The organism is Propionibacterium sp., assembly GCF_047719395.1.
In the GTDB taxonomy this organism is placed as follows: domain Bacteria; phylum Actinomycetota; class Actinomycetes; order Propionibacteriales; family Propionibacteriaceae; genus Propionibacterium.
This window is the reverse complement of record NZ_JBDNTB010000010.1, coordinates 1-57,671: the sequence shown is the minus strand read 5'-3', so window position 1 is coordinate 57,671 and position 57,671 is coordinate 1. Positions and strand designations below refer to the sequence as shown.

46 protein-coding genes and 1 tRNA gene (1 of these 47 running past the window's edge) are annotated in these 57,671 nt (G+C 62.5%); 21 read left to right on the top strand and 26 right to left on the bottom strand.

The annotated features are described in order from the left end of the window. A protein-coding gene (locus ABF648_RS03055; RefSeq protein ID WP_415630819.1) for a GTPase crosses the window boundary here: on the bottom strand, positions 1–2,925 show its 5' portion. The gene continues 921 nt to the left of window position 1, outside the view; 2,925 of the gene's 3,846 nt are visible here — the first part of the coding sequence; the start codon lies at positions 2,923–2,925; the stop codon falls past the left edge of the window. 3 nt (positions 2,926–2,928) lie between these two features. Continuing rightward, complete coding sequence (locus ABF648_RS03050; protein ID WP_415630818.1) at positions 2,929–3,105, bottom strand: hypothetical protein; 177 nt, start codon at positions 3,103–3,105, stop codon at positions 2,929–2,931. 242 nt (positions 3,106–3,347) lie between these two features. Here ABF648_RS03050 and ABF648_RS03045 point away from each other — a divergent pair, with 242 nt between their 5' ends. Then, a complete protein-coding gene (locus ABF648_RS03045) occupies positions 3,348–3,590 on the top strand; it encodes a hypothetical protein (RefSeq protein WP_415630817.1) in 243 nt (80 codons plus the stop codon). 20 nt (positions 3,591–3,610) lie between these two features. After that, complete coding sequence (locus ABF648_RS03040) at positions 3,611–4,468, top strand: zinc ribbon domain-containing protein (RefSeq protein ID WP_415630816.1); 858 nt, start codon at positions 3,611–3,613, stop codon at positions 4,466–4,468. Here ABF648_RS03040 and ABF648_RS03035 read toward each other — a convergent pair. The 9 genes from ABF648_RS03035 to ABF648_RS02995 all read right to left on the bottom strand — a co-directional run bounded on the left by ABF648_RS03035 (position 4,442) and on the right by ABF648_RS02995 (position 17,225). Then, positions 4,442–4,515 (bottom strand) — tRNA-Ile (locus tag ABF648_RS03035). The two genes, ABF648_RS03040 and ABF648_RS03035, sit on opposite strands and share 27 nt — an antisense overlap. Positions 4,516–4,690: 175 nt before the next feature. After that, positions 4,691–5,269: a DUF3566 domain-containing protein gene (locus ABF648_RS03030; RefSeq protein ID WP_415630815.1), complete on the bottom strand. Its 579-nt coding sequence runs from the start codon at positions 5,267–5,269 to the stop codon at positions 4,691–4,693. Positions 5,270–5,373: 104 nt separating this feature from the next. Further along, entirely contained in the window at positions 5,374–8,067 is a 2,694-nt protein-coding gene (gene gyrA, locus ABF648_RS03025) for a DNA gyrase subunit A (protein ID WP_415630814.1), read from the bottom strand. A 56-nt stretch (positions 8,068–8,123) separates the two neighbouring features. Beyond that, a complete protein-coding gene (gene gyrB / locus ABF648_RS03020; protein ID WP_415630826.1) occupies positions 8,124–10,100 on the bottom strand; it encodes a DNA topoisomerase (ATP-hydrolyzing) subunit B in 1,977 nt (658 codons plus the stop codon). 340 nt (positions 10,101–10,440) lie between these two features. Next, on the bottom strand, positions 10,441–11,016 hold the full coding sequence (locus tag ABF648_RS03015) for a DUF721 domain-containing protein (RefSeq protein ID WP_415630825.1): 576 nt from the start codon (positions 11,014–11,016) through the stop codon (positions 10,441–10,443). Positions 11,017–11,149: 133 nt separating this feature from the next. Further along, complete coding sequence (gene recF, locus ABF648_RS03010; protein WP_415630813.1) at positions 11,150–12,403, bottom strand: DNA replication/repair protein RecF; 1,254 nt, start codon at positions 12,401–12,403, stop codon at positions 11,150–11,152. Positions 12,404–12,419: 16 nt separating this feature from the next. Next, positions 12,420–13,577: a DNA polymerase III subunit beta gene (gene dnaN / locus ABF648_RS03005; protein WP_415630812.1), complete on the bottom strand. Its 1,158-nt coding sequence runs from the start codon at positions 13,575–13,577 to the stop codon at positions 12,420–12,422. Between the two features lie 233 nt (positions 13,578–13,810). Then, the gene (locus tag ABF648_RS03000; protein WP_415630811.1) at positions 13,811–16,369 is read right to left on the bottom strand and encodes an ABC transporter permease; all 2,559 of its coding nucleotides are present in this window, start codon (positions 16,367–16,369) and stop codon (positions 13,811–13,813) included. Position 16,370: 1 nt separating this feature from the next. Next, a complete protein-coding gene (locus ABF648_RS02995; protein WP_415630810.1) occupies positions 16,371–17,225 on the bottom strand; it encodes an ABC transporter ATP-binding protein in 855 nt (284 codons plus the stop codon). 425 nt (positions 17,226–17,650) lie between these two features. Here ABF648_RS02995 and ABF648_RS02990 point away from each other — a divergent pair, with 425 nt between their 5' ends. Further along, positions 17,651–18,859, top strand: a complete 1,209-nt coding sequence (locus tag ABF648_RS02990) for an NAD-dependent epimerase/dehydratase family protein (RefSeq protein WP_415630809.1) — start codon at positions 17,651–17,653, stop codon at positions 18,857–18,859. Between the two features lie 15 nt (positions 18,860–18,874). Beyond that, complete coding sequence (locus tag ABF648_RS02985; RefSeq protein ID WP_415630808.1) at positions 18,875–20,023, top strand: glycosyltransferase family 4 protein; 1,149 nt, start codon at positions 18,875–18,877, stop codon at positions 20,021–20,023. 172 nt (positions 20,024–20,195) lie between these two features. Here ABF648_RS02985 and dnaA read toward each other — a convergent pair whose 3' ends face one another. Next, a complete protein-coding gene (gene dnaA, locus ABF648_RS02980) occupies positions 20,196–21,671 on the bottom strand; it encodes a chromosomal replication initiator protein DnaA (protein ID WP_415630807.1) in 1,476 nt (491 codons plus the stop codon). A gap of 413 nt (positions 21,672–22,084) precedes the next feature. On the opposite strand from dnaA, the gene rpmH reads away from it, so the two are divergent. The 8 genes from rpmH to ABF648_RS02940 all read left to right on the top strand — a co-directional run bounded on the left by rpmH (position 22,085) and on the right by ABF648_RS02940 (position 28,169). After that, positions 22,085–22,222, top strand: coding sequence for a 50S ribosomal protein L34 (gene rpmH, locus ABF648_RS02975; protein ID WP_415630806.1), 138 nt, complete (start codon positions 22,085–22,087; stop codon positions 22,220–22,222). 3 nt (positions 22,223–22,225) lie between these two features. Further along, positions 22,226–22,615, top strand: a complete 390-nt coding sequence (gene rnpA, locus ABF648_RS02970; protein WP_415630805.1) for a ribonuclease P protein component — start codon at positions 22,226–22,228, stop codon at positions 22,613–22,615. After that, positions 22,612–22,962 (top strand): membrane protein insertion efficiency factor YidD, encoded by a 351-nt coding sequence (yidD, locus tag ABF648_RS02965; RefSeq protein WP_415630824.1) that lies wholly within the window; start codon positions 22,612–22,614, stop codon positions 22,960–22,962. Before rnpA ends, yidD begins: the two co-directional genes overlap by 4 nt. 17 nt (positions 22,963–22,979) lie before the next feature. Further along, positions 22,980–24,059 carry a membrane protein insertase YidC gene (gene yidC, locus ABF648_RS02960; RefSeq protein ID WP_415630804.1) on the top strand — a complete coding sequence of 360 codons (1,080 nt, stop codon included), beginning with the start codon at positions 22,980–22,982 and terminating at the stop codon, positions 24,057–24,059. Positions 24,060–24,236: 177 nt separating this feature from the next. Further along, positions 24,237–24,797 carry a protein jag gene (locus ABF648_RS02955; protein ID WP_415630803.1) on the top strand — a complete coding sequence of 187 codons (561 nt, stop codon included), beginning with the start codon at positions 24,237–24,239 and terminating at the stop codon, positions 24,795–24,797. 104 nt (positions 24,798–24,901) lie between these two features. Then, a complete protein-coding gene (rsmG, locus tag ABF648_RS02950; RefSeq protein WP_415630823.1) occupies positions 24,902–25,462 on the top strand; it encodes a 16S rRNA (guanine(527)-N(7))-methyltransferase RsmG in 561 nt (186 codons plus the stop codon). Positions 25,463–26,415: 953 nt separating this feature from the next. After that, positions 26,416–27,231 (top strand): ParA family protein, encoded by an 816-nt coding sequence (locus ABF648_RS02945; protein WP_415630802.1) that lies wholly within the window; start codon positions 26,416–26,418, stop codon positions 27,229–27,231. Next, positions 27,228–28,169, top strand: coding sequence for a ParB/RepB/Spo0J family partition protein (locus tag ABF648_RS02940; protein WP_415630801.1), 942 nt, complete (start codon positions 27,228–27,230; stop codon positions 28,167–28,169). Before ABF648_RS02945 ends, ABF648_RS02940 begins: the two co-directional genes overlap by 4 nt. A 210-nt stretch (positions 28,170–28,379) precedes the next feature. Here ABF648_RS02940 and ABF648_RS02935 read toward each other — a convergent pair whose 3' ends face one another. The 3 genes from ABF648_RS02935 to trxB form a co-directional block, all read right to left on the bottom strand. Next, complete coding sequence (locus ABF648_RS02935) at positions 28,380–28,832, bottom strand: OsmC family protein (protein ID WP_415630800.1); 453 nt, start codon at positions 28,830–28,832, stop codon at positions 28,380–28,382. After that, positions 28,829–29,155, bottom strand: a complete 327-nt coding sequence (gene trxA, locus ABF648_RS02930) for a thioredoxin (protein ID WP_415630799.1) — start codon at positions 29,153–29,155, stop codon at positions 28,829–28,831. The genes ABF648_RS02935 and trxA overlap by 4 nt, the downstream gene beginning before the upstream one ends. Before the next feature lie 130 nt (positions 29,156–29,285). Next, positions 29,286–30,224 (bottom strand): thioredoxin-disulfide reductase, encoded by a 939-nt coding sequence (gene trxB / locus ABF648_RS02925; protein WP_415630798.1) that lies wholly within the window; start codon positions 30,222–30,224, stop codon positions 29,286–29,288. A 330-nt stretch (positions 30,225–30,554) separates the two neighbouring features. On the opposite strand from trxB, the gene ABF648_RS02920 reads away from it, so the two are divergent. Then, positions 30,555–31,883: an ABC transporter substrate-binding protein gene (locus tag ABF648_RS02920; RefSeq protein ID WP_415630797.1), complete on the top strand. Its 1,329-nt coding sequence runs from the start codon at positions 30,555–30,557 to the stop codon at positions 31,881–31,883. 125 nt (positions 31,884–32,008) lie between these two features. On the opposite strand, the gene ABF648_RS02915 is transcribed toward ABF648_RS02920, so the two are convergent. From ABF648_RS02915 to ABF648_RS02885, 7 genes are all read right to left on the bottom strand, one after another. After that, positions 32,009–32,728: a histidine phosphatase family protein gene (locus ABF648_RS02915; RefSeq protein ID WP_415630796.1), complete on the bottom strand. Its 720-nt coding sequence runs from the start codon at positions 32,726–32,728 to the stop codon at positions 32,009–32,011. Between the two features lie 97 nt (positions 32,729–32,825). Beyond that, positions 32,826–34,388: a protein kinase gene (locus ABF648_RS02910; protein ID WP_415630795.1), complete on the bottom strand. Its 1,563-nt coding sequence runs from the start codon at positions 34,386–34,388 to the stop codon at positions 32,826–32,828. Positions 34,389–34,506: 118 nt separating this feature from the next. Next, on the bottom strand, positions 34,507–36,516 hold the full coding sequence (locus ABF648_RS02905; RefSeq protein ID WP_415630822.1) for a DUF6049 family protein: 2,010 nt from the start codon (positions 36,514–36,516) through the stop codon (positions 34,507–34,509). A gap of 155 nt (positions 36,517–36,671) precedes the next feature. Next, a complete protein-coding gene (locus tag ABF648_RS02900; protein WP_415630794.1) occupies positions 36,672–38,165 on the bottom strand; it encodes a CCA tRNA nucleotidyltransferase in 1,494 nt (497 codons plus the stop codon). A 47-nt stretch (positions 38,166–38,212) separates the two neighbouring features. Further along, positions 38,213–39,685: a mechanosensitive ion channel domain-containing protein gene (locus ABF648_RS02895; RefSeq protein WP_415630793.1), complete on the bottom strand. Its 1,473-nt coding sequence runs from the start codon at positions 39,683–39,685 to the stop codon at positions 38,213–38,215. A 237-nt stretch (positions 39,686–39,922) separates the two neighbouring features. Then, the gene (locus ABF648_RS02890) at positions 39,923–40,981 is read right to left on the bottom strand and encodes an aldo/keto reductase (protein ID WP_415630792.1); all 1,059 of its coding nucleotides are present in this window, start codon (positions 40,979–40,981) and stop codon (positions 39,923–39,925) included. A 26-nt stretch (positions 40,982–41,007) separates the two neighbouring features. Beyond that, on the bottom strand, positions 41,008–42,291 hold the full coding sequence (locus tag ABF648_RS02885; protein ID WP_415630791.1) for a citrate synthase: 1,284 nt from the start codon (positions 42,289–42,291) through the stop codon (positions 41,008–41,010). A 334-nt stretch (positions 42,292–42,625) separates the two neighbouring features. Here ABF648_RS02885 and ABF648_RS02880 point away from each other — a divergent pair, with 334 nt between their 5' ends. The 3 genes from ABF648_RS02880 (at position 42,626) to ABF648_RS02870 (ending at position 44,801) form a co-directional block, all read left to right on the top strand. Next, complete coding sequence (locus tag ABF648_RS02880) at positions 42,626–43,198, top strand: YceI family protein (protein WP_415630790.1); 573 nt, start codon at positions 42,626–42,628, stop codon at positions 43,196–43,198. Positions 43,199–43,510: 312 nt separating this feature from the next. Next, positions 43,511–43,717 carry a cold-shock protein gene (locus ABF648_RS02875; RefSeq protein WP_091968838.1) on the top strand — a complete coding sequence of 69 codons (207 nt, stop codon included), beginning with the start codon at positions 43,511–43,513 and terminating at the stop codon, positions 43,715–43,717. A gap of 196 nt (positions 43,718–43,913) precedes the next feature. Continuing rightward, positions 43,914–44,801, top strand: coding sequence for a fructose bisphosphate aldolase (locus ABF648_RS02870; protein ID WP_415630789.1), 888 nt, complete (start codon positions 43,914–43,916; stop codon positions 44,799–44,801). Between the two features lie 220 nt (positions 44,802–45,021). Here ABF648_RS02870 and ABF648_RS02865 read toward each other — a convergent pair whose 3' ends face one another. Beyond that, positions 45,022–46,041, bottom strand: coding sequence for an Ig-like domain-containing protein (locus ABF648_RS02865; protein WP_415630788.1), 1,020 nt, complete (start codon positions 46,039–46,041; stop codon positions 45,022–45,024). Between the two features lie 378 nt (positions 46,042–46,419). Here ABF648_RS02865 and ABF648_RS02860 point away from each other — a divergent pair, with 378 nt between their 5' ends. Then, the gene (locus tag ABF648_RS02860; protein WP_415630787.1) at positions 46,420–46,695 is read left to right on the top strand and encodes an acylphosphatase; all 276 of its coding nucleotides are present in this window, start codon (positions 46,420–46,422) and stop codon (positions 46,693–46,695) included. Positions 46,696–46,709: 14 nt separating this feature from the next. Here ABF648_RS02860 and ABF648_RS02855 read toward each other — a convergent pair whose 3' ends face one another. Further along, complete coding sequence (locus ABF648_RS02855; RefSeq protein WP_415630786.1) at positions 46,710–47,369, bottom strand: IMPACT family protein; 660 nt, start codon at positions 47,367–47,369, stop codon at positions 46,710–46,712. Positions 47,370–47,421: 52 nt separating this feature from the next. Here ABF648_RS02855 and ABF648_RS02850 point away from each other — a divergent pair, with 52 nt between their 5' ends. From ABF648_RS02850 to ABF648_RS02840, 3 genes are all read left to right on the top strand, one after another. After that, positions 47,422–47,928, top strand: coding sequence for a nitroreductase family protein (locus tag ABF648_RS02850; RefSeq protein ID WP_415630785.1), 507 nt, complete (start codon positions 47,422–47,424; stop codon positions 47,926–47,928). 1,413 nt (positions 47,929–49,341) lie between these two features. Next, on the top strand, positions 49,342–51,096 hold the full coding sequence (locus ABF648_RS02845; protein WP_415630784.1) for a hypothetical protein: 1,755 nt from the start codon (positions 49,342–49,344) through the stop codon (positions 51,094–51,096). A gap of 85 nt (positions 51,097–51,181) precedes the next feature. Continuing rightward, a complete protein-coding gene (locus ABF648_RS02840; protein ID WP_415630783.1) occupies positions 51,182–52,480 on the top strand; it encodes a hypothetical protein in 1,299 nt (432 codons plus the stop codon). 28 nt (positions 52,481–52,508) lie between these two features. Here ABF648_RS02840 and ABF648_RS02835 read toward each other — a convergent pair whose 3' ends face one another. Together ABF648_RS02835 and ABF648_RS02830 are read right to left on the bottom strand one after the other, a co-directional pair. Further along, positions 52,509–54,848 carry a hypothetical protein gene (locus ABF648_RS02835; RefSeq protein ID WP_415630782.1) on the bottom strand — a complete coding sequence of 780 codons (2,340 nt, stop codon included), beginning with the start codon at positions 54,846–54,848 and terminating at the stop codon, positions 52,509–52,511. An 86-nt stretch (positions 54,849–54,934) separates the two neighbouring features. Then, entirely contained in the window at positions 54,935–55,822 is an 888-nt protein-coding gene (locus ABF648_RS02830; protein ID WP_415630781.1) for a glycosyltransferase family 2 protein, read from the bottom strand. A gap of 665 nt (positions 55,823–56,487) precedes the next feature. On the opposite strand from ABF648_RS02830, the gene ABF648_RS02825 reads away from it, so the two are divergent. Continuing rightward, positions 56,488–57,513, top strand: a complete 1,026-nt coding sequence (locus ABF648_RS02825) for a glycosyltransferase (protein ID WP_415630780.1) — start codon at positions 56,488–56,490, stop codon at positions 57,511–57,513. The last annotated feature ends 158 nt before the right edge of the window (positions 57,514–57,671 follow it).

Below are 57,671 nucleotides of genomic sequence, written 5' to 3'. Positions count from 1 at the left end.
ATCCAGTGCGGCCGCTGCACCGAGCCGTGCTAGTTCCTCGCACTCAAGGGAGAGGAGAGGTTCGGAAAGCGTTGCCACTCCGTCCCAGTCCCGCGCGTCACTTGGGTAGTCCTCACGAGTTACTGGTGTGCGATCGCCTACAAGACCGTTCGGGTCTGCTGCAATCGCTAAGACTTGGGCGGGATCGACGTGGATGCCCTTGGACCGCAAGATCGTGACGAGTTCCTCGGCCTTCCGCTCCCGACGTACGACGAAGTCTCGTGCGGAGATGCGCGGGTCTGCCCCCGCTTCGTCGATACGCCCGATCACGAAGATCGTGCGGCGTGCCTTGCCGACGATCTGGGCGTTTCCATGAAGCAGACTATCGATCTCGGCGGTGTCACCGATAAGTAGGTTGACGTGCAGAACCACTATCACCATCGCCGCATTTTGCGTCGCTTGGATCGCTCGCTTGTCGTGCTCGATGTGGCCGCTTTGGAAGCCTGGCACGTCGACGAGTTCGATGGGGCCGAAAGCGTACGAGCGGCTGGTTCCAGTTGCCGGTCCTGCTGCAACGTGTAAGTCGGGGGGAGTGGGTACACCAGCCTCGGCGAGCAACCGCTTGATGAGGCTCGTCTTGCCGGCACTGTAGTCGCCCATCACGACGACCGCAGGACGCTCGGTCATGAGCGCTCGCGCCGCTTCCATTTCGGCTCGCGCCTCATGGTCGAGGTGTTGAGAAGAGAGAACTGTGTCGATCCACTCCGCCACGTCCGCTGGAAGGGCGTCCGTTACTGCCTCTGCCAGGTACTTCGTGAAGGCGCTCCGGTTCTGGCTGGCAGTTCGGAGCAGAATCTCTAGATCTGCTGCGGGTCTTGCGATGGACGCGACTTCCTCGGACTCATCGACGATCCAGTCTTCGCCAAGCAGCAATGCGGACATGCTGGGCTCCGTTATCGGTCCGCTTAGCAGGCGCACCTGCTGAGTCGCCCGCCGGATGACCTCTCCGGGTGACGTCGTCGGAGGCTGTCGGTCAGCTTGGTCACGAAGCCAGTTGGCTTCCTCGGTAAGGCTCCAGCACCCGCGCCGCGTATGGATCGCTTCTTTCAGCAGTTCTTCCAGTCGTGGGATGGCGCGTGATCTGGCGGCATTGAGGATCTTGTGGAGTTGCTCCGTCTCGCACTTGTCGAAGTATGCGTGAACTGCTGAACGTGCGTCGGCAACTGCCGTTGCGCGTTCCCCGATACGCTTCTCCTCGGCGCTGGTTCTAGTGCGTCTAGCAAAGAAGTTCAGAGCCTCGCTCACGAAGCCGAAGCCCACCATGATCACGGCTGCGGCCCAGCCCGCTGGGTTCCAGAAGTTCGTGAGCGCGATGATGCCCAAGACTGCGCCCACTGACCCCGCCAGCAGCGCGCTCATCCTCTGCACGGTCGCTAGGTGTCGCCGGATGGTCCCTACGTCTCCGCGCACTTCTGCCGCGGCCCGGTCGATCTCGGCGACGTCGATCTGAGCGTTGAGCCCAGACAGCTTCAGCGAGTCCGTGACGAAGTCGCCGGCCTGACTCGCGACCATGGCAATGGTCTTCGCAATCGACGGGACGTCGTATACGCGCCGCGCAAACTCGGAGTCCGAGACACTCTCGTTGTCGTCGAAAGCATCAATGATCAGCTCTTCGGCATCACGAAGTGCCTTGACGCGGAGCGGGTAGACGTGCGACTTCAGCAGATGACGCACATGGCCTTCAAGGCTGCCCGAAACAGAAGCGCCAAACGGCTCACCCCTGACCTTTTCCAAGTGTGCAAGAAGGTCGCCTCCATCGCGCTCCTTCGGGAGAGCTCCGCGCCAGGACTCGTCGGGATAGCCAAGGACGGTCAACCAGTCGGCAACGACTCTCTCGACCGCAACCCCGCGGTCCTGTTGCTCGGCTGCTGTCCTATCAATCTCGTCTGCCCATTGCCGCAGACCCGCTTGAAGTCCTTCGCGGAGTCCAGCGAGACGTAGGTCAGCCGCACCTTCCGCAATACACGAAGCAATCAACTGCTCCAGCATCGGCAGATTAGACCAGCGGTTGAGATACTTCCGCCCGTAGCTAGAACGCTCCGCCTCGAGTTCTCTGGCGGCAGGGCCAGCGAAAGGCGTTGTTGCTCGGGCGAATAGCGCTCGCTTTGACTGGATAGCAACAATAGGTATGCCTGTGAGATCGATCGATTCAAGTTCGCTGGCAATGTTGTCGGCGTGCTGCTGGGCTGTGCGGGAGAGTTCCCTCCGCTGGGCTACTGACACCGACCTCGCCGGATGACGCCACATGGTGTTGCGCACGTTCAGAACGGCGAGCACAGGTTTCCGGTAGTCGCGAACCCAGTCCGCGACCTTATGAAACTCAGAGGCTTGCTGGCTCTGGCTGTCGAAACAGAGTAGGACAACGTCAGCGACCTCGACGGCCTTCCGCGCTGCCTCCTCCAGCTCGGCGCGGGAGCGTGTGCGGCCCCATCCGTTGATACCGGGTGTGTCGTAGAGGCGGCATCCCTGCCAATCCAGAGGCTGGACGTCGGTCGTGAAGTCACTGCGGCCATCTGAAACCAGTTTTCCGCTGAGTCCACCCAGTGCGGAGAGCAGCGTGCTCTTTCCGACACCTGTTCTGCCGAAGAAGGCAATATTGAACGTGCTCGCAACGCGGCGGCTTTCGACGAGTCCATCCTTAAGATCGGCGACTACGCCTTCCAGTACCTTGGAGAAGCCATCCTCACGCCGAAACCCGAATCGCCCACGAGAACTCAACTCATCACGCGCAGTTATGAAGCGCGCTTCCGCTTCGGCCACGACCGCGTCGAGCCTTGCCAACTCGGCAAGGCCGATCTGAATCGCCCTAGCGATTGCCTCTGGGAGGAGACCCTCTGACTCGTGCTCACCAATGCCCTCGGGGTCCGGCTCTTCGTACACACTCATCTTTCAGCCGGACATCAGGCACAAGTTGCTGGACGAACCTGCAGAGCGTTGCGGAGGCCCGTCGGCAGCCGCCAACGCTCTGCAGCACTTGGTGGGTGCGATGATCTCCGCTTCCCGGTCACCACCGAGTTGCAGGTCCGCCTTGCGCGCCTGCCGCAGCAACTCGGTAAGTCGGGACATTCTCGCCTCCTCGCTCGCGCGAAGCGGCATGTGCCATGTTCGACCGCGGAGCTCTCCATCTGGGATCCACCCAGCTGGGACCCACTAGACCCCTTCCCATCGTAGCGGCTACACCCGGCTTCCTCCCTCCGGGCACACCTGGTTTCCGGCGTCTCGGCCAGCCTCATCAGAGAGGACATGCGTCTTGCAGATCAAGGTCCGTACTAGTCCGTGCGAAAAAGCTCGCACAGGGTGGCACGCCGATGCGTGAACCAGTCGGCTACCTCAACCTCCACCGCACCGACGACCAAGGACGCGAGCTGCGCAGCGTCGAGGTCGACCCCGAACGGGCCCCGCTGATCCTGTGGGCGTTCGAGACCTACGCCGAGGGTGAGACTTCCGTGGCCGCGCTCCTGCGCGACCTGACCACACGCGGCCTGACTACGGTGCCCTCGCCGAAGCGTCCTCGAAGCCTCTCGGCAAAGCAACGTTCTACTCGCTGCTGACCAACCCGTACTACGCCGGGGTGATCCGCTACAAGGGCGCACTGCACCCGGGCGCACACGAACCGCTGATCGAGCCAGTCCTGTTCGATCAGGTGCAATCGCTGCTGAAAGCGCGCAACACGCAGGTAACCCGGCACGTGCAGCACGCCCACCACCTCAAGGGGCTGGTGCACTGCGGCAGTTGCGGATCGCGGATGCTTCTGGACCTCGCGACCAACCCGCGCGGCACGACCTACGCGTACTTCGTCTGCTCCGACCACGCGACGAAGAAGACCGCCCACCCGCCACGCGGTGCCCGTGCAGGTCGCAGAACGGCTGGTCGAGAACTCCTACGCCAGCATCACGATCAGCGAAGCCGACTACGGCATCTCGCTGCCGAGGTCGATGCGGCGTTCGACAAGCGATTTGCTGGCCTCACCGCGAACCGGGAACAGCTTAAAGCTGAGGGTGACAAGCTACTCGCTGCACACTTCGCCGATGCCATCAACCTGCCAACGCTCAAGCGGCATCAAGACCGCATCCGCACCGGGCTGGCAGAAATCGAGCAATGCCTCAGCCAGCACGACGAACAGCACACTGGTGGACGAGCATTCCTCCACGACTCGCTGCGGCTACTTACCGACGCACACTGCGCCTACACGCACCCCGACGACGGCAGCAGGAGGCTGGCCAACCAGGCGTTCTACACACGGCTGGAAATCCCCGAAGACGAGGAGCTACGCTCGCGCCTCGCAGAGCCGTTCGCGACCATCGTCCACAGGCGAACGGAGGCAAGGAAGCCAAACGGGATGCTTCGACAAGCTCAGCGCCCGGGAACAGCGATGTCGCGTATTCCCGGGCGACTCTTTGGGTGGGCCTTACTGGACTTGAACCAGTGACCTCGTCCTTATCAGGGACGCGCTCTAACCAACTGAGCTAAAGGCCCATCGATGCCCCCCGGGGGACAGCACCGGGGAGTTACTTTATCCCACGCACGCTCAACCTCTCAACTTGGGCTTTCCCTGACCCGCGATGAAGTATCGGCCGGCCGGCAGAACACCGACCGGAGCCGTCCCGCACGGCGCCCAACTGGGTATCAGCGCTTGTGAGAAACCAATCGGTCAATCCTCCGCGAGAGTGACTTCCAGACCACCGATGATCTGAGCAGCCAGATTGTAGAGGAAGCTGAACAGTGTGCACACGGCCGTGGTGAGCACCACCTCGATCACTGCCACGATGGCGGTGAATCCGAGGATGCGCCACTGGTTGATGTAATTGGTGATCTGGACGCTCGAGGAACCATCGGATGCGCCGACCAGCGCGGTGATGGCGTCCTGCATCTTGGTGAGCACACCTGAGGCATCGATGACACCCCACATCACCCACACGGCGACGAAGAAAATTATCCCGCCTGCGATGGAGAACATCAACGAGGTCTTCATCACCGACCAAGGATCCACCCTCGCGATGCGCAGCCGGGCCTTGCGGGTGGGAGGGCGGTTGCCCTTCGAGCTACGACGACCCGAGCCGGAGTCAGTTGCCGCGCCCACGGACTCAAGCGAGATGTCGGTGCCCGCCGCCCGACCCTGAAAAGTCGAGGAATCGGGCTGAGGAGCCCGCTGCGAGCCCGGTCCACCGGGCCGCTCGAAAGTACGGTCCCTGCTCCTGTTCGTGGAGCCGCCTGCTGAATCGCTGGCCATCCAGGTCCTCCTGCTGTCGTGTACCGCGCTGCCCCGCAAAGGGCCGGCTCAGCCGTCCGGGGTCCCACCCACCCTATCCCGGGGGCTGGGTGAGAGCCGGAAGGTCAGTCCTGCGCGCCGTCTGCGCCCGGATCGGGCTCATTCTCAATCTCGTCGTTCGTGCCGGCTCCGCCGTCGGAATCCACCGCGGTGTTGTCCGGAGTGTCTCCACCGCCATTTTCTTCGGTTGAACCGGACCCGGGCTCATCCGGCTGCTCCGGATTCAGCGCGATAGCGATCACCTCATCGCTGCCCCGCACTCCGACATATTTGACGCCCATCGTGTCCCGGCCGGTCGGATTGACCTCCGCCACGGCACTGCGTGTCACCTGACCCGACGACTTGATGGCAATCACTTCATCGGTGCTGCGCACCACCAACCCGCCGACCAGCTCACCCCGGTCGTCGTCCAGCCGCATGGCCTTGATGCCCAGGCCGCCACGATTCTGCACCCGGTAGTCGCTCACCGGGGTGCGCTTGGCGAAACCGCCATTGGTCACGGTGAACACGAACAGCTCGTCCTCGGCAGCGCCCTTCGGCACGATGCTCATCGACAGCAGCGCATCACCGGTGCGGAAACGCATTCCGGTGACGCCGGAGGTGGTGCGGCCCATCGGGCGCAATTGCTCGTCGTCGGCTCCGAAGCGGATGGCCTGGCCCTTGCGGGAAACCAGGAGGATGTTGTCCTCGGGATCGGCCAGATCGGCCCCGATGAGCTCATCGTCGGGCTTGCGGAAATTCACCGCGATCAGCCCCGCCTGGCGCGGTGAATCGTAGGCGTTCAGCGCTGTCTTCTTCACCAGTCCCTGCCTGGTGGCCAGCACCAGGTAGGCGGCGTCCTCATAGCTGCGCAGCGCCAGCACCTGGGTGATCGTCTCGCCGGGCAGGAAACTGAGCAGCCCCGCCACGTGGCCGCCCTTCGCATCGCGGCCTCCCTCGGGCAGCTGCCAGGTCTTGATCCGGTAGACCCGCCCCATGTTCGTGAAGAACAGGATCCAGTGGTGGTTGGTGGTGGCGAAAAGGTGCTGCACCTCATCGTCGGCTCGCAGGCTCGCTCCGCGAACCCCCTTGCCACCTCGGCGTTGCGGGCGGTACTGGTCGGTGCGGGTGCGCTTTGCATAGCCGCCGTGGGTGATGGTGACGACCATCGGGTCGTCGGGCACGAAGTCCTCTTCGCTGAAGTCGCCCTCGGCGGCGATGATCCGGGTGCGCCGTTCGTCGCCGTACTTCTCGACGATCTCGCGCAGCTCATTGGAGATGATCTGACGCTGGCGCGACTCGTTGGCGAGGATGTCCTTGAGGTCAGCGATGAGTGCCTCGAGCTCACTCAGCTTGTCGATGATCTTCTGGCGTTCCAGCGCGGCCAACCGGCGCAGCTGCATGTTGAGGATGGCGGCTGCCTGCACCTCGTCGATGCCGAGCAACTCCTGCAGACCGGCGGAGGCCGCCTCGGTGGTGGGCGAGCGCCGGATCAGGGCGATCACCTCGTCGAGCATGTCGAGGGCCTTCACCAGACCCCGGTAGATGTGGGCTTCCTTCTCGGCCTGGTTCAGCTGGTAGCGGGTGCGCCGCTCAATGACTTCGAGCTGGTGGTTGACCCAGTAGCGGATGAAGCGATCCAGCGGCAGGGTGCGCGGAACATTGTCGACCAGCGCCAGCATGTTGCAACCGAAGGTGTCCTGCAGCTGCGTGTGCTTGTACAGATTGTTCATCACCACGCGCGGCTGCGCGTCGCGGCGCAGCGTGATGACCAGTCGCTGGCCGGTGCGGGCCGAGGTGTCGTCGCGGATATCGGCGATGCCGCCGAGCCGGCCGGCATTGACCAGATCGGCGATCTTCTGCGCGAGATTGTCGGGATTGCACATGTAGGGCAGCTCGGTGACGACGAGCTGGGTGCGGCCCTTGTGGTCCTCCTCCATGTCGATCACCGCGCGCATGGTGACCGAGCCGCGCCCGGTGCGGTAGGCATCCTCGATGCCCTTGCGACCCACGATGAGCGCGCCATTGGGGAAGTCGGGGCCCTTGATACGGGCCATCGATGCTTCCAGGAGCTCTTCATTGGTCGCCAGCGGATGGGCCAGGAACCACTGGACGGCCTCGTTCACCTCGCGCAGATTGTGCGGCGGGATGTTGGTGGCCATGCCCACCGCGATACCGGTCGAGCCGTTGACCAGCAGATTCGGGAAGCGTGCGGGCAGCACCGTGGGCTCGGTGTCGCGATTGTCGTAGTTGGGCTGGAAATCGACGGTGTCCTGGTCGATGTCGCGGACCATCTCCATGGCCAGCGGCGCCATCCGGCACTCGGTGTACCGCATCGCGGCGGCGCCGTCGTTGCCCGGGGAACCGAAATTGCCCTGCCCGTTGACCAGGGGATAGCGCATCGCCCACGGCTGGGCCAGCCGCACCAGGGTGTCGTAGATCGCCGAGTCGCCGTGCGGATGGTACTTGCCCATCACATCGCCGACGACGCGCGAGCACTTGTTCCAGCCCCGGTCGGGACGGTATCCGCCGTCGAACATCGTGTAGATCACCCGGCGGTGCACGGGCTTGAGGCCGTCGCGCACATCGGGCAGCGCGCGCTCCACGATGACGCTCATCGCGTAGTCGAGGAAGGAGTTCTGGATCTCGGCCTGCAGGTCGACCGGGTCGATGCGTCCCTTGGCGGGCCCCTCGATCTTGTCGACCGTCGAGATCGTCTCGTCGTCGGCGGAACTGTTCTCGCCGAACACGTCGTCGGGGCCCTTGGGGGTGTCGCTCATCTTTTCCTCAGTTCTGTGCAATCAGGCAGTGCGTACCAACGTGGAACCGTGAAGCTCTACACGTCGATGAAGCGCACATCCTTGGCATTGCGCTGGATGAAGTGGCGCCGTTCCTCGACGTCCTCGCCCATCAGGATCGAGAACATCTGGTCGGCGCGTGCCGCGTCGTCGAGGTTCACCTGCAGCAGGATCCGGTTGTCAGGATCCATCGTGGTGGCCCACAAATCCTCGGCGTCCATCTCACCGAGGCCCTTGTAGCGCTGGATCGGATTGACAGTCGGCAGCTTCTTGCCCGACTCGAGCCCCTTGTCTCGCAGCGAGTCGCGCTCGCCATCGTTGTAGGCCAGCTCGTGCGGCGCATTGGTCCAGCGCAGCCGGAACAGCGGCGGCTGTGCGAGATAGACATAGCCGCCCTCGATGAGCGCCGGCATGAAGCGGAACAGCAGGGTGAGCAGCAGGGTACGGATGTGCGCGCCGTCCACATCGGCATCGGCCATCAGCACGATCTTGTGATAGCGCAGCTTGTTGATGTCGAATTCCTCGTGCACACCGGTGCCGAGCGCAGAGATGATCGCCTCGATCGTCTCGGACTGCAGAGCCCGGTCGATGCGGGCCTTCTCGACATTGAGGATCTTGCCGCGCAAGGGCAGGATCGCCTGGGTGCGCGGGTTACGGCCGCCCTTCGCAGAACCGCCGGCAGAATCGCCCTCGACGATGAAGACCTCGCACTCAGCCGGGTCGTTGCTGGAGCAGTCCGAGAGCTTGCCGGGCAGTCCACCCGAACCGAGCAGGCCCTTGCGGTTGCGGGCCATGTCGCGTGCCTTGCGGGCTGCGATCCGTGCTGACGCCGCCGCCTGAGCCTTGCGAATGATCTCCTTGCCAGCTGCCGGATTGCGCTCCATCCAGTCGCCGAGCCGCTCATTGACGGCCTTCTGCACGAAGCTGCGCGCCTCGGTGTTGCCGAGTTTGGTCTTGGTCTGGCCCTCGAACTGCGGGTCGACGAGCTTGGCGGAGACGATGGCCACCAGGCCCTCACGGATGTCGTCGTTGGACACCCGGTCGTCGCGCTTCTTGACCAGTCCCCAGGTTTCGCCCCAGCGATTGATGGTGGTGGTGAGCGCGGTGCGGAAACCCTCTTCGTGGGTGCCGCCCTCGCGGGTGTTGATGGTGTTGGCGAAGGTGTGCAGGCTCGTGGTGTAGCTGGTATTCCACTGCATGGCCACCTCGACGCCCATCTGCATCTCCGGGGAGTGCGCCTCCACGTCGATGACTGGTGACAGCGGCTCGCGATTGCCGTTGAGGAAGCTCACATAGTCGACCAGGCCGTGGTCGTACCGGAAGACCTCATGCAGTTGGTTGCCGTCCTCATCCACATGGTCGGCCCGCAGATCACTGATCGCGATGCGCAGACCCTTGTTGAGGAATGCCATCTCGCGGAAACTCGTGGCGAGCGTCTCGTAGCTGAACTCAGTGGTCTCGAACAGTTCGGCACTTGGGAAGAAGGTGATGGTGGTACCCGTGCGATCGGTGGCCTCGAGCTTGACGACCGGACCGGTCGGCTCACCCAGCTCGAATTCCTGCCGCCAGTGGTATCCGTCGCGGCGCACATCGGCGATGAATCGGGTGCTCAGCGCATTGACGACCGAAGAACCCACGCCATGGAGACCGCCGGACACCTTGTATCCGCCACCACCGAATTTGCCGCCGGCGTGCAGCACGGTGAGCACCAGCGTCAGGGTGGAGATGTGCTCGATGGGATGCTCGGCCACCGGAATGCCGCGGCCGTTGTCGCGCACCCGGCAGCCGCCGTCGTCGAGCAGTTCGATCTCGATGGAATCGCAGAAACCGGCCAGCGACTCGTCCACCGCATTGTCGACGATCTCGCGGACCAGATGGTGCAGTCCTCGTTCACCGGTGGAGCCGATGTACATGCCGGGGCGTTTGCGAACCGCCTCCAAGCCCTCGAGAACCTGAATTTCCGAGGCACCGTATTCGCCGTCCACAGAGACATCTGCTGACTCGGTCAGTGTGATCTCTTCACCTGTGTCTGGCTCGTCCTCGAAGCCGGCTGAATTTTTCAGCAGTTCGCTCACCTGTTGTGGCTCCTGTCACCGAAGGCCGTGAAACCATCGCGGCTCACAACGCCCAATTCTACCAGCCTGGCGTTGCGCTGGCCCGGTGAGCCACCGGTGTGCAATGCCGGGTGATGTCGTCAGCGGCGCATAATGCCGCTTCTGGGGCGCTCAGCCCCTCTGCACGTGGTCCCCCACCCACCGTGCAGGCCCGCTTGGCAGTTCATCGGCACTGAAGGAAACTTGAACATCAGCACTCAGTACCGGCCTCCATGAGGGGCTCCAGGGCCGGCGGCATGCATCACCCGTAGGTGTCGCGAGGCCCTCGGCCCGGGACGCTGCGCGGCCCGTGCTTCCAGCTCGGCGCGCCCGGCCCGCGCACATCGACGCGCACCACAGACCCCTCCCCCAGCCTGGTGTTGAGTTCGGCCACCAGCTGGGGGGCAATGGTGCGCAGCGCCGAAGCCCAGGTGCTCGATTCGGCTCGCACCACCAGCACCCGCCCGTGGTAGGACTCCGGTGCAGAATGCTGGGCATTGGCCGGGCCCACCAGTTCGGCCCACCGGGCGAGGATCAGGCGAAGCCCGAGCTCGGTGTGCCAGCCCCGGCCTCGCACCAGACGTTCCATGGCGGCACCGAGCGGCTGCGGATCGCGGGGATCGGGAGCTGCTCCGGAGCGGGTCTCCTCGTGGACCCTGGCACGCCGACGCCTCGGCGTGGGCCCGGTGCGAGCCGGTGGCAGCAGGCCCGAGAGCTGGTGGGCCACCCGGATCGCCACGTCGAAACCCTCGGGGTCGTGCACATCATCCACCGGTGCTTCCACAGTGGCATCACCGTCGCGGCGCCCGTCGTGTGATGGCTCTTCCGCAGATGCCATCGTGTCGGAGTGCTTCTCGCCGTATGAGCCTTGCGGAAGATTCCCAGAACCAACCCCGGAATTCTCCGCTGAATTGCCGGCTTGCAGGCTCGTTGACGCGCGATCCTGCGCTCTGTCGTGCTCGGACGCCTCGTCACTGCTGGTCATTGTCCACATCCTGATCCACAGCCTCTGTGGAAACCGGTGGGTCAACCGACGACAATCGTTTCCCGTCCGGCTCCTCGACCATGGTCACCGCAAACCGCCGGGTGGACAAGGATGACGGGACATCTGAGTCCACTGCGGCGGTGATGAGCGCCTGCTCGGCACCGCCCACCACCTCGGCCAGCCTGTTGCGACGCACCACGTCGAGCTCGGCGAAGACATCGTCCAGAATGAGCACGGGTTCGACGGCTTCTGAGCGGAGCAGCCGGAGACTGCCCAGCCGCAGGGCGAGTGCCAGCGACCAGCTCTCACCATGACTGGCATAGCCCTTGGCCGGCAGTCCCCCGATGATCAGGGTGATGTCGTCGCGGTGCGGGCCGACCAGGCTCACGCCACGTGCCACCTCCTCGCCGCGCCGAGCCTGCAGCCCGGCATGCAGGAGAGCCGCCAATTGAGGTGTCGATGGTGTTGCGCCGGAGTGGCTCTCCCCAGGCTGATCCCCACCGGCCTCGAGCATGTCCACCAGGCCTGGCAGGGACGACTTGTAGTGTGCCTCGGCCACATTCTTGACCGGCGCGATCGTCGCATAGCTGTCCCGGACGGGCCCCATCAGCGATGACAGGGTGTCCAGCCGGGCTTCGAGCAATTCGGCTCCGGTGGCGATGAGCTGCTCGTCCCACACGTCGAGAGTTCCGGCGGTGGCCTCGTCGAGATGCCTCCGCCGCCCGCCGAGGGACTTGAGCAGGGCATTGCGCTGGCGGATCACTCGCTCGTAGTCGGCCTTCACCCCCGCCATCCGCGGCCATCGGGTGGCCACCAGGGCGTCGATGAATCCGCGCCGGTCCGAGGGTTCGCCCTTGACAATGGCCAGATCATCGGGGCTGAACACGACCGTGCGCAGTGCTCCGGTGATGTCACGGACCCTTCGCAACGCAGATCTGTTGATCCGGGCGTGATTGGCGCGCCCGTGGTTGAGTTCCAGCTCGAGCAGCAGGCGGCGGTCGTCCTCGAGGCCCGCCACCACACCCGCGCGAACGATCGCCTGCTGCTGCCCGGCGCGCACCAGCGGCGCCTCGGTGGCGACCCGATGACTGGACAGCGTGGAGATGTACTCCACCGCCTCCACCAGATTGGTCTTGCCGTTCCCATTGGGCCCCACGAACAGGCTCACCCCGGGCCCGATGTCGAGTGAGACCGTCTGGTAGCTGCGGAAATCGTTGAGCTCGAGCCTGTCGACGTACACGATGCTGGCGGAAGGCTCAGCTGGGCAGGCGCATGAGCATGATGACGTGTCTGTAGTCGGGCTTCGGCTCGCCGTCCACCTCATCGAGACCCTGCACCAGGCAGGGTTTCCCAGGAGCCGTGAAGGCGAACTGCACGTAGGGGGTGCCCAGCGCGGACAGTGCATCGGACAAATAGTGCGGATTGAAGCCGACGGCATCGATGTCGGACTGCGGGCTGATGCGATCGACGGCGGCTTCGATCGCCTCGGACGCCTGCGCCTGGTCGCCGGTGGCGGCGTCCAGGGCGATGCGATCATCCTTGATGACCATCCTCAGCGAGGTGTTTCGCTCGGCAACAAGTGAGACACGCTTCACGGAGTCGATGATCTCGGCGGTGTTCACCCGCACCGAGAGGCTGGGCTGGATCTCCATGAGGTGACGCACCTTGGGGAACTCGCCGTCCAGCAGCCTGGTGGTGAGTTCGCGGCTTCCGCCGGCACCCTCACCAACAAATCCGATCAGGCCCTCCGCGTCGGCAGCTGAGGACAGCGCCAGCGTGACCATCTCGCCGCTGATCATCGAACGGGCGCTCTCGGCGAGTACCCGGGCGGGCACCAATGCAGACGCATCAGCCTGCGCCGAGGTGGGATTCCAGGTCATCTCACGCAATGCCATCCGGTAACGGTCGGTGGCCAACAGAGACAATCTGTCGTCCTCGATCTCCATGCGTACACCGGTGAACACCGGGAGCAGCTCATCGCGCCCCGCGGCAACGACGACCTGGCCGACCGCTGTCGCGAATTCGTCGCTGTTCACCGTGCCGGTGGCCGAGGGCATCTTCGGAAGGTCGGGGTAGTCGGCGACGGGCAGGGTCTGCAGGGTGAATCGTGCCGACCCGCACACGAGTTCGGCGTGATTGGACTCGGTGGTGATCCGCACCGGCTTGGCGGGAAGGCTCCGGGCGATGTCGGCGAGCAGCTTGCCCGAGACAAGGGCCTCGCCCGGCTCGTCCACCTGCGCGGCCACGGTGATCTTTGCACTGGTCTCGTAGTCGAAACTCGACAGCACCGCCTTGTCGTCCTCGGTGCGCACCAGAAGTCCTGCCAGGATCGGCACGCTGGGTCGGCTGGGCAGACTCCGTGCGACCCAGGCCACCGCTTCAGCCAGCACATCGCGATCGACTGTGATCTTCACTACATCCCTCGCTCACCGGTCATGGTGAGAGTCACTGAGGCCTCACCGGCGCCATCATCATATCGTTGACCCCCTTTCAAAGCTGTCTCAGCGAACGGCGCAAGGGGGACACGGAAATTCGGTGAAGATGAATGCTAAGCATCTCTCAGGATTTCTGCAGGCGAATAGCAGGAGTTTTTCCACTTTTCCACAGGTGTTGTGCACAGCCCGCGGGTATCCTCCCTGGCCAGAAATCACTCCGAGGCGATCGCCTGCAACATGTTCAACTTGGAAGCCCGTCGTGCCGGGACGATCGCCGCGAGCATGCCGACAATGACCGACAGCACCAGGAAGCCGATCAACTGGGCCCACGGGATTGCCAGCCGATTCAGTCCCTGGTCCGCCATCAGATGCTGCATCGCCAGGCCGAAGATCAGCCCGAGAATCACGCCCAACACGGCGCCGAGCAGGGCAATGGTCACCGATTCCAGGGTGATCATCCGCCGTAGCTGACGCTGTTTGAGACCCACGGCCCGTAGAAGGCCGATCTCGCGGGTCCTTTCGATCACTGACAACGCCAGTGTGTTGACGATACCAAGCACGGCGATGACGATTGCCAGGCCGAGCAGGGCATAGATCACAGTGATCAGCCGATCGATCTGCTCGCTCTGAGCCTGGGCATAGGCGTCCTGACTCTGCACGACGACCAGCGGATTGCTGGTCGTTTCCGTCTTGAGCGCGTTCTCCACCGTCGAGCTCGACGCGCCTGGCGCGAGATTGACGCTCAATCGGATGTCCTTGTTCGTGTTCCCCATGTCGGAGAGCGTGGCGAGATTCGTCACCAGATCACCGGACTGAACCCCCTGCGGCGTCGTGAAGATGCCCGTGATCGTCAACTCGATGGGCTGCCTGTTCACCGGGTTGAAGGCCTGCACCTTCTGCCCGACCCGATGGCCGTTGTCGTTCGCCCAGGACTGGGAAACGATCAGATCGCCCAGAGTGTCTGTCATCGAACCGGCCACCATGGTCTGGTTGACGATCTGATTGAAGTCCGCGGCGGGGAATCCCTCCAGCACAGCGGTCTTGCCATCGACCTGCGTGTACACCTGACGACTCTGGTGCACCGAGGCGACACCTGGGGTGTGACTCACCTGGTCATACAGACCCGTGGGGAGGGGCTGGCGGTTGACAGTCGTGATGATGAAGTCGCCGCGCAGATTGTCGCGGATCACGTGGTACACCGACGAGCTCGCAGAGGCCCCGAGGATGGCCATCATCGTGACCAGTGCCAGCCCGATCATGAGGGCCGAGGCGGTGGCCGCAGTGCGGCGCGGCTGGCGCACCGCATTGAGTTCTGCCAGCTGCCCCGGTGCCCCGAAGGCCCGGCGGTAGAACCGGCCCAGAGCCCAGATGAGTGGACGCCCCACCATCGGGCTGACCAGCGCGACGCCGATGAGCATGAAGAATGCTCCCGCTCCGAGCACCCAGATTTTGTTGTCGAAGCTGGCCAGCACGCCCACCAGAAGGGCCCCCAGACCGACGAGGGCCGTGATGGTGCCGATGACTGTGCGTCGTCCCAGACCGCCTTGGCCGGTGCTGAATTCCCCACTCATTGCCGCCACCGGCGGCACGCGTCCGGCGCGTTGGGCGGGAACCCAGGCGGCCAGCATGGTGATGACCACGGCCACCACCAGGCAGATGATGATCGTTCCGGCGCTGGGCATCGGCACGCTGGATCCGATGTCCAGTCCGATGGCCGAGAACAGGCGCCCGATGCCGAAAGCCAGCAGGGCACCGAGCACGATGCCCAGTACGCCACCCGCCAATCCGGTGCCGAAGGCCTCGAAGAGCACCGTGCGCGCCACCTGGGTGCGGGACGCGCCGAGGGCACGGTAGAGCGCCAATTCCCGGCCCCGTTGGGCGACCAGGATGGTGAAGGTGTTCACGATGAGGAAGGCGGCAACGACCAGTGAGATGCCCGCGAACACGCCCAGGAAGATGTTGACGAAGCTCAGCCCCTGATCTATGTAGGTGCTGACGCTCTTCGCCACGGAAGCGCCGGTCTGCGCCTCGAAGCCTTCCGGGATCACCTGGGATATCCGCTGTGCCACGGTGCCGGCATCCTCACCGGGCCTGATCGTGACCGCGGCACTCTGAAAACCAGGTGCGCCCTCCATGATGAGCCTGCTCGCAGTGGCGTCGTTGAAGAACAGATAGCTGGCGCCTGCCGTTCCGCCTGATCCCCAGGTGGCGGCGCCCACCAGGGTCATGGTCTCGTTTCCCTGGCTGGTGAGGATCTTGACCTGGTCGCCGATGTGGTACCCGCTGCGGGTCAGCGACACCGGATCCACCGCTATCTCATGGTCGCCCGTGGGGGCTCTGCCCTGCTTGACCACGATGCCGGGCTGATGGTTCATCGCCGGTTCGGAAAAGTAGTTGGACGCGATGCTGGGTGCTCCGGTGCTCGCCACGACATGGCCGTCATTGCCGAGCAGATAGACGGTGCTGTAGCTCGACATCACTCCCACCGCGGACTCCACGCCGTCCACGGCCTTGATCCGGTTGATGTCGCTGCTTGTCAGATGGGTGTTCTTGTAGTCAGGTGTGACCGGATTCTGAATGTCCCAGGCGCCCTTCACGGACACATTGACATCGGCGATTGTTCCCTGGGTGAGGGAGTCGAAGGTCTGCTTGAGCATCCCGGTGAAGGTGAGCGAGCCAGCCAGGAAGGCGATCCCCAGCACCACCGACAGGGCGGAGAGGATCAGCCGGAGCTTGTGCCCGAGCAAGGATTTCCACGCTGCATTCCACATGTCAGTTCTCTGCCCGCTTGGCGTGCACCGGTGGCTCCGGTTCGGGCACTGCGTCCTGCTGCGATGACCGTGGTGGCATCTTCTCGCGATCGTCCTGCTCGTCATCGTCGGCATGGGCCACCGCGTCGAGCACGGATTCGCGCGTCGGGGACGCAAGATCGCCGACGATCTTTCCATCGGCCAGGAACAGTGCCCGCCCGGCATAGGAGGCTGCGGTGGGGTCATGGGTGACCATGACGATGGTCTGACCGAGCTGGGTCACCGAATCGGCAAGGAATTGCAGAATCTCGGCCGAGGATCTCGAATCGAGATTGCCGGTGGGCTCGTCGGCGAAGATGATGTCCGGCCTGCTGAGCAGTGCCCGTGCGCAGGCCACCCGCTGCTGCTGGCCTCCGGACAACTGACTCGGCTTGTGGGTGAGCCGACTGCCCAGTCCGACCGTTGTGATCACATGGTCGAACCACTCCTTGTCCGGTTTGCGCCCGGCGATCGCCATCGGCAACTCGATGTTCTCCCGTGCGGTGAGCGTCGGGATGAGATTGAACGCCTGGAAGACGAAGCCGATCCGGTCGCGTCGCAGCTCGGTGAGCTTGGCGTCGTTGAGAGTGGCGATGGGTGTGTCGCCGATGAAGACCTCCCCCGATGTCGGCGAGTCCAGACCAGCTGCGCAGTGCATGAGCGTCGACTTTCCGGATCCGGAGGGACCCATCACCGCCGTGAACTGGCCCTTGCGGAATTCAACGTCGACATGATCGAGTGCGATGACCTCCGCGTCACCTTTGCCGTAGAGCTTGGTGAGCTGTTCCGTGTGGGCGGCGATGTCGAGAACCGGCATCGCGGGAGCGCTGGATGACATGGTGTCCTCTCGCATGGGTGACGCGTCCACCCTAACCTCCAGTCCACGAATGGGTGCATCCCCGATCTCGGCTTTCAGGGGAATTCCAGCCGGTGTCCACCGGTGGGTGCGCCCTGTCCTTGGAGAATTAAGGGAATGTGTCACTGTCATCCTCGTCATCACGTCTGTGGATATCGTGGAAAAGCATCGAAACCGCTGGTGAATGGCACAACGACTGTGTTGATGAATTGTTGATGACGGATGGGTGATCACCGGATGGCTGTGGAGTGACGAGCAGCCTGGGAATCCCCACCCACAAGCCCTCCACATGATTGAATGAATTGTCCACAGGGCAGTCATCACCATCTGGGGATCAATTCTGGGTGCCCGTTTCTGACTAGGCTGGCACTGAAAAGGCCTGCGCATCCCTTGGGAGGAAGTTAGCGGTGAAGATCCTGGTTCTGGGCGGTGACGGATTCTGCGGTTGGCCGGCGAGTCTGGGACTCTCCCAATCAGGTCATGAGGTGGTCATCGTCGACAACTTCTCCCGCCGCCGCATCGACGAGGAACTGGGCGCCCAGTCACTGACCCCCATCGTCTCCAGCACCGAGCGCCGCAAGGCCTGGCACGAGACCACGGGGCATCGGATCCGGCTGGCTGTGATGGACATCGCCAGCCAGTACGACCGGCTGCTGGCGCTGCTGCGTGAGGAGAAGCCGCAGGTCATCGTGCACTACGCCGAGCAGCGTTCGGCGCCCTATTCCATGAAGTCCCCGGCGCACAAGCGATACACGGTGAACAACAACGTCAATGCCACACACAATGTGCTGTGCGCCATTGTGGAATCCGGCCTCGACATCCATCTGGTGCACCTGGGAACCATGGGTGTCTACGGCTATGGCACGGCAGGGATGCGCATCCCGGAGGGTTATCTGGGCGTGAAGGTGGACGGCGACGACGGTGAGGTGAGCGAGGAAATCCTCTACCCCACCCATCCCGGCTCGATCTACCACATGACCAAGGTGCTCGACCAGGATCTGTTCGCCTACTACGCCAAGAATGACGCGTTGCGGATCACCGACCTGCACCAGGGCATCATCTGGGGAACCTCGACCGACGAGACCTCACTGGACGAGAGGTTGATCAACCGCTTCGACTATGACGGCGACTACGGCACCGTACTCAATCGCTTCCTCGTGCAGGCTGCGGTCGGCTATCCACTGACAGTGCACGGCGTCGGCGGTCAGACCAGAGCATTCATCCACATCCAGGACATGGTGCGGTGCGTGAGGTTGGCCATCGAGAATCCGCCTGAGCGCGGTGATCGGGTGAAGATTTTCAATCAGATGACCGAAACCCATCGGGTGCGCGACCTGGCAGCACTGGTCTCCTCGATGACCGGCGCGGTGGTGGAGAACGTCCCCGATCCCCGCAAGGAGGACGCCGAGAACGAGCTGCATGTCGTCAACGACGCATTTCTCGACCTGGGCCTGCGTCCCCTCACATTGAGCAATCATCTGCTTGACGAGATCAACCGCACGGCCATGAAGTACCGCGACCGAGTGGACCTGTCTCGAATCCCGGCGCGCTCGTTGTGGACCAAGGACCTCAAGCCCGGTGTCCCGGTGGCATACCGGGAATCCACCGGCCGCTGAGCGATTCACCCTGCGATGCGGATCGCGCTGTTCACGGAAGTCTTCCTGCCCAAGGTGGACGGTGTCGTCACCCGTGTGATCAGGACCCTGGAGCAACTCGACCGGATGGGCCATGAGGTACTCGTCTTCGCTCCGGGCTCACCCCCGCAGCGCTACGCGCACCACAAGGTCCAAAGGGTGCGCTCGGTGTCCCTGTGGCCGATATATCCCGAACTCAAGGTGGGCCTGCCCACGCCGATGATCGCCGAACAGATGATCCGATTCCGCCCCGATGTCGTGCACGCGGTCAACCCCGCTGCACTGGCGGCATTCGGCGTTGAAGCGGCCTATCATCGCGATCTTCCCCTGCTGGCCAGCTATCACACCTGGCTGGCGGACTACATGATCAAGCTGCGAATGGGCTGGGCCCGGCGACCGGTCCAGTCCTGGACGCGGTTCCTGCACAACCGCGCAGAGGTCAACCTGTGCACCTCCCAGGTGATGGTGGAGCGCGCCCGTGAGCACGGCGTGCAGCGCGTCGATCTGTGGCCCAGAGCGGTGGACACCGTCGGTTATCGGCCCTCACGAGCCGACTCGGCGATGCGCCATCGCCTCACCGGTGGACATCCCGAGGCTCCTCTGGCCATCTACATCGGCCGGATGAGCCGCGAGAAGGACCTCACCGACCTGGTCGAGCCGATCAGAGCGTTGGCACCCCGGGGGGTGAGATTGGCGATGGTCGGCTCGGGGCCCTACCGCCGGGCGCTGGAGCAGGCCTTCGGCGGGACACCGACGGTGTTCACCGGATATCTGTCCGGTGATGATCTGGCAAGGGCCTATGCCAGCGCCGATGTCTTCGTCTTCCCCTCCACCACCGAGACGCTGGGCTTGGTGGCCCTGGAGTCGATGGCCTCAGGGGTGCCGGTGATCGGGGTTCGGGCCGGAGGGGTCCCGGATGTCATCACCGACGGGGTCAACGGCTTCCTCGTCGATCCCCATGACGGCGCCGGATTCCGGCAGCGCATGCTGCAACTGTTCGACCGGCCCATCCTGCACGCCGAGATGGCGGCAGCGGCCAGAGCAGAGGCGCAACGCCATGACTGGCGTGCCGCCACTGAGGCACTGGTGGACTTCTACCGGCTGGCGATTGAGCGCCACGATGTCAGACGTGGAAGCAGAACCTGACCCAGCGACCTGCGATGCCTCATCTGAGTGTTCTGGTCAACCCGTCAGGATTCAGGCGTCCTGGTGCTCGAGACGGTGAGAGTGATGCAGCCGGAGGAATGGGCTCAGCGAATCTGCAACCGGTCGATTGCACCGGAAGGTTCAGTGATGGCCAGGTCAGTGCCTGGGCAGGTCAGTGTTGGGCGGAATGCTGCTTGATGCGGTTGGTGAGTTCGGTGACCTGGTTGTACACGCTGCGTCGTTCGCGCAGCAGTTGACGGATCTTGCGATCGGCGTGCATCACGGTGGTGTGGTCCTTGCCACCGAACTCCTGGCCGATCTTGGGCAGCGAGAGGTCGGTGAGCTCCCGGCACAGGTACATCGCGATCTGCCGCGCCAGCACCAGGGGCTGGGTGCGAGCGGTGCCGATGAGCGAGTCGACGCTGACCGAGAAGTACTGGGACGTCTCGTTGATGATCGTGGCGGCACTCACCTCAGCATCTGCGCCATCGGGGATGAGATCGCGCAGCACCTGGTCGGCGAGGCTCATCGAGACGTCCTCGCGATTGAGCGAGGCGAAAGCCGTCACCCTGATGAGAGCCCCCTCCAGCTCGCGGATATTGGTCTGGATCTTGGAACCGATGTATTCCAACACGTCGGGCGGCACATCAAGCTGCTCGGACGAGGCCTTGCGGCGAAGAATCGCAATGCGCGTCTCGAGGTCGGGAGGCTGGATGTCGGTGATCAGACCCCATTCGAAGCGGCTGCGCAGTCGCGACTCGAGTTGCTCCAGTGCCTTGGGCGGACGGTCCGAGGTGAGCACTATCTGCTTCTGGGCATTGTGCAGGGCATTGAAGGTGTAGAAGAACTCCTCCTGGGTCTGGGTCTTTCCCTCCAGGAACTGGATGTCGTCGATCAGCAGCACGTCCACGTCGTCGCGGTACTTGCGGCGGAAGGCATTGGTGCGGTTTTCGCTCACCGCATTGATGAACTCGTTGGTCATCTCTTCGGTGCTCACGTATTTGACGTGCACCTCGCGGTAGTAGTCGCGCACATAGTGGCCGAGCGCATGCAGCAGGTGGGTCTTACCGAGGCCGGACTCGCCGTAGATCATCAGCGGGTTGTAGGCCTTGCCGGGCGCCTCGGCCACCGCAACCGCCGCCGCATGGGCGAAGCGGTTCGACGAGCCGATGACGAAGTTGTCGAAGGTGTACCGGGGATTGAGCCTGCCCTGGTCGTCGTTGCCACCCTTGACTGCCGTGGGCGCAGCGGACGGGCCGGGAGTGAGTACCGCATCCTGGGGACGCAGCGGCGTCGGCGCGTCGTCACGCGGTATGAACTCGGCCGGGGCCGGGTCTGGTCCGTCCCGGCCCGGATGCTCGGCGGGACGCAGATCCAGTTCGAGATCGGGTTCGATGGTGATGGCAAGCCGCATCGGACGGCTGAAGAAGTCACTGAGAACTTCCTCGATCTCGGTGCGCAGCTTTGTCTCGATACGTTCCCGGGTGAATTCGTTGGGCACGGCGATCATCACCGTGGACTCATGAATCGTGAGCAGTCGCGAACCCCGGAGGAATGCGCCGCCCCGCGCACCGCAAGCACTCAGTACGTGATTCCAGGCCTCGACCACGTCCGACTCGTCACCACCGGTGTTCGAGTCACGAGTCACGCCATTCCACCCTCAGTCGTCGGATTGATGCACGGCAGCTTAACGCCACTCCGTGAGTGGCTGTATGGATCCCCCATCAACGGAGTCACAAGTTATACACCAATCCACAGGGTTGTCCACAGAATTTCGACACTTCTCAGCCTTGAAGACGTCCGCATCGGCTGGTCGCACGGCGTGTCGCCTGGACTGAAGATCACAAGTTGATGATTCTACTGTGCCAGTTGTCCATAGCTCTGCCGATCAGGCCGTTTGCTGTGGGTCCCCTCGCTGGCGTAAACTTGCCAGGCCGCTGGCGTCAGCGGCTTCTTCTGTGTGCACATGCCTGGTGTGAGGATGCTGTGAGCATCCCAGATCGCGTGTCAGCGCGGAAGTGATGCGAAGCAGCTCGATTTCACCAGCAAGGAGCTCATACCGTGAGCAAGCGCACTTATCAGCCCAGCAATCGTCGACGCGCCCGCACGCACGGTTTCCGTGCACGAATGAGCACGCGCGCCGGTCGCAACATCCTGTCGGCGCGGCGCCGCAAGGGCCGCGCAGAGCTGTCTGCCTGAGCAGTGCTGCCCGCCCAGGCGCGGATGCGCAGCTCGCAGGAGTTCCGCACCACTGTGCGCCGAGGCGTGCGCTCCGGGAGTGCCAGTCTTGTCGTCCATGCCGACCTCGCCGATCAACGGTCGCCGCATTCTGCGGAGACCGATTCTTCGACGCGGGTCGGTTTTGTCGTGTCCAAGCGCGTGGGCAATGCGGTGACGCGCAACAGGGTGAAGCGCCGGTTGCGACACATGGTGGCCGCGCGGTTGTCCTTCGGCGGGAAATTGCCCCGGGATCTACGCATCGTCGTGCGAGCCCTGCCGCCGGCGGCCCTGGAGCCGCAGCGGCTGGCGTCCGATTTCGACGCGGCCTGGTCTGCATCGCTCAGCAAGGTGTGCAGGTGGGCAGAACGATGAAATATCTGCTCCTGGCTTTCGTGCTGTTCTGGCGCCGATTCATTTCGCCGATGTATGGCGATGTCTGCAAGTTCTATCCGAGTTGTTCTGAATATGGGCTGGAAGCCCTGCGGTTGCACGGAGCGGTGCGCGGCAGTTGGCTCACCGTGCGGCGTATCGCGCGATGCCATCCATGGTCTCTGGGCGGGGTGGATCCCGTTCCCGGATCCGACCTGGAAGCCCGGTTGAGGGAACACCAAGACCCTGACAGCGCAGACCCCCATGCTGTCATCCGAGAGTCAGGACCCGGTCCTGGCGCACAGCCCGTCCGGGAATCCCGGCGCGGACCGCGCATCTATGTGAGGTGAATGAGTTGTACCCCGTCATGTTGACGCTGATGAACATAGGCGACAGCCTCGGCTCCATCGGTACGTCCATCATGGAGCCGTTGTACTGGGCAGTCAGTGGCCTGATCGTGCTGTTCCATGCCGCGCTGTCGTCGTTCATGGCGCCCGATTCCGGATGGACCTGGACGCTGTCCATCGTGATGCTGACCTGCTTCATCAGGTTGGTGATGATGCCGTTGTACGCCAAGCAGCTGAATTCATCGCGAGCCATGCAGACCCTGCAACCGAAGATCCAGGAACTGCAGAAGAAGTACGGCGCAGACCGGGAACGGCTCGGTCAGGAAACGATGAAGCTGTACAAGGAGGAGGGCGTCAACCCGGCCTCGTCCTGTGCTCCCCTGCTCATCCAGCTGCCCATCTTCTTCGCCCTCTACCGTGTGCTGAGCAGCGCCTCGACAGGGCACAATGTGCACGGCTTCTGGTTGCAGCGCGATCCGCAGCTGGTCGATTCGCTGAGCCATGCCCACATCTTCGGGGCCCAGCTGTCGGGCACCTTCATGCCGATCAACAACGGCTTCGGGCCAACCCAGATCCTCGCCACCATCCTGATCCTGCTGATGACCGCATTCATGTTCATCCAGCAGTTGCACATGCTGAAGCGCAACATGCCGCCGAGCGCATTCACCGGGCCGATGGCTCAGCAGCAGAAGATGATGCTGTACCTGTTCCCGGCGATGTACCTGTTCATGGGTCTGGCCATCCCGATCGGCGTGCTCATCTACTGGCTCACCACCAATCTGTGGACGATGGGTCAGCAGTACTTCATCATCCGCAACTACCCGACGCCGGGAACGCCTGCCTATGTCGAGTGGGAAGAGCGCATGAAGGCGCAGGGCAAGAATCCGAAGGCCATCGAGGCGCACTGGAGCAGTCGTGCGCGCAAGGCCAAGGTGAGCGAGGTCGCCACGGTGGCAGCCACTGACGAAGCTCACAATCCTGTGGTGGCACGGCAGAGTACCTCCCGGCAGACCGTCAAGCACGACCAGAACGGCAATCGGCAGGTCGTGCGCAGGCAGCAGCCGAGCAAGAAATCACGAGCCACCCGCAAGAGGAAATGAGTTGCGAGGCCCCTTCGGTTGTGCCCTCTGTGCGGTCCCTGACCGGTTCGCGTTGATGCGTCATGCAGAGTCGGCATGGCAGCCGGTGCTGCCGGAGCGGTTTCTCGAGCCAGTAATTGAATTGGGTGCAACCCCTCTCGGGTTCGCCCTGTGTCGTGGATCAGCGAGGAGACAATCATGAGCGATGAACAGCAGTCGGCAGCTGATGTCGAACAGGCCGTCAAGGATGTCGTGGATGACGTTGCAGAGGTGGCCGCCGAGGAGGCTGCAGAGCCATCCGAAGAAGACATCCTGGTGAAGGAGGGGGACATCGCAGCCGACTACCTGGAGGAACTGCTGGACATCGCCGACCTCGACGGTGACCTGGATTCCTACACCGAAGGTGATCGTGCGCATGTCTCCGTGGTCACCGATTCCACCACGCTGGTGGGGCGCGACGGTGAGGTGCTGGAGGCGCTGCAGGAGTTGTGCCGGTTGGCCGTGATGACCGAGACGGGCCGGCGCAGCAGGCTGATGCTCGATGTCGCCGGGCACAGGGAGAAGCGGCGCAAGGAACTCCAGCTGCTGGCCCAGGACGCCGTGAATTCCGTGAACGAGAACGGCGAACCCGTGCGCCTGGCACCGATGAATCCCTTCGAGCGCAAGGTCGTGCACGATGCCGTTGCAGCTGCCGGCCTGTACAGCGAGTCCGAGGGCCAGGAGCCGCAGCGCCGGGTGGTCGTGCAAGCAGCCAAGTGATGGACCAGGTGGGACCGGATCAGCCGGATCAGGTTGACGGCGAGCGAGTGGAGAAGGCGGCCAGGAATGTGCTTGCCGAGCAGTTCGAGTCACAGTTCGGCTTGATGAATCGATATGTCGACATACTTACAAGTCGAGGTATTGACTGGGGACTCATCGGTCCACGCGAGGCGGGCAAGATGTGGAGTCGGCACATCCTCAACTGCGCGGGGCTGGTGTCGCTGATTCCTGAGGGCTCCACAGTGGCCGACATCGGGTCGGGGGCAGGTCTGCCAGGCCTGGTGGTTGCCATCCTCCGTCCCGATCTCACGGTGACGCTGCTGGAGTCACTGTTGCGCCGTGCCGACTTTTTGTCGGAGACGATCGAAGAGCTGGGTCTGTCATACCGGGTCCGTGTGATCCGGGGGCGTGCGGAGGAGCACGACGAGTACTACGACGTGGTCACTGCCCGCGCGGTTGCTCGGCTGAAGAAGCTGCTGGGCTGGGCTGCGCCCCTCATGGATGAGCGAGGCCAGCTGTTGGCCTTGAAGGGACGCTCGGCTGAAGCTGAGGTCCTCGAGGCGGAGGCCCAACTCACCAGGGCCAGATTGATGGCCGAGGTGTTGAAGGTGCAGCTCTCCCCCACTGCTGAGCCGAGCACCGTCGTTCGAGTGCGTGGTGCCTGAGCTGACACCGCTTCCTTGCACTGCTGCTTCCTTGCACTGCTGATCGTCGAGGATCAGGCGACGGATCGTCGTGTGTGAGACCTTGGGTCAGGCAACCGGAGTCCGTCACTGGACTGGACCTGCAGGGCTCTGGATGTGACCTTTGCAGGTGCAATGTTCCCCAGGTTGTTCCGGGCACGCCCGGACCTCTGTTCTTCACGGTGACAGTTCGGCCATGCGCGTGGCTCGAGTAGCACAACCTAGTTGAACTGTCATTCATGCTGATCTCACAGCTCAGGGGCGCACAGGTCGAGTGTCATGGCGTGGCCTTGGGGACATCCCGGATAGAGTTGCTGAGCATTGTTCATGGAGGTGTTCGTGGTGTCAGGTGAGCCATTGGGGTGGCCAGCGAAGCATGATCCGGCGAGGAGTGAACCTCTGGGATATCCGGTACCAAGAGGAAGCCAGGTGAAGCGCTCCCCCGATGTTTCACGTGAAACATCGTCCAATGGACCCGTGGGCGGGGCCGCACAGGCTGCAACTGAGTCGGAGAGGAAGCAGTGAGGTTGGGGAAGTCCAAGGACAAGAAGAAGAAGAAGGACAAGAAGAAGCACCACAAAGCGGCCAGGGACGTAGATGTGCGCGCGATGGATTCTGGTCGTGCGGAGCTCAACCCAGAGACTGCGAAAGCCACTCCAGAGAATATGGACAGAGCAGTGAAAGGATCGGCGAGCATGTCCAACGCTTACCGTGACGCCGCAAGCGGACCGGCTGGTCAACACCCATCTGCGATGAACAGAGGGGGATCGACCACCTCGGATGCTCTCCAGGCAGCATCGGCATTACCGCACTCCCCCACCCCGATGTCGGCAGACGATGAGATCAATCCGGCATTGCCATCCGATGCTCCTCCGATCCCGCGTCGAGCGCTGGAAACTGAGGTGGTTGTCCGGAATGTTTCACGTGAAACATCGATGACCGGTGGACCGCTGCCAGCTCCTGCTAGGACGCGCCGGGTCGTGGTCGCCAATCAGAAGGGTGGCGTCGGTAAAACCACCACAGTGGTCAATCTCGCAGTTGCCCTGGCGCAGGGCGGATTGAAAGTCCTGGTCATCGATGTTGACCCGCAGGGGAATGCTTCCACCGCGCTGGGTATACCTCACCAGCAGGGCACTCGGGGAACGTTTGAAGTGCTTCTCGACGGCACACCGCTCTCCGATGTTGTCATTGAGTCACCTGAGGCTGCAGGTCTCCTGGTGAGCCCCGCAACCATCGACCTTGCGGGCGCAGAATTGGAATTGGTCTCTGTGGATGCGCGAGAACGACGACTGAAAGTGGCCGTCGAGGACTTCTTGCGCGATCACCCCGCCGACTTCATCTTCTACGACTGCCCTCCGTCATTGGGATTGCTCACGGTGAATGCCCTTGTGGCGGCGAAAGAGCTGCTCGTGCCCATCCAGTGCGAGTACTACGCGCTGGAAGGCGTCACTCAGCTCACCAGAACGATCAGCCTGGTGACCAGGAACCTCAATCCCGAACTTCAGTTCTGGGCCGTTCTGCTCACAATGTTCGACGGCAGGACAAGACTCGCCTCACAAGTGGCGGAGGAAGTCCGCTCCCACTTCCCGGGTCTGGCGCTGGAGACCATGATTCCCAGATCGGTCCGTATCAGCGAGGCCCCCAGCTACGGTGCCTCAGTGATCGGCTACGACCCTCATTCAGTGGGTGCCAAGGCATATCGAGCTGTCGCCCAGGAAATCGCAGAACGCGCCGCCAAGGAGGACGCATGAGTGCACGACCAGGTGGTCTCGGCCGAGGCCTTGGTGAGCTGTTCCAGCGCACAGAGGACATGGCAACGGCGACTGTATCGCCGCAACCGGAACAGACTGCTGCAACAACAGTTGGGACCATCGCAAACACTGCGGCTGAGATGCCAGACGGTTCCTACTTCCAAGAACTCCCGGTGGAAGAGATCAGCGCCAATCCCAAACAACCCCGATCGATTTTCGGTGAGGAGGAACTCACCGAGCTTGCTGAGTCCATCAAGGAGGTTGGCCTGCTGCAGCCGATCGTCGTGAGGCGCCTTGACGAGGGCCGATACGAGTTGGTGATGGGGGAGCGGCGCCTGAGAGCCCACCAGCAGGCGGGCATTGCCACAATTCCAGCAATCGTCAGGGCGACGGACGACACATCGATGCTCACCGACGCGCTGCTGGAGAATCTGCATCGGGTGCAGCTGAATCCAGTTGAGGAGGCTGCCGCCTACGAGCAGCTCATGGAGGACTTCGGCATCACCCAGGGGGAATTGGCGCAGCGCCTCAAGAAGTCAAGGCCCTACATCTCCAACACGATTCGCCTGCTGAAGCTGCCGACGACGGTGCAGCGACGGCTCGCCGCTGGCGTCCTGTCAGCGGGACATGCCAGGGCTCTGCTCACCGTGGATGACCCGGTGATGCAGGAGCACCTCGCACAGCGCATCGTCTCCGAGGGTCTGTCAGTCCGAGCCACAGAAGAAATCGTGGCCCTGACCGACGAGACCAGCCGCATCAGGCCTGCCACCAAGCAGCCGAAGCAGCCCGACCCGCATGCGGAACAAGTTGCTGCAGATCTCGCCGAACGCTTCGACACCAGGGTGAAGGTGAGCATCGGCCGCAACAAGGGTCACATCACCATTGACTTCGCAGGTCAGGAAGACCTCGACCGCATCCTCACTCTGTTGGGCCGCTGAACAGGGCTTCGACCAGTGCTTCCAGCTCAGTCCTGTGCCTGTTCATCCATTGGCGGGGCCTGCAGGGGGTCTGGAGGCATACTCCACCATTGAAACACGTGCACCAGGTGATGACGATCCATTGCAGCAGTCTGAAGCAACAGTGACGGACGATTGACCGATAAAGCTATTTATCGACAAAGCGATAAGTCACTTAAACCACAAGTTGGTTCAGTGATCTTCGGGCTCCGTGACCGTGCGGCCATCGACTGAACTGATGATCGATGTGGGCAACTGCACCGTGCGGGACACCGTGCAGTCCTTCTCGTGGCTGAGCTTGACGAGGCGTTCCACCAAGCCAGCGGCCCTTTGCCCGTCACCATCGGCAGGGAACTCAACATGAAAGTCCAGCCCGATGTTCTCCATCTTGTGGGCGCCCTGGTCGTCCACGGTGTACTCACCCTTCACATGCACCGTGAACTCGGTGGGTTCGGCATGACGGGAGGTGACTGCATCCACGTCGATGCTGCTGCACCCACCGATGGCGGCGAGCAACAGTTCGACAGGTGTGAACAGACCGTCACCGTGGCCGAACTCCAGGCTTGCGCCCTCAGAGTTCGTCGCAACATAGTGCTCGGCGGACACCCTGCTGAGTGCCACTGAGCGGGGACTGCTCTGGGTCACCCCAGAACCTCGTCCAGCAGCTTCTTGAGTGCGCCCTTGGTCTTGCCGCCCTGGAACTGTTTGACGACTTCGCCGTGCGAGAAGACCTTGACAGTGGGCAGCCCGAGGATCGACTGTGAGTTCGCCACCTGCACATTGGCGTCCGTGTCGATCTTCACGAAGTTGATCCGGTCGCCGTACTGCTCCGCGAGTTCCTCGATGATCGGGGTGAGTTGGCGGCAGGGCGCGCACCAGTCTGCCCAGAAGTCCACCAGTGTCGGCTTGTCGGCCTTGAGGACGACATCCTCGAAGGTGGCATCTGTCACATCGGTCACTGCGCTCATTGTGGACTACCTCTCGTTGGTGACGGGACAGTCAGTCCCGGTCGGGGTTGTTGTGTGCCTGTTCGACTGATCCGAATCGGTTGCCCGGCTGTCACCACGATGGGGGAGCCAGGCAACGGAATCGGCCTGGTCAGTCGCTCAATGACACAAGGTACTGCTCAGCGTCAAGTGCGGCGCGGCAACCCGTACCCGCCGCGGTGATGGCCTGCCGATAGACGTGGTCAACCAGGTCGCCACAAGCAAAAACACCGGAAAGATTGGTGCGCGTGGAAGAGCCGTCCACACGGACATAGCCCGCATCGTCCACATCGACCTGGCCGGTCACGAGCTCGGAGCGGGGAATGTGCCCGATCGCCTCGAACAGACCCGCCACTGGCAGTTCGCTCTTCTCACCGGTACCGGTGTCCTGCAATGTCAGCGAGGACAGCGTCGTGTCGCCCTCCAGGCCGACGATCTGCTTGTTCCAGGCGAATTTGATCTTCGGGTCCTGTTCGGCGCGCCTGGCCATGATGTCGCTGGCGCGCAGCTTGTCGCGGCGATGCACGAGGGTGACCGAGTCTGCGAATCGGGTGAGGAAGGTGGCCTCCTCGACGGCAGAGTCGCCGCCGCCCACGACGGCGATGTCCTTGCCGCGGAAGAAGAATCCGTCGCAGGTGGCGCACCAGCTCACGCCCCTGCCCGCGTACTTCGTCTCCTCGGGCAGGCCGAGGTGACGGTAGGCCGAGCCCATGGCCAGAATGACCGACTTGGCCCGGTACTCGTTGTCGGAGGAATCGCGCACGACCTTCACGTCGCCGGTGAGTTCCAGCGAGGTGACGTCATCGGTGATGATCTCGGTGCCGAAACGCTCGGCCTGGGTGCGCATATTCGTCATGAGATCGGGGCCTTGGATTCCCTCGGGGAAACCGGGGAAGTTCTCCACTTCCGTGGTGTTCATGAGGGCACCACCAGCGGTGATGGATCCCTCGATCAGAATCGGGTGCATTCCCGCGCGCGCCGTGTAGATGGCGGCCGTGTATCCGGCCGGGCCGGAGCCGACGATGATGACATCGCGGATTTCGTCGTTCATGTCTTCCCTTCACATACGGCAGCCCTGGCGACCCTGAATGCGCATGCCTGGGCGCCACCGGACCATGAAACTGCGCAAGCCCCTGAAGAATTCCCGGGAGCTCACCGACCGGGAGTCCCCAGGGATGTTCTTCGGAGCCGATCCCTCAGAACCTTCAGCCCCACAAGAATTTCATGCCCGTGATGGCAGCCCGGCGCGGGTTGTGCCGTTGCATCAATTTCCCAGCCAGCAGAGCAGAACACGTTGTGCACCATCTGGACGCAGGGCCGTGGGACGTTGACCGGTAGAGTCGGGGAGTCATCGAGAAACCGGGGGAACAGTGGAGGGGACATGCGTGTGAACCGCCGCTACGCACTGTCGCTGCTGGCTGGTTCGGCGGCGGCCGCCGGCCTTGCGGCGTGCGGTTCGAAGAAGGCACAGCCCCACGAGACGCAGACGACCACGGCAACTCCGACTCCCTCGGCCACCCCGTCATGGAGCAATGTCAAGAATTCCGGCGGGGGACAGCTCAGCCTGTTGTCTTCGCTGTTCACCGATCAGAATTCACAACAGCGCTATGCGAATGACGTGCTCATAGGCTTCTTCGGGGGAAGTGCCTACAGCTTCACCACCGACTACACGACTCCCGAGCGGCTGTTGGACACCATCTACACGGGCTTGGTGGGAGCGGATCTGTCCGATCTGGTGATGCCCGGAGTCGGCTGGGTGGAGTCTTTGCAGCGGCGCAATGTGCTGCGCGAGATTCCCGAGGATGTGCTCGATGATCTGCAACTCGACGACCGGCTGCTGACCGGATGCCGCTACCAGGGCAGCCTTCGGGCGGTTCCCTATGTCAAGGATCTCAGCCTGGTGGCCTATCGGGCCGATCTGTTCACGGCCGCGGGAATCGCCGATCCGCCGGCCACCCTTGACGAAGTGCGGGCGATGGCCAAGCAGCTCACCACACCGGACGTACAGGGGTTCGATCCCTTCGGTGGGAGCGGCCTGGTCAGCACCTGGATCACCCTGCTGGGTGCCTACGGCGGCACGCTCTTCACCGACGATGGCAAGCCCCGTTTCGATCAGGGTCAGGGTACCCAGGCCCTCGACTTCATCATCGGTCTGGTGAAGGACGGATCCACCGATCCGTCCAAGATCCCGGCTTCAGGTGCGTCGCAGCTGTTCGTCGCCAAGAAGGCCGCCATGACGCTCCTCGGCACGGGGATGTGGGATTCTCTCGGTGCTGCTGGGCTGGCCGACATGGCGCATCTGGGTCTGATTCCGATGCCCCCGAGCCAGCAGGGGAAAGACCCCTGCATGCTGCAGTCGGGCACGCTGCTCGCGGTGAGCAACCAGTCGAGCCACCCGGAGGTGGCATTCGAGTTCTGCCACTATGCGCTGGGCAAGGATCCGCTGCAGGCGGTGCTGGGTGTCCAGCCCGGGGTTCCCGCCAGATCGGACGTGGTCTCCGGCAGTGCACTGCAGAACAACCGGATCCTCACCACCGCATTGACCAATGTGCAGTACGCCACGATCACCCTGGGCGGCAGCCCCGCGTGGCTTGACCTGGTACCTGTCATCGAGTCGGAACTGATGGCCGCCATCACGGGCCGTCAGTCCTCCGAGACGAGCATCTCGAATTTGGCCCGGGTGGTCACCGATTCCATCGCCCACAACTGAGGACGCCTGAATTCGGCTGGTGGGGCTGACATCCGTGGCTGGTCTCGCCCGGCGGATGAGCCCCCGCGGCTGAACACCCCAGCGCGGAAAGCGGTTCCGACAGTGTTTCCCCGCCCAGGGGATTCTCAGTGGGTGATCTCGGCATGTGTCAGATGGTCGAAACGGTTGACCCACCACAGCGCTGACAGGCCGGTGCCCTCGAAGGGCCGCGCCGGCGGGCGCCCGGTCTCGATGAGAGTGGTGGCGGTGTTCACGATGATGAACCACGGATCGGGATCGGCCTGAGCATTGGTCAGGCCGAGGGCCGAGCGGATCAGGTACTGGATGATCCATTCGTGGCAGACCAGGCCGACGACCTCGTCGGAATCGGTGTGCTGTGCGCACAACTCCTGGTAGAGCCGATCTCCCCGGGCCTGCGCGTCTGGCTGGTCCTCCACGCGCGCCCCCTTGGTGTACCAGCCGTCCTCCCCAACATCGGGTGGCAGAACGACACGGGGGCTCAGAGCCGCGAGCCTGCTGGCGGAGGCGCCCTGGCTCGCGCTCGGTGTCTGGGGAATGCCGGTGTACACACCGCCCACCTCGTAGGCCTGGGTATTCACCAGGATGGGCAGGTCGAAGGCCTCGGCGAGGGGCGCTGCCGTCTGCACCGCGCGGACCATCGGCGAGCTGACAAGCGCTGTCAGCCGGGGCAGGCGGCCTTCGCGAAATGCCAGCGCGAGCTCTTCGGTCTGCACGATGCCCTTCTCGGTGAGCTCGGGATCCGCCGAACGTCCAGCGAAGGGATGCCCGGCGGCGGTGAGGACATTGTTCGACGACTGCCCGTGCCTGATGAGAAGGAGCTTCACGCGGTCATTGTCGCAGCCACTCGCCGAGAGGTTCGGAAGGCCCGGGCGCGGTTTCACCGGACGAGCACCGGATCACCTCCGGGTGCCCTGGCGTGGATCAGCGGTCGGGGGTCGGCGCCGCGCCCGCCGCGACGGCACCACCAGCCGAATGCCCCTCCTGAGCCTGTGCGCTGCACGAATGCAGCATGCCGGTCACCGAAACGATCACCATGAGCACGACGAACAACGGGATGAGCCATCGCCCCAGCCGGTAGGCCCGGGACCGCTCGTCCCAGATCGACGTGGGGCGAGCGGTGGCGGATGTGTCGAGAATGGTCCCCGAGGGGCCGATCGGGGACGGGGAGTTGTCCGACTTCACTGCCGGACTTCCCAGGCGTGCAATCCCATCGGCGTGTTGTCCGGGCGAGGACTGGTCACCAGCTGCCCGGCCAATACCGCTGTCTTCATGTCGTGCCTGATCAGGGCCTGGTTGTGCTGGTCGGACAGGCCTGGCGACTTGGCGCCAGGAGCCAGATTCCCGGCCATCCGGTGCTGCTGTTCCACGGGCCGTGCCCGTCGTGGAGCCGTCCACAGCGGGCATTGTTCGAGTGGCGATGTCACTTTCCGATGCCGCGCTGTTGACGTGCGGTGGCGAGGGGGACAATCCGGTCAGCCCAGGAATGACCGTGTCCAACTCCGATCGCGGCGTGTCATTGCGTGAGCCGAGCAGCTGGATCACTCGGTGCTGCAGTTGGTCGTCTGCTGCGGCATTGCCCAGCACCCTGCCGAGAGCTTGATCGATCTCCTCGGCGGTGGGCAAGGTGTCCGGGTCGCCCCGTGAATTGGGGACTCGCGGATTCAGGACCCGGGGAGTGAGGATCTGCATGCAGATGTCATTCAACGGCAGCGGCACTCGTGGGCTCAGCGCCGCAGGGCTCACCCACCGACGCGTTCCGGATGTGGTCGGCGCGGTCAGCGGTGCGGCCAGCAGCCCCCATTGCCGGGTCTGCTCAAGGTCGATCTCGATCGGCCACCTCGCCACCAGACAGGCGTAGAGCAACTTGCCCATCGCCCGGACATCGGTGGCCTCCTGGTCGCGCCAGGGCGGTGGTGGCTTGGCGGCCGGCGAGCGCAGTGCAGCGTCCATGAGAAAACCGCTGATCTTCACATTGCCGTTGCGAGTGATGGTGATGGTGCGGGGGTTCAGCAGGCGGTGGAAGACGCCCTGGGTGTGCATCGGCGCGAGGGCATCGGCGATCTCCCTGACGATGTGGGCGGCCTCCAGCGCGGTGAGCGGTCCCCGTGCCAGCAGCTCGGCCAGTGTGATCCCGATCACCGACTCGCAGATGATGAAGGGTGGCGTGTTCTCTCCCATGGCGTCGAGAACACGCAGGAATCGTGAATCAGTGGCCGCCGCTGCCCTGCGGGCGGCCACCATCACCGCGGAGGAAGAGGCGAATCCAGGATCGAGGACATGGGCGACGACGGGACGGGACAGGGCATCGTCGTAGGCCTGCCAGCTGACAGTGCCCGGATACTCATGGAGGATGCGCCCCAACCGGTAGCGACCTGCCAGAATCTGGCCGCTTTCGGCTGACCCGGCCGTCATCCGGCCGTTCTCAACTGGTTCAGGGGGCAGCGAGCCGGCACCGGTGCCCGGGTCGGACCAGGTTTGCTGCATCGCCCTCCTCGCTGGCAGTGGTGTGAAGCGGCTCGCTCATCAAGTCATGGGCAACAGTCGTGCGCATCGATAAGTCTGCCCCTCAACACTGATAGGAGCCCAAATTCCGGCGGCTTTCTCAGGAATCGGAAGCGGGGGAGTCTCCGCCGGACGAATCCTGCGCGGGCGAGTCATTGCCGGGTGGCGTGTTGCCCGGCGGCTGATTGCCGCGTGCCTTTTCACGGCGCACCTGTTTGACGCGCAGTGCCGTGGCGCCGAGCAGCACGATGCCGGCGGCGATGATGATCATCCAGCCCACCTTGCCCGCGCTGTTCGCCGTCACCACGAATGTGACCGGCTGGTCGAGTGCCACCGGCTGGTCTCCGGTGGTCATGGCCACCGCGGTCATCTGCACGGTCCCGTTGCCAGCCGCGACCGGGGAAATCCGGACGGTGGCCGAGTCACCGGGATCGATCGTGATGATGGAAGTGTCGGCAATGGTGATGCGCCGGGGATTGTCCGAGGTGAAGTGCACGCGTACGCGTACCGGCAGCTTCATGGTGTTCGTGAGGCTGATCGGGAGTTGAGTCGCCTCTGTGGGGACGACGAGTTGGCTGCTGATGTGAACAGTCACCCTCCCGCCGCCGATCGAATTCGTGGCATTCCGTGTTGCCGCGGCGAGATAGTCGGCAGCTTGCTGTTCAGAGGCGAAGGAAGCGCTCCAGGCCCGCAGGCTCACCATCTGCATGTTCAGCGATTGCGTGCCGGTCAGCGCCACGTAGAAGGACTCGGTCTGGCGCGCGTTCTGCTCCGCGGAGATCAAGGCGCTGGCTGCAGCGGCGTGGTTCTTGCTCGGAATGATGTTCTGAGAGGACGCGTAGTGCTCGGTGAGATCCTCCAGTGACACGAGGGTGCGTCCCTGGGCGGTCACCAGCTGAGCTCTGGCTTCGTCTGCCGTGGTCACCACGTTCACCGCAGGGGTGCCCTGTGCCGAGGAGAGCAACTGTTCGGACTGCAGTCTTCCTGCACGGTGGACGATGTCATCGGCAGGATCGGGCGGAGGACCGCCAGTCCCGATATCGGCGGGAACGGTGACGACCGACTCCCCGGAGCCGGTCCGGGAGACGATGGTGCCGGCATCTGAGGTCTGCGTCAGCACAACATCGGGTTCGGCCTGTGCGATGAATGAGAGCAGCTCCGAGCTGGTCGGGCCCTGACTGGGCAGCACTGCCAGTGGCAGGGAAGCGAGGGGATGACTGCTGGGAACGGCGTCGAGGGAGGCGTTCAGAAGGTCCTGGCGCCCCGAGGCCTGCACTTCCGCGAAATTCAGCAGTCCGTACTGCGCCCGGTAGCACCGCCCGTCGTGCGCGATGGCGCCCAGCCTGGCCAGATAGCCGGCCGCGGCGGCTCCTGCCGTGCCCGGCTTCTCGGTGCCGTCCGCCTGGCGCACCTGGTATCCGGAGACCATGTCCTGCAGCTCGTCCCACAGCAGTGGGTCGATGACGGCGGTGGCACCGGTCTGCTCGGCGACGGAGGCGATCAGATCCAGCCGTCCGCCGGAGGCAAGTTCCTGGGACAGATGGTCATCGGCGAACAGCGCGATGCCGGAGGAGGAGCCGATCAGGCTCGGCGTACTGGCCAGTTCGGCGACCGTGGTCGCACGATATCCCTGAGACGTGGGATAGGGCATCAAGAATCTGGACGACCCGAGTGTGCTGCCACCTGGCTCGCTGACCGTCACACCGAGCGCGTTCGCGGTACGGGGACTGAGCAGATCGAGTGGATCGCTGCCAGATGTGAAACTGGCATGCACCGTGAAGGACCGGCTGCCGTGCGCCGGCAGCGGGCCGACGACCGCCGAGGCGCCGTCGCTGGTGACCTCGGACTGCGCATCGGTGGTGGCTCCGGTGAGAGTCAGCTGCATGGCGTCGAGATTGGTGATGGGCCGTTTGTCACGCCACAGCTTCACGGTGGCGCTGGGGATGACGGTGTCCGTGTCGTTGGTGACCGTGCCGTTCAGTGTCAGGTCACCGCTGCCCGACACCGAGCTGGGGCTGAGCTGGTCCAGGTGCACGCTCACGGTGGGATTGTCCTGAGCCCAGGCCCGCACGGGGCCGGGTCCGACGGTCAGAAGTGCGCACACCAGCACAAGGCACAATGCCGGGCGGACGAGCAGAGTGAGCCAGCGCGGCTGTCTCCGCACTGGCCCGCTGGCCGCTACTCGTCCCACCCGCACATGGTAGAGCGCGGAGCTGGCGATTCCTCGGGGTGAATCGCTGCCGGTACACCCGTCTGGCTGCGTTGTCAGTGCGATGATCCCTTGTCGCCCTGCTGATCCCACCAGGCCCGCAACTCGTGTTCAGCCTCATCGGCACCGAGCGGGCCGCGGTCCATCCGCAGATTCAGCAGGTAGTTGTAGGCCTTGCCCACCTGCGGGCCGGGCGGCACGCCCAGGATCGACATGATCTGGTTGCCGTCCAGATCGGGGCGGATCGACTTGAGCTCCTCCTGCGCGGCGAGCTCGTCGATGCGCGCCTCCAACTCGTCATAGGCGCGGCGCAGCCGTTCGGCCTTGCGGGCATTGCGGGTGGTGCAGTCGCTGCGGGTGAGGATGTGCAGATGCTCCAGCTGGTCACCGGCATCACGCACATAGCGGCGCACGGCGGAGTCGGTCCATTCGGCCTCGCCATAGCCGTGGAATCGCAGGTGCTGTTCGATCAGCTGGCTCACCGCGTCCACCACGGAGTTCGGGAAGTGCAGTGCCTTCAACCGGCGCTTGGCCATCCGGGCCCCGACCACATCGTGGTGGTGGAAGGTCACCTTGTTGCCCTCGAGCCCGCGGGTGGCCGGCTTGCCGATGTCGTGCAGCAGCGCTGCGAGCCGGATCACCAGATCGGGCTGATGGTTCGGGTTCGGGTGGCCGTCCTTGAAGTCGCGCCCCTTCTCCAGCGCGATGGCCTGGTCGAGCACCGTGAGGGAATGTTCGTAGACATCCTTGTGGCGGAAGTGGTCGTCGCGTTCCAACTTCATGGCGGGCAGTTCGGGCAGCACCAGATCGGCAAGGCCGCTGTCCACCAGCATGTTCAGGCCAGGACGCGGGGTGTCGCTGCACAGCAGCTTCGACAGCTCGTCGCGCACCCGCTCGGGCGAGATGATCGAGATGCGTTCGTGCATCTCCTGCATGGCGCGGAAGGACGCCGGGTCGATGCTGAAGCCGAGTTGTGCGGCGAATCGGCAGGCTCGCATCATCCGCAGTGGATCGTCGCTGAAGCTCACCTCGGGCGGGCTCGGGGTGCGGAGCACTTCCCGTGAGAGGTCGCCCAGGCCGCCGTGCGGGTCGATGAAGCCCTTGTTGATGACGTCGATGGCCATCGCATTGACGGTGAAATCACGCCGAATCAGGTCGTCGTGCAGGTTGTCACCGAAGGCGACCACCGGCTTGCGGGAGTCGGGGGAGTAGGAGTCGGCGCGGAAGGTGGTGATCTCCACCACCCACTCACGGCCGTCCACGGTGCGTGAGGCGCCGATGGTGCCGAACTCCTTGCCGATCGCCCACACCGCACGGCTGAATTTGTGCAGCAACTCCTCGGTGCGGTCCGGTGAGGCCGAAGTGGTGAAGTCCAGGTCGTGGCCCAGCCGGCCGAGCAGGGCATCGCGCACCGAGCCGCCCACCAGGTACAACTGCTCGCCCGCATCGGAGAACAGCGACGCCAACTCCTCCACGAGGGGATTGATGCGCAACAGTTCCCTGACGGCTTGGTGTTGCGCCCGGGAAAGGGTGCTGGAGGGTGTGGACACGAGTGACGAGCATACCGGGCGCCGATGGATCCACCCGGGATGAGGTATCACTGGTCGTCGGAGTGCTTGTCCTTGGTCTTGGCCTTCTTGTCGCCGACGATGTCCTCGGTGTTCAGATCCATGGTGTCCTCGGCCGCCATGTTGTGCCCGGTGTCCGTATCGGACACCCAACGCACTCGGCGGTTCGCACCCTTGTCGAGCCAGGCCTGCGCCTTCCTGCCCTCGGTGGAAATGGTCGCATCGGCCGCTTTTCCGGATGCATCGCGTGCGCTGCGCTGCTCGCTGTCATCAGCGGGCCAGGCCTCTTCTTCTGGGCCGGTCCGGTCATCGGGCGCGGCGGCCGGGTGGTCGGGTGCACTGCCGGGTACGGGTGACGCGGGTGTTCCAGCGGAATCTCGGGGCGTCACCCGTGGCTGGACGTGGGTCACGTCACTGAGCTCCTGCCGATCGGTGGTGCTCCCGGCAGCTGCCTGCCCGCCCGTCGCTGCTGTGCTGGGTGCATCGGGTGACACGGACGTCTTTTCCCCTGCGTCGGCATAGTTCGTGCCGGCACGGGCCCGGGCGTCACGGGCGGTGTGGCTGAGCCGGCGCCGGCGCACCGTCTTGGGGGTGTCGGCGGTCGACTCGGCAGACGGGGACGGAATGGTCGAGATGAGCTGGTAGGGCGTGCGAATCCCGCGCTGGCTGAAGATGGTGAGCGCTCGTGCCCTGATCTCGCGCTCGACCGTCCACTGCTGGTTGGGCGGACATTTGATGGTGATCTGGTAGCTGGCTGTGATGTCGTCCACGTCGGTGAGGCCCAGCAACATGGGTTCCTCGAGCATCTTGTTGTGCCAGTCCGGCTCGGCGTCCAACCTCTTGAGCATCCGATTGAGCGCCCTGGTGACGCGCTTGGGATCCTCCTCGATGCTCACCGGCAGCGTGAAGGTGCTCTGCGAATAGCCCTGGCTCACATTTCCGACGGTGCTGATGTCGCCATTGCGGAGGTACCAGACCTCGCCGTTGAAGTCCTGCAGCTCCGTCACCCGGAAACCCACCGAGCGCACGGTTCCCTTGAGCTTGCCGACCTCGATGATGTCGCCGACCCCGTATTGGTCCTCGATGATGATGAAGGCGCCGTTGAAGAAGTCTTTGACAAGGCTCTGTGCACCGATGCCGATTGCCACGCCGACGATCCCGGCGCTCGCCAGGGCCGGCCGGATGTTGATGTTCACCGAGTTGAGGATGGACAGCACCACGATGATCAGCAGCACGATGTCGGCGATCGACATCAGGACCGAACCCAGTGTCTTGGTGCGTCGTGCGCCGCGGCTGGCGCCCAGCCCTTCCGAGGTGGAGACCATCTGGGCGGAACGGCCCATCTCCGCGGTGGTGTGCTCGCCCATCCGCTGGTCGGCCTTGAACATGGCGTGCCGCACGAGCTTGCGCAGGAGGAATCGGCACACCACTGCCAATACGAGGGTGGTTCCGATCTCGATGAGCGTTCCCGGCCAGTGGAACTGGAGGTTGAGGGGTATCACGACTTCCCTTCGGATCCATGGCCCGTGAGTGGGCCATGTCGTCCAGTTTGCCTGCCCGGACCGGCCGCCAGCTCGGCAGGGGCTGTGCCGGTGCTGTCCGCCGCCGGTGAATTCTGTGAAGCCGGGACGAACTCCGGGCAGGAGAACGGACGGCTTCCGTTCGCGCCGCCGCGTCCTCCTGTCCGCCCGAGGCGAGACGAGATCATGAGGTCATGAGGGTTGGGCGATACCGGTGGCTCAGGCCCGGTCCTCCCACAGCACATGTCCGGGATCTGGCAGCAGCTCGGAGATGGCAGACAGTTCCTCGGTGGAGAAGTCCAGCGACTTCACCGCAGCAACATTGGACTCCAGCTGTGCGACGCTGGACGCCCCGATCACCACGGAGGTCATCCGGGGATCGCGCAGGATCCAGGAAAGTGCCAGCTGAGCCAGCGTCTGGTCTCGTTGCCGGGCAATGTCGTGGAGACGGTTCAGCGTGGCCAGCACCTCGCCGTCGAGCCAGGACGGGTCGAAAGAGCCCTTGCGGGAGGCGCGCGAACCCTCGGGGATGCCGTGCAAATAGCGGTCGGTGAGCAGGCCCTGGTGGAGTGGTGAATAGGCGATGGCGCCCATGCCGTGGTCGGCCAGCACATCGAGCAGGCAGGGGCCCGCCGAGGCGGAGTCCCTCTCCACCCGGCGGTCGAACATCGAATAACGCGGCTGGTGGATGATCAGCGGAGTGCACAACTCGCGGGCGATGTCGGTGGCTCGCAGTGTTTCTTCGGCGGGGTAGTTGGAGATCCCGGCGTAGATGGCCTTGCCGCTGCGCACCGCCTGGTCGAGGGCCCCCATCGTCTCGTCGATCGGGGTGTCCGGGTCGTAACGGTGGGAGTAGAAGATGTCGACGTGGTCGAGGCCCATGCGTTCCAGCGAGCGATCCAGCGAGCTGAGCAGGTATTTGCGGGAGCTGCCATTTCCGTAGGGGCCAGGCCACATGTCCCAGCCGGCCTTGGTGGAGATGACCAGTTCATCACGCCAGGGGGCCAGGTCGGTGCGCAGCAGCGTGCCGAAATTGATCTCGGCCTGGCCGTAGGGCGGGCCGTAGTTGTTCGCCAGGTCGAAATGGGTGATCCCGGCATCGAAAGCCGCTCGTACCACCTCGCGCTGCACGCCGAAGGGCTGCAGGTCACCGAAGTTCTGCCACAGCCCAAGCGAGATCACCGGCAGCACGAGGCCCCAGCGCCCGATCCGGCGATAGGGCATCCTGCCGTCGTAGCGGTCGGGGTCGGGTGTCCAGATCTTGTGGTCGGTTTGCATGGGCAGTCCTCGAATTCTTCGCCGGATCAGCGCTGATCGGCCGGGATGTAGTCGCGTTCGGTCTCACCGGTGTAGATCTGGCGCGGGCGCCCGATCTTGGGCTTGGCCGAGGAACGCATCTCGCGCCACTGGGCGATCCAGCCGGGCAGCCGCCCGATCGCGAACAGCACGGTGAACATCTCCTTGGGGAAGCCCATCGCCTCGTAGATCAGTCCGGAGTAGAAGTCCACATTGGGGTAGAGCTTGCGTTCGGTGAAGTAGTCATCGCCGAGGGCCGCCTGTTCCAGCTCTTGGGCGATGTCCAGCAGGTCCCGGCGGCCCTCCTTGAGCTGGAGCACCTCGTCGGCGTGCTTCTTGATGATGGACGCACGGGGATCGTAGTTCTTGTAGATGCGGTGCCCGAAGCCCATCAGCTTGATGCCGGCCTTACGGTCCTTCACCTGCTGGATGTACTCCTTGACGGAAATGCCGGACGCCTTGATCTGCTCGAGCATCTCCAGCACGGCCTGGTTCGCACCGCCGTGCAGCGGCCCGGACAGCGCATTCACCCCACCGGCAACCGAGGCGTAGATGTTCGCACCGGAGCTGCCCACCAGGCGCACGGTGGACGTGGAGCAGTTCTGCTCGTGGTCGGCGTGCAGGATGAGGAGCACTTCCAGGGCACGGGTGATCTGAGGCTCGAAATGGTACGGCTCGGTGAGGTAGCCGAAGCTCATCCGCTCGAAGTTCTGGATGTAACTCAGCGAGTTGTCCGGATACAGCGTGGGTTCGCCGCGGGAATTCTTGTAACCGTATGCGGCCAGCGTGGGCACCTTGGCGATGAGCCGGTCGGTGGCCTTGTCGATGGCCTTCGGATCGTCACCCAGGGACTCCCCGCTGAAGGTGCTGAGCGCCATGATGCCGGCGCACAGCACCGGCATCGGGTGGGAGCGCCGCGGGAAGCACTGGAAGAAGGCGCGCATCGCCTCGTCGATCATCGTCTTGCGGCGGATGCGATCCTCGAAGTCGGCCAACTGGTCGGTGGTCGGCAGCTCGCCGTAGATGACCAGATAGGCGGTCTCCAAGAAGGTGGACTGCTCGGCCAGCTGCTCGATGGGGTAGCCGCGATAGCGCAGGATGCCCCTCTCGCCGTCGATGAAGGTGATCGCCGATGTGCATGCGGCGGTGTTGGCGAAACCGGGGTCGAAGGTGACATTTCCTGTGCTGTTGCGGAGCTTCGTGATGTCGTAGCCGTCCGAACCCTCGCTCGCCTCGACGAGTGGTAGGTCGACGGTGGAGCCCTGATCTGCCAACTTCGCTGTTCGCGCCATGACCCAACACTAGCGATCTGGATGGTCCTGGAGCAGGCCGGCTGCTGACGAATGTGGAGTCGTCCGGCGGCCGGTTGGGGCCTCGACCACGTCGATCACCGGGTGCCGCACCGATCGGATCTGCGCATTGAATCAGCGCATTGAGGGGGCCCGATCGAACCGTCTGGCGGTCCGGCGGAGCACGGCGGGCGCCCCTGTCTCGTTGAAATGTGAAGAGCTTTGCCGAGGCCGGAATAATCCGGCCGGGGGAAGCGCTCTGCTAGGTGTCATTGAACAATCAATCAGTGGACACCACGTCAACCGCGGTCGTCCTCATTGACCTACAGGAGCAGCAATGAGCATCGACATCTCCACCCACACCGGCGACTTCACCAGCCTCAACGGCGACTACGACCTGGACGCGGCACACAGCTCGCTGGAGTTCGTCGCACGGCACGCGATGATCACCAAGGTGCGTGGCACTTTCGACGATTTCACCGCCACCGCCCACATCGATGGTGCGAACCCCGCCGAAAGCAGCGTCGACGTCGAGATCAAGGCCGACAGCATCGATACCCGCTCCGACGACCGTGACGCCCACCTCAAGAGCGCCGACTTCTTCGACGTCGAGAAGTACCCCACCTTGAAGTTCGTCTCCACCAAGGTCACCGTCACCGCGACCAACGAGATCGAGATCACCGGCGACTTCACCATCAAGGACGTCACCCGCTCGCTGAGCATCCCCTTCGAGTTCACCGGCTCAGCCACCGATCCCTTCGGCAACGAGCGGGTCGGCTTCACCGGCGAGGTCGACATCAACCGCAAGGACTTCGGTCTCACCTGGAATGCGGCTCTGGAGGCCGGCGGCGTGCTGGTCAGCGACAAGATCAAGCTGCAGCTCGAGATTTCCGCCATCAAGAGGGCCTGAGCATCGGTATTCTGAACCAGCACTCTTGAGCATGGCCGTGGGGTCGTCCGATGTCGTGATCGGGCGGCCCCTGTGCATGTGAGCGATGCGCAGGCGTGCGGACCGTGCCGGGGTGGTTTGTTTTCTGCTGAATCGTGGTATCCCAAGCGAACCTGGTAAGCTGACGCGCGTTGTTGTTTGAGTTTTTCGTTTGCTTGTGTGGTTGACGCCTGGTTCACCAGTGTCGGTAGTCCTTACGGGAAGCGTTTGTTCGAGCTGCATCATCGAGCTCCGCAACCGCGGTTGCTCCGTTTCCTGGTTCAAGGAGAAATTATGGCTACAGGTACTGTCAAGTGGTTCAACGGCGACAAGGGTTTCGGTTTCATCGCCCCCGAAGATGGTTCGGCTGATGTTTTCGCCCACTATTCCGCGATCAATTCCACGGGTTTCCGCTCGCTGAATGAGGGCGACCGCGTTTCCTTCGAGACCCAGCAGGGCCCGAAGGGTCTGCAGGCCACCAACATCACCGTCCTGCACTGACCCAAGGACTTTTCAGCGAAGGCCCGGCTTCGGCCGGGCCGTCGTCGTCCCCACGGCCAGTGGAGTCGCATTCTCGCTTAGGTTTCCCTTACCTTGAGCGCGAAATCGGGTTCAGCGTCCTAGACTCACATGTGGAGACGTCGTGGGCGATGCCTCCCCCAGCAGTCTGGGATCCGGTTGATACGGAGGTTCGTGGATGAACGAAGACCAGAAGACGCGCATGGGTACGGGGCAGGGTTTCATCGCTGCTCTTGACCAGTCCGGCGGTTCGACACCGAAGGCGCTCAAGCTGTACGGAATTCCGGAAAGCGAATACAGCAACGAAGAAGAAATGTTCGCGCTGGTGCACCAAATGCGGACCCGCATGATCACTTGCCCGAGTTTCTCCAAGGAACATATTCTTGCTGCGATTCTTTTTGAGCGCACCATGGAGAGTTCCGTCGAAAATATCCCCACTGCGCAATTCCTGTGGGAGCGCAAGGGGATCGTGCCGATCCTCAAGGTCGACAAGGGTCTGGCTGATGCCACTGATGGCGTCAAGCTGATGAAGCCGATGCCTGATCTGGACAGTCTCCTCGATCGGGCAGTGTCCAATGGGATCTTCGGCACCAAGATGCGATCGGTGATCCTCGAGCACAACTCGAAGGGCATCACAGCAATCGTCGAGCAGCAGTACGAGATCGGCCAGCAGATCCTGGCCAAGGGCCTGGTCCCCATCCTCGAACCCGAGGCGGACATCAACGCCGACGACCGCGAGGCCAGCGAGCACCAGCTCCACGACGAGCTGCTCACCCATCTCGACAGCCTGGCCGAGGGCCAGCAGGTCATCTTCAAGCTCAGCATTCCCGTCAAGGACAATCTGTACGCCGATCTGATCGCCGATCCGCGGGTGCTGCGAGTGGTCGCGCTTTCCGGTGGGTTCAGTCGCGACGAGGCCTGCGAGCGCCTGAAGCGCAATCATGGTCTCATCGCGAGCTTCTCGCGCGCGTTGAGCCAGGGCCTGACCGCCCAGCAGAGCGACGAGGAGTTCACCGCCATGATGAAGGCGTCCATCGATGAGATCGCGGCTGCGTCCGCCACCTGATGGGTTCGGTGCTGACAACTGGTTGATCAGCCCGGTGGGGGGATGAGCTCGGTGTGGGGCGGCTGTGACAGTCGGCTCGCACCGAGCCAGCAGCCCAGATTGGTCTCAGATGGCCGGGTCAGGTTCGGATGGACTGCACTTCTGGTCGATGTGCGTACCAGGATCGAGGTCCACCACAACTTCAGCGCCTGCCTCGACCTACGGTCAGCCGCAGGAGCGCTCAGGCCAGTGCGCTCTGCTTCTGCCAGGCATTCCAGTCGTAGGTCCAGCAGCCCACGCCGTCATCGGGCGTGAAGGCGATGGAACTGGTTCCGGGGAAGTTCCCGCTGAATTCGACCGGATCACCGATCAGGGTGAAGTCGATCAACCACTTGGCGTCATCGGGGCTGAGATTGGTGCAGCCGTGGCTGACCGGCCTCACGCCCTGGTCGCTGACCGACCACGGAGCGGCGTGCAGGAACTCACCGCTCCAGGTGAGACGCTGACAATCGGCCACCTGCAGTTTGTATCCGCCGGGAGCGGTTGCCGGCACTCCGAAGGTGCCCGAATCCATCACCATGGAGGCGAATTTCTCCATGATCACCTTGGTGCCGGTGTAGGTTTCGTGGCCGGCTTCGCCCGTGCTGACCTTGAAATCGCGAATCTGGTTGCCAGATTGCGCCAGGGTCATGTGCTGAGTTGTGAGGTCGACGCGCATCACATGGGATTCGCCGTAGGTCAGCGAGTAGCTGGTGTCATCGGCGAGATAGACCCCGTCGTCCGCCTTCAGGCCACCGAATTCGAGCTTCACATCAACCTTGGAACCGGGTTGCCAGTAGTTCTGGGGGCGCCACATCAGGATCTTGTTGTCCACCCAGCCCCACGAACCGGCCTGCTGCGGAGTGGTGGTCACGGTGCCGTGCTTCTCGATGGCCGCCCGCAGCGCCTGGTCCGTCACCGGGGAGTGGAACTGGATGTAGACCGGCATGCCGATACCCAGCGGAGACGCCGTGTAGTTGGGCTCGTAGACATTGGTGTCGGTGGCCTTGGTGGTGAAGGTCTTGGTCAGCGTCGTCGGTGCCTTGGAGTGGTCGAGAACCTGGGCAGTCACCGTGTAGCTCTTGTTGGGCCAGAAGGTGCGCTCCCCGGTCCAGGTGTTGCCGCTGAGGTCGCCCTTGTACACGTCTCCGTTGGAGTCGGTGAGGGTCACCGACTGCAAAGTGCCGTCGGTGACGGTGACGACGAGGGGGTCATCTGGCATGAAGCTGTCCCCGCTGGGAGTGGTCACCGTCAATTCCGGAGGCCTGGTCGGGGTCGGGGTTGACTTGCCGCGTGAACCGAACGCACCGCCGGACTCGTCGGGATTGCTGGATGATTGTGATCCGGGTGAGCATGCGGAGAGTCCCACTGCACCCGCACCGACAGCAATTGCTGCGAGGACTCCGCGTCGAGTCATTCGCGGCAATGAATTGCGGGGAAGGGACATCAACATCTCCAGTGCAGGGGAAGCGCCGTGCGGACGGCGCGTCAAACGGTCCGAATGGGGCCATGTATCTGCTGAGTGTAACTCAGGTGTATGGGTGAACCAGGAGCCGCATCCACCAAGCTTGACGATGGGTCAGTCGAGGACAATGGGCCCATGGGGACGCAGAAGGCCGTGCAGGTGCTGATCGATGGGCGTGTTCAGGGGGTCGGTTTCCGATGGAGTTGCTCGACGGTGGCCGAGCGGCTGGGGGTCAGGGGTTGGATCCGTAATCTTCCCGACGGACGCGTCGAGGCGCACTTCGAGGGCAACCAGGACCAGCTCGACCAGATCTTGCGATGGGCGCACGAGGGCCCGAGCTATGCGTCGGTGCGCAGTGTGACAGTCACCGATGGGCGAGTGGAAGGCATGCGCAACTTCTCGGTGGCCTGAAACCGCTCGCCGCATCACAGCGGCAGGTCAACCCAGCGGCTGGGTGTGGGTGTGATGCTGGCCGTACCCGCGGTGAGTTCGGCGATTCTGTCGGTCGTGATGTCCAGGTTCTGGCGTGGGAAGCCGATCTCGATCACGCATTCCGAGCCGGGCCACGACACGTCGAGAACACTCAATCCGCTGCCACGCAGGGCAGCTTCCAGACGTCCAGCGCTGCCCACGGGCAGGTGCACGGTCAGCACGTCCAGATGGACGCGCCGGATCATCGCGGCATGGGCCAAGGCGGCGGAGACCGTGCCGCCATAGGCGCGCACCAGTCCGCCCGCACCCAGTTTGATGCCACCGAAGTAGCGCACAACGACGGCCAGCACATCGGTGAGTTCGGCCCGCCCGGTGGCGCAGACATGACTGGTCAGGGCATTGAGGATCGGCACACCGGATGTGCCGGAGGGCTCACCGTCGTCGCTGGTGCGCTGCTGATTCCGGTTGGGCCCGAGCACGAAGGCGCTTGGCAGGTGCCTGGCGTCGTGGAACTCCCGGCGCAGCGCGGTGATCCGCCCACGGGCCAGCTGCTCATCGGCCACCGGAAACAGGCAGGCGATGAAGCGCGACCGGCTGATCTCGACCTCGTGCCGCACCGCAGCGCCCAGGGTTACGTACTGGTCGGGCGGCATGGGGCCATGGTCGCACACGGATGCCCCGTGCCCAGATGACTAGCGTGGGGGCATGGCTGAGATCAACCCGCTTCTTGCCGGTCGCTGGAGCCCCAGGGCCTTCGACCAGGACTATGCGATGACCGATGAACAGATGACCCTTCTGCTGGAGGCGGCGCGGTGGGCGCCGTCTGCCATGAATCTGCAGCCGTGGGGATTCGTGACAGGACTGCGTGGGGGCAGGACCTACGAGCAGCTGACGGGCTGTGCACAGGGCCACTCCGATTGGGCGCTGAGCGCTTCGGGGCTCATCCTGGGTGCGTGCCGGCTGTCGGGGCGCGAGCTCGAACTCTCGCTGTACGACCTCGGTGACGCAGTGGCCCATCTCAGCATCGAGGCGGAGTCCCTGGGTCTGCACCTGCGCCAATTCGCCACCTTCGACCGTGGGTTGGCCGTCAGGGAGTTCGGCATCGACGAACCCTGGGTTCCGGTGATCATGCTGGCCGTCGGCAGGGCAGTGGAGTCGGGTAGGCCAGAACGTGAGCGTAAGCCCTTGGCTGAGCTGCGGCCCTGGGGGTGAGGTGGTCCGGTTCGGCGGAGTCGATCTGCTCTTCGGCATTTAGGTGCAACCGTGAAATTTGGGTGACTGCTGCGTGCGTTGTGACTGCGCTGATGCCAGCGGCGGGAGAAGATCTCACATGCACACCGAGCCCGCTGTGACTTGTTGCGCTGATTTCAGAGAGGGAGCCGCGCGAGAGAGGTCCCAGGCCGGTGAGCGGGGCAGGACCGGTCGCGGCCGGAACGAGTGGTTTAGGATATTCTTCTGACACAGGTATTTCTCATTCCTTTCATTGTCGAGAGAAGAGCTCATGTTTGGTTCAGTAAAGAGGCTTCGCCGGAGAGCCGTCGTCCTGCTCACGGCGATGCTCACCTCCCTCGCACTCGTAATACCAGCTGCACCAGCCAGGGCAGTCAGCTCTGGTGTATATTCTGTGGCCTACTCAGACAGCCTGTATCTATACTATGGTTACGGCTCTCCTAATCAGTTGACCTATGACCAGTGGAGATCATATGGATTTCAGCGTCCCACTCGAATCAACAGCGACTATGTCAAGTATCCTTGGTCCGATCAGATTTATGCAGTAACATTCTTTGATACAAACCAGGATTCATGGATGTGGCAGCTTCTGGATTTCTCATCGTGGGCGCGGGCTGGGTATCCACAACCCAGAGTCGCCGGTTGGATTTATGGCTCCACATATTACAGGTACGCAGGTGATCAAACTATCTATGTAAGCCTGAATGGCCAGGAACACCGGCTCACATACCAGGAGTGGGTAGCAGCAGGGTTGCCAAATCCAACGGTCAGAAATCAGTACATGAAGCTCAGCTGGGACGACACCATTGTGAAGTATCAGGAATATGAGGGACGTCTATTAATTTATTCTTTGGGCTATCAAAGTTGGGCTTATGATGGATTTCCGGCACCACAGGTGAGGCCCAGTCTTCCTGGTGACTACATTTGCAAGTACAGTTGGTCGGATACTCTTTTTTATTACGGATCCAGCCACTTCGGAGCCTTGACTTGGGGTCAATGGGCTGCCACCGATTTCATGGCGCCGAGGTCCTGCTGATAACTTCGAGGTGACTCGGGTATCTTGGCGTATGGGCATGGCCAGTAAGCTGCCAAAATTGTATATACACGTCCGGGGGATGCACTCTGTTTGTGCTGCCCATGGACCGTTGTGAGAGTTGTGATCTGGCTATGGGGATTTCTGGTCTCCTTCTGTCTGAGTGGGGGGAATGCTGACATACCGCTACTCCTGTTAGGGTGAGACGTTCCGTCTCAGGTAGTGGGAGGTTCCTCTGCCTCTCAAGAGGGGGTGTCGTGGGAGTTTTTTGGGAACAACCCACAGATGCTGCTCGGGGTAGGTCGAGTGGAAATTTCAGTAGAGACCCGTGGCTGGCGCGAGCATGGTTCTGGCTTGCGATCATGGGAGCGGTCGTCATTCACCTCGTGGCGCAAGGTAGTTCGCTGCTGTTCGGCGCATCGGGTTTGTCCAATCTCCGGTTGGCATACTCGAATGACCAGCTCGGCTACATGACCATCGCGGCAAATGTCCGAGTTGGAATAGATGGCAACCCGGAGCCTGTCACCCTCACAGGCGTCAACAATTATCCTCGGGATTACTACACAATTGTCGGCTTGGTGGCGAGGATTTTCCATTTGCAGGTCGTGCAGGCTTGGAATTTCACGGCTATCGCTGTACAAGTCGTGATGATTGCGGTCCTAGCGGCACTGCTCATCCGGCTGACTGGCCGGAATTGGGCAGGTCTTCTGGCGCCAACTCCGTTCGTGGCGGGAATAGGCGCCTGGCTCATCAGTGGTAGCTGGATGATTCATCTGGGGTCGTCCCATGCCACGCTCTGGGGTCCTTTCGGAGTCCTCTTCTCGCTCAATGGTGAAGCTGCTGGAATTTCCTGTGTGATCATTTCAGTCTGCCTGGTGATAATGACATGGGACCAGCGTATATCGATTCCTAAAAAGCGGGTGCTCCGTGTGATTGCCGCTTTGTTGATCGGCATGATAGCGGGTTTCCAGACCTATTCATTCCTCACTGGGTGCTATTTGCTCGCTTTTGTGATAGCCGTCGTCGGACTTTACGAGAAGCGTTCCAGAATTTCCTGGATCAGTTCTGCAGCGCTGGTGCTTGTGGTGTTTTTGATCGGCCCACTGATCAGTGAACATATCGGTCAGTTGCCGACACTTGTGTTCGGGCTGATCATCGCTGTTCCGGGTCTGTGGTTGCATCTTCGTATCCAAAAATTCCGTTGGATTGGCTATCTGGCGATCACAGCGGTCCTTGCCTGTTTTCAGGTGATCCCCACGCTCGTGGCCCAGATCGGGGGTGATCCCTTCCTGCACTACAGGGTTGCGTCGAATCAGGACTTGGGCGTGGTATATCCCTTGTCATTAGTCGTTCTGCTTTTCGCAGCCATTCCATTACTGTTCTGTCTGCGCTCCGCCCTCTCGATGAACAGCCGCCACGTGGTGGGTATCTCATTGGGCTCACTGGTCACCTTGGTCATGGTGGCCACCAACAATGTCTGGGGCCCGAACACAGAGCCTTACCGGATGGCTCTGGACGGCTTGATTTACTGTTTTGTAGCTATTCCCGTGTGCCTAGCCATGCTCTCGGGTGCTGTGTCGGGCATCGCAGCTTCCGGGGCCGCACAGATTTTCAGCCTGCCAGCTACGGACGAACAGTCAGGGAAGAAGTTCCTCGCAGCGGTCGTTGCAGGGATCACCATGTTCGCCATCGGCCTGCCAGACTTTTTCTTGTTCGCCACTAGCCCCAGCACTCGGGAGATGTGGGATTCCAGTGCCGCAGAGCCGCGCGCTGTTCAGCAGGTGCTGACGCACATGGATACTTCCAAAGGCCTTCTCCTTACCGATCCTTGTGCTGACCCCAGGACCACTAAGGTTCTCACCTCCGTTCCGGTGAACTACTACTTCCTGGGTATGGCCTGGCCCGAGCGTCGTGATGCAGTGCAACAGGTTATGGATGATCGCACCAGTGGGATCATCCAGGCGGGCCATCTGCACAGTGCTGGTGTGGGCTATGTCATGACGCAGTCCAGCTGCCAGATCCACTGGCAAGACATGTATCCGGAGCTGCTGGAGAAGGTAGCCAGCGCACCGGTCGCCGGAACCGAGGAGAGCTACACACTGTGGAGTGTTCGGTGACACATCAACGCCCGACGAGCCGAACAGGTGCTGTTGGTGGACTGCGCATGACGGATGTGGCGGTCTTCGTGTTGAAGGATGGTCAATGACCACAGCACCCGAGCCAGCCTCTCCCAGACAATCCGGTGGATTGTCACGAGGTGATGGGATCTTGGTAGCGGCAGCCTCGATAATCGCCGCACTGAGCAATTTCGTCATCATGTTCCTAGGCACCCGAACCCTGCCAGCGGCTTCCGGTACCGAATTCCTCGCCTTCTGGTCGCTTCTCACCGGCATGTTCGGCGTGATCTCCGGAGTCCAAAACGAAACAACGCGGGCGGTCGGTGCTGTGGCGAGCGGTGCGCGCCGGGGAGTGCGAGCCATCGGGCCGTCCCTGATCATCGGCGTCATCGTTGCGCTGATCATCCTCGCGCTCACCCCGGTGATCGGACAGCGGATCGTGCCCATATCGGGTGGCACGGCATTGCCCGCACTGGTCATCACAACTGTCGCCTATTCGGCCTATGTCACCCTGGTGGGTTCATTCGGCGGCCAAGGCTGGTGGTCGCACTATGCATCGCTGCTTGCCAGCGAGGTGATCCTGCGCATGCTGCTGATGGGAACCGTGCTGGTGATAGGTGCGTATCTGGGTGGATATGTGCTGGCATGCGCGGGTGCCACGGCTATCCTGTTCATCTTCCTGGTGTTCTCCCGGCGCTCCCGGCAGGCCTTCATCAGCCGTGCGGACGACAACCTGCTGGCGATGGTTCGCAAGAATCTGCTCGCCGTCGTGTCGACCTCCTGCACAGCGATCCTCATCACCGGATATGGCGCCATCCTCACCGGTGTGGCCCACGGATCCGAACCACTGCTGCTCGGCGGGCTGATCCTCGCGGTCTCGCTGACCCGGGCACCCATCATGATCCCGCTCACTGCGTTCACCGGGGTGGCGATCAAGCTCTTCCTGGGCCACCGCGATGCCCCCATGAAGGCCATCGTGAAACCCGTCGGAGCCCTGCTTGGCCTGGGGATCATAGGGGGTGCGGCCGCCTGGGTCATCGGGCCGTGGTTCGTCGGTATCTTCAATCCCGGCTATCACATCGCCGGATGGGTATTCGGAGCACTGACCTTCTCCTCGGCGATCATCGCGATTCTCACTCTGTTCGGCACGTTGGTGCTGGCGTTGGACGCACATGTGATCTACGCCGTCGGTTGGCTCATCGCTTCAGCCGTGGCGATTGGGATCCTGCTTTCACCCGTCGGCCTGGCACTGCGGGTGGTGCTTTCGCTGTCTGTGGGTCCCACGGTCGGCTGTTTGGTCATGCTTGCCTGGTTGGCCATCACGGCAGGCGCCCAAAAGCCAGAGGACCAACAAACAGTGGGCCATAATGACCTACAGAATTGAGCCAAGACGGTCCTCAAGTAAGGTCCATTTATGCCTTCGCAGCGGAGGACTTGGTGTGGGCCCTTCTACGGGCGATTGTGCGCACCACAGCATAGCCAAGTGCTAGCACCCAGGCCAGGGTGAACGAACCCACCTCGAGCAGCCAGCCCGGCGGCCGGAAGCTCATCACCAGATCTTGCCCGGCACTGGATGCCGGTACGTCGACGTGCAGCAGGAAACCGAGGATCGGATCCGTCAGGGTGCCATTACGGATCCGGTATCCTGGCCAGCTGAGACGGCTGAAGGCGATCTGGCCACCTTCCGCTGGAACGGAGTCCAGATGGATTTTCACCTCAGTGTCGGTATTGGTGATCACGTGGTACTGAACACCGGTACTGGCCCACGTCGGTAACCCCACAGGTTCAACGCCTGCATCACGTCGCCAAATGAAAGAGATGTCAGTGACATTGCTCAACGTCCAGCCTTTTGGCACCGGATGTTCAGCCATCAGGGTGTCCAGTTCCCTTGTGTTGGGGGCCACGAACTGAACCGTGTCCAGGCTCATCAGATCGACAAGCGACGTGCCCCCAGCTTGTACCACAGGATTGAACAACCGGGTGGCAGCGTCATAACAGGTGATGCCGTAATAGGGCTGCATGCACAGCGTATTGCTCATCGCTTGGTAGCCGACCGGGGTGTAGAGGTTAATTATGGCTGTCTTGCTTAGATACGCTAGATTCCCGTAGCGGGCTACCGACCAGACCTTGGGCCCAACCGACGGCCCCGAACCCAGCAGGATGGTCTCCCCGACAGCTCCTTGAATCGGCTGCTCCATCGCAGTGACATTGGCGGGCATGTTCTTCTGACCGAAGCTTGACTCGGAGTCCACTGCGAACCGGTTCAGCTGAATTCCCGAGGTGGCCAGGGTCAGGACGATCATTGAGACTGCTATGGCTGTGAGCCACTGCTTTCCATGGTGTTTGGAAGCCGCGCGTCTTCCAGTGGCCCACAGCGCGATCACATAGCACATCATGAGGGCTGCCGGAATTACCTGCCACCAGCCGGTTGAGGGTCGAGCCGAGAAGGAAAGCCATAGCACGAAACCGACGACGACCAGCGTGACCGCAAGTTTTCGGCCGGTGAAGTTCCTGGGTTCCAGACAGCGGGAGAAGAGTACGGCTGTGAGCGTGACAGTCAACAGGACAACCCACGGCATTGAGCGCATCGGGAATCGGAGCGGCCCCATCTGGGAAGGGCCGATTGCCAGTGTCGTCGCGAGCAACAGCAGGAAGAAGGGCAGCAGAAGCCTGCCGGCCAATGCCCTCACTCTGCTCCACTGGCACAGCAACAGGACCGGCAGGAACCATGCGATGTAGGTATAAGGTGCCAGCGCGTAGCGGGTTCCGTCGAAATTGGAGGTGTCGGGGCTTGCGAAGGGCGAAGACGACACCGCGAGGCCATTGAGCGTGAGCGTCATGAAGCCGGAATTGGTCACGCCCTGGTCGCGCACACTCACATTTGATGTGAGGATCGCGGGTAGGAAGATGGCCATCACGAGCAGCCCGAAGGGCACCCCAGCGAAAATCGTGCGCAGTAGCGCGCGGCCCTTACGCCGTACGGCCGCGTCGACGATCAGCGCGACAAACAATAGGACGAGCATGATTGCGCCCTGCACGTAGTTCACGGTGATGATCAGGAAGCCGGGGATGAACGCAGGCCAGTACGACCGGTGTTGGTGCACGAAACGGAGCAGGCCCCACATGACCCAGGGGAAATAGGCCCATACCTCAAGATTGGTTACCCATGTGGTCGAGTCGAAAAAGAGGGTGAAGCCACCGAGCGGGGCTGCGATCCCGGCAAGCACCGCGAAGTCCCGGCGTGCGCCCAGATTGTGTGCCAGCAGGTAGGTGCCGAGACCTGCCACCACGAGGAAGAACCATTTCACAAAACTGGCGTAGATGGGCGCATCCGGGACCACTTGGCTGCCGAGGCCTATGAGCCAGATGATCGGATTGGCCAGCCCGAACTGCTCCACTGCGTAGTTCCCGGCCATCCAAGCATTGAGGTTCAGCAGTGGCAGATGGCCGTGACTCAACTGTTGGCCAAGCTCGAACCACTGTCCGTAGGCACCACCCGCGGTGTCATCAAAGTAGTAGAAATGCCGGTTGGTGAGCATCGGGATGATCGCCATCAGGGTGATCGCCACAGTGATGACCGCCATCGACACCAGATCAGTCCAGGTGGGCCGTGGGGGCGTCAGCTGGGCGTCGTCGGGGCGGTGCATCTCGACAGTTCGACGGGGCTTCGTGACCGTGGGAACCGCCGCTTGATTGGTTCCCCTGTCCCCTCCGTATGTCGCTGTGTCGGAGGAGTCCTGCGGGTTCTGCATGAGCATCAGGGTAGCAATCCTGGCAGTTCGTCCCGTGGAGCGTTGACCTACCCGAGTTTTCTGCATCGCCATTCGGGCAGTTGGACTCAATGGTGATTCGTGCTGTGGAGGGGCTTGGCAACAGCCTTCTTGATACCGAGTCCGAAGTACACCGCCCGGCGTCCGTAGGCCATCGCGCGCGCCTGCAGATTGCCGGCCAGCACGTCAGAATCCGATACCACCTGCGGATACATCTGGTGCATGTTGTTGTGGAATTCGCCGACCTGCGCAGACTGGGACTTGGCGAGTCGCACAGACCACTGGTTTGCGCTGACTCTGAAAGAGGCGAGCGCTTCCTCAATGCCGAAGAATCCACCCCGGCCGGCCTTGACGTCTTCCAAGAGCACTCGGCAGTAAGTGCGCTCATCGATGACGTAGGGATTCGTGTCGTCCCAGCCACCGATGTTCTGAAGGGCATCGGCTCGCATCATGATGCAACAGGGCTCACCGAAGATGTTGGTGCCACTGTGTACGGTCGCCCGGACCGCCTTGGCGCCCTGGTGATGGCCATACAACTTCTTGGGGATCCCACGTGAGGGCATGATCACAGAACCGGTCTCGTCGACCAACCTCCGGCGAACTGCGCAGAGGGTGAGGTCGGGGAACAGGTCGAATGCGGCCACTTGGCGCGACAACAGCTGGGGGTCTATCAGGTCATCACCGCAGACCAGTTTCACCAGCTCACCTCGAGCTTCCTGAGTGACACGCTGCCAGTTGTGCTTGGCACCGCCACCGGCCACGGTGGGTGACAGGATCCGAAGCCGCTTGTCGCCGGCGAACTGCTCAATGACGAGGGCTGTCGCATCAGCTGAGGAATGATCGGCGATGACGACTTCGTAGTCCTCGTAGTCCTGGTTGAGCACGGATTCCAAGGTATTGCGGATGTAGCTCACATTGTTGTATGCGGGGATGACAACGGATACTCGGGGTGACAACTGACTGGTCCTTTCGGGAGTCATAGACCGGCGCACCGATGGTGCCATGGCCGACGACCTCGTGAGCACCTGTGACGTGGGTGAATTGACGCAGCGTGTTCGTCATGCCGAACTCCGGCTCCCGAGATCGCCATGACGCAAAAGTCTCGCACAGACTGCATGCGCGTCAGAGTAGCAACGTGCATGGGGTTACCAGTGGGGCACCGTCCAGGATCTTGGTCAAACCGAATCGTTATGCTTGAGGATCTGCCTTGATGAGCTTGGCGCGCACGTGTCTACTATCACGGGGGTCTTGGTGCAACTGGTCACAGAAGAAGTGGCCCTTCCTGCTCGACTGTCATTTGTCAGTTTTACTGATTGGAGATTGAGATCCTCTCCGCGCGCAGTGTCGTAGTTCGCACCCCACGCGAGATTCTGATGTTGTCTTCATCGGGGGTTGAAGAATTCATGGCCTCGCCATTTCACTCTCTGTCGACCCAATGTCTGACTACCTCGGAATTTTCGATGGTTCCGGTGGTGTGCAACGCGAACTTGGGTGTCAGACAGCGTATGCGGTCAGCGAGTAGGTTCTCAGGTATAATATGGCCTGTGCAGTTACCTGAATCGAAGTAGTTATGTGGTGGCGCGCCGTTAGTGTTCGGTAATATCGGATGGATGGAAATAGCTTGAATGCAGTAACCGCTCCAACCCCGGAGAATCGTCTCATCAGCTTCGTATTGCCGGTCTACAATGAAGGGGTCAATGTTGATCTCATTCATAAGACCCTAATGAAAGTGACGGCTGATCTTAGTTATAATCTTGAATTCGTCTACGTGAATGACGGAAGTTCGGATGATTCCTTTGACCGTCTCAGGGCTGAGCAAGTAAATGATCCACGAATTAAGATTATCAATTTCTCACGGAACTACGGACATCAGTTGGCCATCACCGCCGGGATGGACTATGCCAATGGCGATGCCGCAGTCATCATGGACAGCGATCTTCAGGATCCGCCGTCGGTCGCCCTCGAACTCATCAAGAAGTGGGAGGAGGGGTACGACGTAGTATTCGCGCAGCGACGAAGCAGACATGACACTTTTTTCAAACGAACAAGCGCCGACATGTACTACCGGTTCTTGGAGAAAATTGGTGACATAAGGATTCCCCGGAATACGGGGGATTTTCGTCTCATGGATCGAAAGGTGATCGATGAGGTAAAGAAGTATCGAGAGCATGATCGGTACATACGAGGTATGGTTTCGCGAGTTGGGTTTAGGCAAGTCGCGGTCGCGTTCGATCGTGATGATCGAGTACACGGTGAAACACACTATCCGTTGAACAAGATGCTCAAACTTGCCTCGGACGGTATTCTTGGATTTTCCACATTTCCGCTCCGGATAATTGCCAGGATAGGCTACTCGGTAGCAGCGTTGTCCATTATAGGAATCCTTTGGATCCTCATTTCAAAGATTGTCTCACCTCAGTCTACGGTGCCAGGCTGGAGTTTCATCGTTATTGCGATTCTCTTTGTGGGTGGACTCCAACTCATCATGCTGGGTATTTTGGGGAGTTATATCGGAAGGATTTACCGGGAAGTCCAGGACAGGCCTTTGTACTCATTGGAGGGGCTTTACGTTGCAGGTCAAGAAAGCCCCCTTCAGCCACCCGAAGACACCCAGCATCAAGTCCGTTACAGGATTGTAGATCGGTGAAATTCGTGAAGAAGCACAAGAGATCTCATGGGATTAGCGCCGAGCAGCGATGGCTATTTGTCATCGCAGGTATCTCAGCCAATGGCAGTCAGTGGCCGGTAGTCAGGCTCTTCACGATTGAGGGTGTAGTTGGGGTCTGAATCCTCCGGCCTCGAGGA

Excerpts from the sequence above, each read along its gene's own strand:
- ABF648_RS03050 (WP_415630818.1), bottom strand. The coding sequence starts at position 3,105 with ATGTCCCGACTTACCGAGTTGCTGCGGCAGGCGCGCAAGGCGGACCTG.
- ABF648_RS03045 (WP_415630817.1), top strand. The coding sequence starts at position 3,348 with ATGCGTGAACCAGTCGGCTACCTCAACCTCCACCGCACCGACGACCAA.
- ABF648_RS03030 (WP_415630815.1), bottom strand. The coding sequence starts at position 5,269 with ATGGCCAGCGATTCAGCAGGCGGCTCCACGAACAGGAGCAGGGACCGT.
- gyrA (WP_415630814.1), bottom strand. The coding sequence starts at position 8,067 with ATGAGCGACACCCCCAAGGGCCCCGACGACGTGTTCGGCGAGAACAGT.
- ABF648_RS03015 (WP_415630825.1), bottom strand. The coding sequence starts at position 11,016 with ATGGCATCTGCGGAAGAGCCATCACACGACGGGCGCCGCGACGGTGAT.
- ABF648_RS03000 (WP_415630811.1), bottom strand. The coding sequence starts at position 16,369 with ATGTGGAATGCAGCGTGGAAATCCTTGCTCGGGCACAAGCTCCGGCTG.
- ABF648_RS02995 (WP_415630810.1), bottom strand. The coding sequence starts at position 17,225 with ATGTCATCCAGCGCTCCCGCGATGCCGGTTCTCGACATCGCCGCCCAC.
- ABF648_RS02985 (WP_415630808.1), top strand. The coding sequence starts at position 18,875 with ATGCGGATCGCGCTGTTCACGGAAGTCTTCCTGCCCAAGGTGGACGGT.
- yidD (WP_415630824.1), top strand. The coding sequence starts at position 22,612 with ATGAAATATCTGCTCCTGGCTTTCGTGCTGTTCTGGCGCCGATTCATT.
- yidC (WP_415630804.1), top strand. The coding sequence starts at position 22,980 with ATGTTGACGCTGATGAACATAGGCGACAGCCTCGGCTCCATCGGTACG.
- ABF648_RS02955 (WP_415630803.1), top strand. The coding sequence starts at position 24,237 with ATGAGCGATGAACAGCAGTCGGCAGCTGATGTCGAACAGGCCGTCAAG.
- rsmG (WP_415630823.1), top strand. The coding sequence starts at position 24,902 with ATGAATCGATATGTCGACATACTTACAAGTCGAGGTATTGACTGGGGA.
- ABF648_RS02945 (WP_415630802.1), top strand. The coding sequence starts at position 26,416 with ATGACCGGTGGACCGCTGCCAGCTCCTGCTAGGACGCGCCGGGTCGTG.
- ABF648_RS02940 (WP_415630801.1), top strand. The coding sequence starts at position 27,228 with ATGAGTGCACGACCAGGTGGTCTCGGCCGAGGCCTTGGTGAGCTGTTC.
- trxA (WP_415630799.1), bottom strand. The coding sequence starts at position 29,155 with ATGAGCGCAGTGACCGATGTGACAGATGCCACCTTCGAGGATGTCGTC.
- trxB (WP_415630798.1), bottom strand. The coding sequence starts at position 30,224 with ATGAACGACGAAATCCGCGATGTCATCATCGTCGGCTCCGGCCCGGCC.
- ABF648_RS02920 (WP_415630797.1), top strand. The coding sequence starts at position 30,555 with ATGCGTGTGAACCGCCGCTACGCACTGTCGCTGCTGGCTGGTTCGGCG.
- ABF648_RS02910 (WP_415630795.1), bottom strand. The coding sequence starts at position 34,388 with ATGCAGCAAACCTGGTCCGACCCGGGCACCGGTGCCGGCTCGCTGCCC.
- ABF648_RS02890 (WP_415630792.1), bottom strand. The coding sequence starts at position 40,981 with ATGCAAACCGACCACAAGATCTGGACACCCGACCCCGACCGCTACGAC.
- ABF648_RS02885 (WP_415630791.1), bottom strand. The coding sequence starts at position 42,291 with ATGGCGCGAACAGCGAAGTTGGCAGATCAGGGCTCCACCGTCGACCTA.
- ABF648_RS02880 (WP_415630790.1), top strand. The coding sequence starts at position 42,626 with ATGAGCATCGACATCTCCACCCACACCGGCGACTTCACCAGCCTCAAC.
- ABF648_RS02875 (WP_091968838.1), top strand. The coding sequence starts at position 43,511 with ATGGCTACAGGTACTGTCAAGTGGTTCAACGGCGACAAGGGTTTCGGT.
- ABF648_RS02870 (WP_415630789.1), top strand. The coding sequence starts at position 43,914 with ATGAACGAAGACCAGAAGACGCGCATGGGTACGGGGCAGGGTTTCATC.
- ABF648_RS02865 (WP_415630788.1), bottom strand. The coding sequence starts at position 46,041 with ATGCCAGATGACCCCCTCGTCGTCACCGTCACCGACGGCACTTTGCAG.
- ABF648_RS02860 (WP_415630787.1), top strand. The coding sequence starts at position 46,420 with ATGGGGACGCAGAAGGCCGTGCAGGTGCTGATCGATGGGCGTGTTCAG.
- ABF648_RS02855 (WP_415630786.1), bottom strand. The coding sequence starts at position 47,369 with ATGCCGCCCGACCAGTACGTAACCCTGGGCGCTGCGGTGCGGCACGAG.
- ABF648_RS02850 (WP_415630785.1), top strand. The coding sequence starts at position 47,422 with ATGGCTGAGATCAACCCGCTTCTTGCCGGTCGCTGGAGCCCCAGGGCC.
- ABF648_RS02845 (WP_415630784.1), top strand. The coding sequence starts at position 49,342 with ATGGGAGCGGTCGTCATTCACCTCGTGGCGCAAGGTAGTTCGCTGCTG.
- ABF648_RS02840 (WP_415630783.1), top strand. The coding sequence starts at position 51,182 with ATGACCACAGCACCCGAGCCAGCCTCTCCCAGACAATCCGGTGGATTG.
- ABF648_RS02835 (WP_415630782.1), bottom strand. The coding sequence starts at position 54,848 with ATGCAGAACCCGCAGGACTCCTCCGACACAGCGACATACGGAGGGGAC.